This window comes from Chryseobacterium luteum, from assembly GCF_000737785.1.
GTDB classification, from domain to species: domain Bacteria; phylum Bacteroidota; class Bacteroidia; order Flavobacteriales; family Weeksellaceae; genus Chryseobacterium; species Chryseobacterium luteum.
On record NZ_JPRO01000008.1, the window covers coordinates 57672 to 107242 of the forward strand.

Consider the following 49571-nt stretch of genomic DNA (forward strand, 5'->3'; position numbering starts at 1 on the left):
CCCAGCTTATGGAGCAGCTGACCTTTGAACCGGTCATTATGATCATCATGACTGTGATCATGGCACCTATCTTTGAAGAGATTATTTTCAGGGGAATTATCCAGAAAGGGCTGATCAATAAAGGAGTAGATCCACGGAGAGCCATTTTTTATGCCTCTGTTATCTTTGGGCTGGTCCACGGAAATCCGTGGCAGTTTGTAGGAGCGGTATTGCTGGGTTGTGTATTGGGCCTTGTCTATCATAAAACAAAATCCCTGCTGCTGCCAATGCTGTTGCATGGGTTCAATAACCTGTGTTCCTCATTGCTGGTTACTTATACCAAAAGTGAAAGCTTTGCAGACGCTTTCAAAATTTCCGAATGGGTTATTCTGGCCGTTGGAATTGTACTTTTTTCTCTGTTCTTCTATCTTTTTACGAAAAAGAACAAAATACATTACACTGAAATTTAATAAGAAACTAATAAGGTTGGCCGTAAATAATATACGGGCAAAAATGAATTGAGCAAAAATGAATATAAATATGGAATTATTGGTTGCCACGCACAACGAACATAAAAAAGAAGAGATCCAGCAGATCCTGGGGAATCATTTTACAGTAAAAAGCCTTACCGATTATAATATTCATGAAGAAATTGTAGAAGATGGTGATTCCTTCAATGCCAACGCCCTGATCAAAGCGAAATACTGTTTTGAAAAAACCGGAATTCCAAGCTTAGGGGACGACAGCGGTCTGGCTGTGGAAGCTTTGGATGGCAGACCCGGAATTTTTTCCGCACGCTATGCAGGCGACCATGATTTTGCTAAAAATATCGAAAAGGTTTTAAGTGAATTGAAAGATCAGGAAAACAGAAAAGCCTATTTCATTACCGTTCTATGCTATTATGATGAAAATGGCGCCCGCTATTTTGAAGGCCGGGTTTACGGAAATTTGCTCACGGAAAATAAAGGGCATAAAGGCTTTGGATATGATCCCATCTTTGTCCCTGAAGGATATGACAGGACTTTTGCAGAAATGAATCCTGAAGATAAAAACAAGATAAGCCACCGCAAGCAGGCATTGGACCTGTTCCTGGACTTCTTAAAAGTAAATGAATAATTAATTCTATGTCAGTCTGTATTTAAACTTACATTCAAAAGATAGGTTTAAATTTTCTGTCGTACATTTGTTACAATAAACTATTGATTTGAGTACTTATTTAACGATATTAGGCTTTAATTCAGCTATTCCGACCATTAATTCCTCACCCACGGCCCAGCTGCTGGAAATGGAAGAAAGACATTTTCTGATCGATTGCGGAGAAGGAACCCAGGTACAGCTGAGAAAAGCAAAAGCGAGATTTTCAAAGATCAATCATATCTTTATATCGCATCTCCATGGAGACCATTGTTTCGGTCTTCCCGGTCTTATTGCCTCTTTCCGTTTGCTTGGAAGGGATACCCCGCTTCATGTTTACGGTCCGAAAGGAATCAAAAAAATGCTCGAAACCATCTTTACAATTACGGAAACGCACCGTGGTTTTGAAGTCGTTTACCACGAGCTGGATAAAGACTATTCCGAAAAAATCTATGAAGACAGCAGGGTAGAAGTATATACCATTCCTTTAGATCACAGGATATACTGTAACGGGTATCTTTTTAAAGAAAAACTTAAAGACAGACACCTGAATATGAAGGAAATCGCCAAATACAGCGAAATAGAAACCTGCGACTACCACAATATAAAAGCAGGAAAAGATGTCATACTGAGTGATGGTTATGTCCTCAGAAATGAAGTGCTGACCCTGGACCCGGCACCTCCTGTTTCCTACGCTTTCTGCAGCGATACCCGGTATCTTGAAACAGTGCTCCCGATCATTAAAAATGTAACGGTTCTGTACCACGAATCCACCTTCCTTCACGATCTGAAAGAAATGGCAGACTATACCGGACATTCGACGGCTTTGGAAGCGGCAATGATCGCCCAGAAAGCGGAAGTCGGCAAACTGATCCTGGGACATTTTTCAAACAGATATGCAGATCTTACTGTATTTACCGATGAGGCCAGAAATGTTTTTCCCAATACCTTCCTGCCAAAAGCATTGGAGAGCGTAAAAATTTAAAACCTGTATGCTTAATTTTGAAGAATTGAAAAGCTTTTTGAATGAAAAAGCAGATCAGTACAACAGCCCAGACTTCATTGCAGATGATCCCATACAGATCCCACACCGTTTTACTGTAAAGCAGGATATAGAAATTGCAGGTTTTCTGGCCGCCACTATTTCATGGGGAAACCGGAAGTCAATCATCAGATCTGCCGACAAAATGCTTGATATCATGGGGAATTCTCCGTATGATTTTGTGTTGAATTATTCTGAAAAAGACCTGGAGATCCTTCAGGACAAAAGTATCCACAGAACCTTTAACGGTCAGGATTTTGTTTATTTCATCAGACAGTTCAATAAAGTTTATAAAGACAATGAAAGTCTGGAAAATTTATTTACAGTAAATGATCAGGAAACTAATTTTCAGCATGCTATTGAAAGATTCAGGAACAGTTTTCTGGAACCGGAGAAGCACAGAAGCCACAAACACATCAGCTCGCCTTATAAAAATTCTTCCTCCAAAAGAATCATTATGTTTCTGCGCTGGATGGTGCGTAAGGACAAACGTGGCGTAGATTTTGGTATTTGGGAAGGTATAGATCAGAAAAACCTCTCAATCCCGTTAGATGTACATACAGGAAATATTTCCAGAAAACTAGGCTTGGTTTCCAGAACACAGAATGACTGGAAAACCGTGGAAGAGCTGGATGCAGCCATTAGAAAATTTGACGAAAATGATCCGGCTAAGTATGATTTCGCATTATTTGGGCTTGGAGTCACCAAAGAACTCTTATAACTTATAGAAAGGATGGAAAAAGAAAAAGAAAAGACAGAAGTTTTAGAAAAAATTGCGAACGGTATTACATGGTGGGTAGGTTCTATTCCTTCGCTTATCGTTCATACCTTATTCTTTATCACATCATTTCTTTTACCGATGCTCAATCTTGTTGAGTTCGATAAGATGCTTCTGATTCTTACAACAGTGGTTTCGCTGGAGGCTATCTATCTGGCTATTTTTATCCAGATGTCCGTCAACAAGAGTCACGAGAAAATTGAAGATATCCAGGAAGATATTGAAGAGATCAGCGAGGACATTGAAGACATCCAGGAAGATATTGAGGAGATCAGTGAAGACATCGAAGAGATCAGCGAGGATATCGAGGAAATCAATGAAGATATTGAGGATATTCAGGAAGATATTGAAGAGATTAATGAAGACGAAGATGATGAAGACCATAATGAAAGGGCTAAGAACGTCATTCTGAAAAGCAATGTAAGTTCCAATAAAAATGAGATTAAAGCTCTGAAAGATATTATCAGCCAGTTAAAAACAGAAATAGAACAGCTGAAAAAGGAGTAACGAAACAGCTTTAATTATCATTGATAATTTTCTTAAAAAACAAAAGCAGACCGTATACATCACAGGTCTGCTTTTTTATGCTGATTTACAAGTTGAGAATTAAACCCTACTAATTTTGTGGAATATGTAATTATAAAATAGATTTATTGTGAATGCATGTGGTAAATTATTTGTATCTGCTGGAAAAAATATGGTTTTTACTAATATTTTTGCTACATTTGAACAAACAAAAATAAAATGTTTAATTATAGACTGAATAATTACTTTTTAGTTACGATGTTTCTATTGGCTTCTGTTTCTGCATTTTCGCAAAAAGCAGCCAGAAAGCCACAGCAGGAAAAGTTTAGTGCACAGAGTAAAAAAGCCGGAGCATTTATAGATGTAAATGTACCTACTTATGCACCTTCTGCGTTCAGCATAGATCAGCTGGTGAAAAATGTGCTGATTTCCGGAGGATCTGTCTGCGCGGCTCCCAATGTGAGCAATGTAACTATCTCCCCCAATCAGCTGCCGACAGATACAGAAAGAGCTTGGGGATATTTTCATAAAGGAACCACCAATTTTCCTTTTACGGACGGAGTTGTGCTTGTTTCCGGTAAAGCAAGAAGAGCAGGAAATGGATTGGAATCATCTACATTAGGTGATATGGTTCCGGGAGCAGGAATAAATGATCCGGATCTGGTAGCAGCGATTAATCCGCCGGATGTCCTTAAAGATGTTGTATCTCTGGAATTTGATTTTGTTCCGAACAGCAATCAGGTGAAATTTAATTATTTATTTGCTTCAGAAGAATATACAAGTGGATTTCCGTGTGGCGATTTTGCAGACGGTTTTGCGCTCCTTCTTAAAAAAGCAGGTGACCCAACCTATGAAAATTTGGCTATTTTACCCAACGGAGCGGGCCCGGTAAGTGTTCTTAATATCGTGCCACCTGGAGTGGGATGTGATGGAGAAACTATTAACGAGCAGTACTTCGGCGGATTGAATACCCAGAATATTGAAACCAATTTCATAGGTAGAACCGTACCCCTTACAGCAGTGGCGACGGTTGTCCCGGGCCAGACCTATCATTTTAAAATGGTTATGGCAGATGCAGTGGATACCAATTATGATTCCGCAGTATTTCTGCAGGGAGGATCATTTGATATCGGAATGACTATCGTTGACAGTAACGGAAACCCTCTCGGAGATACCCTGAATATGTGTGATAATACTCCACAGACTTTAAAAGCACAGGTAACTGCCGTTCCGGGAATGACTTACAAATGGTACAAAAACGGAGTTGTGATTCCTAATGCAACCAGTGCCGTATATATAGCGACCTCGCCGGGAGTGTATGAAGTGAGAACTTTTGTAAGCGGAACAGAATGCCAGAAGGCAAACATTACCATTATAGGAGGAACTTCTCCTGCTGCCCAGAATGCGACATTAAAGCTTTGTGCTACGCCTTCTCTCAGTACTTTCAATTTAGAAGATGCAAAACCACAGATAAGTACAACACCGGGTGCCGTATTTAGCTTTTATGCCAATCAGGCGGATGCACAGGCTCAAAACAGCAGTTTTATTACCGGTCTCACGAATTATAACGGTACCGACGGACAGGTGATCTATGTAGTCGTTTCCAATGGAGCGTTCTGCAGCAAAATTGTAACACTGACGTTGAAAAGAGAGGAAACACCTGTTGCCCAGCTTAATGCTCCGAGACTGAGGATCTGTGAAGGGGAAGCCCTTATATTAACAGCTTCCGGTGGTGTAACCTACCAATGGGGAGATGCTTCTTCTACCGGAGGAGTAAGAACAGTGAGTCCAACCCAGACAACAACTTATACAGTATATGCTATCGGTGCACAGGGATGTAGATCATTACAACCTGCTACCATTACTATTGATGTAGTTCCTGCTATTGTATCCTCACTGAAAGGTGGGCAGATCTGCGAAGGAGATATGATCCTTTTAGATGCCGGATCCGGACCTGGATATACCTATGAATGGAATACAGGAGAAACCTCTCAGGGGATTACCGTATCAACTCCGGGTGAATATACAGTAATGATCAGCAATGGAGTATGTTCCAAAGAATTTAAAACCCAGGTAATACGGGCTGTAGTTCCTGAAATCATAAAAGTTGAATATAACGACAGCGGAACAATGATTCTTACAGCAAGTAATCCTAGTAACGGTCCGTTAGAATATTCCGTAGACAACGGCTTTACATGGCAGGCATCCAATGTATTCTCCAATGTTCCTAAAAATACAGTGATATCCATTCGCGTTAAAGTGAAAAATACCAGCTGTGTAGGATTCCTGGAATACTTTACATTTGTCATGAAAAATGTGATCACGCCGAACGGAGACAATGTAAATGATATCATAGATTTCAGCGGAGTAAGCAGCTACAAAGACTTCCATGGCCTGGTTTTCGACCGTTACGGAAGAGAAGTGTTCAAAGCCGGAAAAACAAGACCGTATTGGGATGGCTATTTCCAGGGGAAACGTCTGCCAACCGCTTCTTACTGGTACCAGGTGACCTATCAGGATCCTGCCAGTAAACAGACGGCTGTGAAGACAGGATGGATTCTTCTTAAAAATTTAGAATAATATTTTATATAGTTTATGGAAAGGCTGGCATTTTTGTCAGCCTTTCTTATTGTTTTCAGACAAAGCAGGATTTATATTGCAGAATAACTAAACTTGTATTAGTGATAATGTAAATTGCGTTAAATTAAGTTTCAATCAAAAAAAATAGTATTTTTGTTTAAAATACTATAAAATGTTAAATAGGAGGATTGGAAATTTATTTTTGGCGTTATTTTTTGCATTAATCGGAAGCTTTGTTTTGGCTCAAAACACAGACAGAGCAGCGATACCTGCTAAAAAAGCTAATGCAACTTCTATGAAAGCAGGTGTTTTTATAGATGTAAATACACCCAATTATACGGAATCCAATTTCAGCATTACACAGCTGGTGAAAGATGTACTGATTTCCGGAGGATCCTGTTCTACATCCAATGTGAGCAATGTCAGCGTTTCTCCTAATCTGGCAGTAAATGATGCTGCCCGAAGCTGGGGATTTTTTAATAAAGGAACTACCGGTTTTCCGTTTGCAAAAGGAATCGTCCTTTCAACGGGATATGCCGCAAAAGCAGGAAATAATTATCAGGGAATTCTGAATGACGGTCTGAATACTTTTGGAGATACAGATCTGGCTACCGCGCTGGGAATTAATAATGGTGAACTGAGAGATGCTACCTATATTGAATTTGACTTTATTCCTGCTTCTACAGAAATTACATTCAGATACTTATTTGCATCCAAAGAATATGCGCCTGGATTCCAGTTTGCATGTACCAAATCAGACGGATTTGCTTTATTGCTGAAGAAAGCGACTGATCCTACCTATACTAATCTGGCAGTGCTTCCCGGAGGTGCGGGACCTGTGAGTGTGACAAACATTCACCCGGCAATTCCCAATGGCTGTCAGGCTGTTAATGCATCTTATTTTGCAGGAATCAATAACCCGATTGTTGAAACTAATTTTGACGGACGTACCATTCCTTTGACCGCAAAAGCTACTGTAATTCCAGGTCAGACCTATCATTTTAAAATGGTTCTGGCAGACTTCAGTGACAGAAATTACGACTCAGCGGTATTTCTGGAAGCGGGATCATTTGATATCGGAGTGAAAATTCTGGATCCTGCCGGAGTGCAGCTTCCTGACACAGTGAATATGTGTGACAATGCCCCTCAGACATTTACAGCTTCCGTACAGGTTCCTAACGTTACCTATCAGTGGTTTTTAAATAACAACCCTATTCCCGGCCAGACCGGACCAAGTTATACTGCCACACAGCCGGGAGTATACAGTGTTCAGGTATTTATCCAGGGGAATACATGCCCGGGAACAGGAACCATTACAGTAGTGGGAGGGACATCCCCTACAGTACAGAATGCTACCCTGACAGCCTGTTACACCGCAGGAAATGCGACATTTAATTTACCTTTAGCACAGGGCTCCATAAGTACAACGCCCGGTGCAACATTTTCATACTATCTCAACCAGGCAGATGCACTTGCCGGAAATTCAAATACCATTCCCAGCCCTGCAACATATTCAAATCCGGGAGGCCAGACTATATATGTTCTTGTCAAAAACGGATTCTGTTCCAAAGTGGCAGAATTACAGTTGATAAAAGCTCCTCAGATGACGGCATCAATTTTGCCGCCGGCGGTACTGACCTGTGTCAGCTCACAGACCACTTTAGATGCTTCAGCTTCTGTGTATCCTGCAGGAACTGTTTTTAACTGGACAACTACGGGAGGAAATATTGTTTCAGGAGGAAATACATTAACCCCGGTCATCAATGCTCCGGGAACTTATACTTTAACCCTGTCAAAAACCTATCAACCGGGAAGTGTTATCTGTACAGCTGTTGCCAGCGTTACCGTTACAGGAGACAGTGCTCCTCCGGTTACAGGGCTTGCAGCAAGCAAAATACAGATATGTAATGGTGAATCGGTAACTTTAACGGCATCAGGAGGTACTACGTATAATTGGACAGGACTTCCCGGAACGGGAAATACCCAGACCGTATCACCTACTACAACTACTACGTACACAGTGACTGCCGTAGGAGCCAATGGATGTGTATCTCAAAACCCTGCTACGATCACTATACAGGTTTCGCAGCCAATTACTGTACAGAATGCCATATTGCATAAATGCTACGCACCGGGACTGACCTATGACCTGACAACTGCTCAAGGCCAGATCACTTCTTCAGGAGGTGGTGTTACCTTTACCTATTATATCAGCCAGGCTGATGCTCTTGCGGAAAATAACAATTTTATTGCGACACCCACGTCCTATTCGCCTCCGGGAAATCAGACCATCTATGTACTGGTGAAAAACGGAGGATGTCATTATGTGGTTTCCCTTCAGTTATTGAGAACGGCTGAAACAACACTTACGATAGCAGCACCGCAGGAAATAACCTGTACCACACCTCAGACTACATTGAATGCTTCAGCATCTGTAGTGCCTGCAGGATCTACTATTGCATGGACAGCAGCAGGAGGTGGAAATATTGTCTCAGGTGCCAATACGCTTACTCCTGTAGTGAATGCAGGAGGAACTTATACACTTACAGTTACCAATGTATCCCAGCCCGGAAATTTAACATGTACGTATACAGCAACCGTTACCGTAACACAAAATACAACATTGCCAACGGCAACCGTTGTCTCTTCTCAGCCAAGAATATGTTTGGGAGAATCGGTGACATTAACGGCTTCTGGTGGCGTTACCTATAACTGGGTAGGACTTCCAGGAAACGGAAATACCCAGGTGGTTTCTCCAACTTTAACTACCGTATATACCGTATATGCAGTGGCAGCTAACGGATGTGTTTCTGCAACTCCGGCAACGGTTACCGTTGTAGTCGGGCCACCAACGGCAGGAATATCTGCCTCTAAAACAAAGATATGTGCAGGAGAATCCGTTACAATTACCGCTACAGGAGGAATTACCTATAACTGGATGGGACTTCCCGGAAACGGAAGTACCCAGGTGGTTTCGCCAACAGTGACTACAGAATACTCTGTTTATGCACTGGGAGGTAATGGCTGTAGTTCTGTGCTGCCTGCAAAAGTGACAATCGAAGTAGTACCTGCCATTGTATCTACATTGCACGATGTGTATGTCTGTGCAGGAGATACAGGGATTTTAGATGCCGGTGCAGGGCCTAGTTATACCTACCTATGGAGTACAGGAGCAACAACGCAAACCATATCGACCAATGTTGCCGGAACGTATACGGTGACGATCAGTAACGGGGTTTGTTCTAAGGTTTTCACTGCTAAGCTGCTAAATCCTGATCTGCCTCAGTTTACGAATATAGTATATGATAACCATGTGCTTACCCTTACAGCAAGCAATCCTACGGGAGGTGTCCTGGAATATTCAATAGATGGAGGTGTGGTATGGCAGCCGTCCAATATATTCTATAATGTCTTAAATAATACAAACTACCATGTGATGGTAAGGGTTAAAGATGCAAAATGCGGTACATCATTAGATTACTTCACATTTGTAATCAGCAACGCCATCACTCCCAATATGGATGGAGTAAACGATACAATAGATTTCTCCGGAATCAGGGGGTATAATAATTTTGCAGCATCGGTATTTGACCGGTATGGAGCACAACTTTTCAAGGCAACCAAAACTGATGCTGTATGGACAGGCTCCTTAAAAGGAATGAATCTGCCTACAGGAACCTACTGGTATAAGGTACAGTGGGAAAACCCTGCCAGTAAGAAACTTGAGCTCCGTTCAGGCTGGATATTGTTAAAAAACAGAAACTAATAGATAAACCTTCCATATTTGGAAGGTTTGTTTTTTTTATGTTAAAAAATAGGTAAAAAATACAGGATATATTTAGAAATAAATTAAATTTGTTGAAACAAAAGTATTATGCGAAGAAGTCTACTGTTCTTTTTATTTTTCCTCGTCGTTTCGACATTTTTATATTCACAGGTAAACGGTCCCCGTAAGCCTCCCAAAAATCAACCTTCCGGATCAGTTACTCAAAAAGCAGGCGCATTCATAGATGTAAATGTGCCGGGATATGCAGAATCTGCCTATTCAATTACGCAGCTGGTAAAAGATGTCCTGATCTCTTCAGGAACAAATACTTGTGTAACGCCTACTGTATCCAATGTGAAAATTACCCCTAACCATGCCGTAACAGATGCTGACAGATCTTGGGGATATTTCCATAAAGGAACTACCAATTTTCCTTTCAAAGACGGGATTGTACTTTCTACCGGATTTGCCAGAAGAGCAGGAAACAATTCTGAAATGAATCTGAGTGATAATAATGGAGGAGGAACAGATTCCGACCTGGCACAGGCTATCGGTGCTACCGGAACTCTTACTGACGGTGTTCTTTTGGAATTTGACTTTGTTCCTACAACCTCACAGATCAAATTTAATTATATCCTGGCATCTGAAGAGTATTCAGGCTCATACCCATGCCAGTATGCAGATGCCTTTGCAATTTTACTTAGACCGACATCGGGAGGACCTTATCAGAATATGGCCGTACTTCCCGGAGGTGCCGGTCCTGTAAGTATTACCAATATCCACCCATTAATTCCCGGAGGTGGCGGTTGTGCTGCCGTTAACGAACAGTATTTCGCAGGATATAACACTACCGGTATAGAGACGAATTTTGAGGGAAGAACGATTCCTCTTACGGCAACTGCTACTGTAACCCCAGGACAGGAATACCACTTTAAAATGGTGGTTGCTGATTATGCACCAGGAAGTTTTGAAGATCATGGCTGGGATTCTGCCGTGTTTTTAGAAGGAGGATCATTTAATATCGGTGTGGAGCTTTTAGATCCAAGCGGTGCTACATTGCCTTCTGACATTAATGTCTGCGACAATGTACCGCAGGTGATCACGGCCTCAGTAAGCGACCCGAACTTATTATATCAATGGTTCCTTAACGGAGCTCCTGTGGCCGGTGCTACCACAAACAGTATTACAGCTGTACAGCCCGGAACATATACCATTGAAGTAAGCGTTCCCGGAAATCCTTGTCCGGGTAAAGCCACTATACAAATTCATGGAGGAACTACTCCTCAGGCACAGGATGCTACACTTTTGCTGTGTGCTACACCGGATATTACCACCTTTGACCTTACTAATGCTATGCCGTCGATAAGCCCGACACCGGGAGCCGTATTCAGATTCTATGAAGATCAGGCTGATGCTGTGGCCCAGAATGGTGCCTATATTCAGAATATTTTAAATTATAACGGTACAGACGGACAGATCCTTTATACCGTGGTTTCAAACGGAGGCTTCTGCAGCAGGCTTATAGAATTAACTTTGCTCAAAGAAACAACACCTGTTGCCGGTATAAAGTCTTCAAGAATTAAAGTTTGTCCGGGAGAAACAGTAACCCTGACAGCTGAAGGAGGAGTAACGTATCAATGGGTTAATTTCCCGGGTACAGGCAATACACAGACCGTAACACTGCATCAGACCACTACATTCACTGTTTATGCAGTCGGGACAAAAGGATGCCGTTCACTGAACCCTGCTACCATAAAGGTAGAAGTTACGCCGGAAATCACTTCACCTTTGAAAGATGTAGAAATGTGTCTGGGTGACCGTATTACACTGGATGCAGGTGCAGGTCCCAATTATAAATACTTATGGAGTACAGGAGCTACAACACAAACTATTCCTGCAGACAGCTGGGGCGTTTATACAGTAGAAGTGGACAACGGATTCTGTAAAAAGATCTTCACGGCAAAAGTAGGAGGGGCAGCTACTCCTTTCGTGACGGCCGTGAATTATGAAAGCGCTAAAAAAACAGTAACGATTATTGCACAAAATCCTGCGATGAACAATACTCCAAGTACTTTGGAATATTCTTTAGACAATGGAATCACATGGCAGCAGTCTAATGTTTTCACCAACCTTTTAGACAACACCAACTATACAGTAATGATTAGAAGAGTAGGGACTCATTGTGTCGGAACTTTTGATTTCTATACCCTGCAGATTAATAATATCATTACGCCGAATGATGATGGGGTGAATGATGTGCTGGATCTTAAAGCATTGGTTGGATTCAAAAATTTCACAGGATCTGTTTTTGACAGATATGGTGTGGAAATGTTCAAATTCTCTAAAGAAAAACCTATATGGGATGGAACCGTAGGAGGAAAAAAACTTTCTACAGCGACTTACTGGTATAAATTTAATTTCGAATATCCTAAGTCAAAAGTTCAGATGAACTGGTCCGGATGGATCATGCTTAAGAACCGTGAATAAAAGACAAAGCATACATAAAAAGCCTTTCAAGAAAACTTGAAAGGCTTTTTTACTTTTAAACAGGCTTTATTGATTCTGTTTCCAGAGATTGGCAAAGCCGATAAAATCCAGAATGCTGAGTTCTTCTGCTCTTTTGTCTAAAAATTCATGAGTTTTCAAGGCTTCAGGAATGGTCAATACCTTCAGTGAATTTGAAAGTTTTTTCCGTCTCTGGTTAAACCCTGCTTTTACGATCTGTTTAAAAAGAACCTCGTTCCCGGCCAGACCTTCCTTCGGATTCCTTGTCAGCCTGATAACTCCCGATTTTACTTTCGGAGGCGGATTAAAAACGTTTTCATGAACCGTGAACAGGTAGGAAACATCATAATACGCCTGGATCAGAACGGAAAGGATACCGTAATCCTTAGTTCTGGGTACAGCTGCCGTTCTTTGGGCCACTTCTTTCTGGAACATTCCTACCATTTCAGGAACCTGCTGATAATAATCAACGATCTTAAAAAGAATCTGTGAAGAAATATTATAAGGAAAATTACCAATAACGGCAATCTGTTCTCCATTGATAAAATGGAAGTCCTGCTTCAGAAAATCTCCTACAAAAGTATCTTCTGCGATCTTTGAATAATTCTTTTTCAGGTATTCAATAGATTCGTTGTCAATCTCTGCCAGATAGATGGTCTGATCTTTTTCAAGCAGGTATTTAGTAAGGACGCCCATTCCGGGACCTACTTCCATGACATTTTTATAGTCTTCAAAACTAAGACCTTCCACGATTTTTCTCGCGATATTTTCATCTGTCAGAAAGTGCTGTCCAAGATGTTTTTTTGCTTTTACACTCAAAGTTTTTTATGATTTTATTAACATTGATTTTCTTTATTTCGTCCCAAATTTCGGAAGATTTTTTCTAATTTAGCCAAAAATTTTAATATTAATGGCTAAATCTGTAGATGAGTTTAATAAGAAAAGGCTTCGGTCAAGCAATATTACGGTAGTAATAAGTATCGCATTAGTGTTATTTTTGTTAGGATTAATGGGGCTTATTTTAATTAATGCCCAAAAGTATTCCGATTATATTAAGGAGCAGCTGGTGGTAAATGCTTATTTTGATGAAAACTACGATGCAAAGGATTCTGTAAAGATTGCAAAACTGGAGGAAGAAACTTTTAAAAAGGTACAGACATTAGCTCCTGTAAAAAAAGCGACCTATATCTCAAGAGATATGGCGGCTAAGGAAGCCAAAAAAACAATGGGGATAGACAGCGACGCGCTTTTTGAGGAAAACATTTTCCCTTCATCTATCGAAGTGGCACTAAAACCTGAATATGTAGATCCGGCTAAAATTGATGGAGCCATAAAAATCATCAAAGCTGTTCCAGGTATTGTGGATGTTAAAAATGACAGTACCCTGATGGTGGATGTTTATAATAACCTAAGCAGAATTTTGAAGTGGATCTTGGGATTCTCTTTGCTTTTCCTGGTCCTGGCAGTCGTACTGATCAACAATTCCATCAGGCTGAAAATATTCTCTAAAAGATTTATCATTAAAACCATGCAGCTGGTAGGGGCAAAAAGAAGGTTTATCCTTAAGCCGTTTATCATTGAGGCTATTATCCTGGGTGCTATAGGATCTACGATAGGGCTTCTGGCACTGGGAGGAGTATGGTATTATTTTACAAGCCAGATTGGTTCAGCTTTCGTGCAGGATAACAATCAGTATTTCTGGCTGGTTATCCTGGTGCTTGGTGTAGGAATTTTTATTTCTGTTTTAAGTACCATTTTCGCTACCTGGAGATTCTTAAAATCAAACGTTGACGATTTATATTATTCTTAATAATGAGCAAAAAAACAAATAAGTTTGCCGCTTCAGAATTTGGCAAGGAAACCGAAGTACCACAGGAAAATACCTTTTACTTCGGGCAGCAGAACTTCAGGTGGATGCTGATAGGATTGGCTTTTATCGTAGTGGGGTTCCTGCTGATGATGGGGCCGGATGCTAATACAGTAGACGGTAAATTTGATCCCAATTCATGGAACGACGGTATTTTTTCCATCCGCAGGATCAGAATCGCGCCCCTGTTTATAGTGATAGGCTTTGTAATAGAGGTTTATGCTATTTTGAAAAGAAAATAATTAATACATTCTTTATTTAGAGATTAAGAGGTTGAGGGATTTAGAAGATTTTCTAAATTTCAGATCTTTTAATCTTTAAATTTTTATACATACAAAATATGGATTTAATTAAAGCAATCATTATTGCTATTATTGAAGGGCTTACAGAGTATCTTCCGATTTCTTCTACCGCACACATGGGATTTGCAGCCAACCTTTTGGGTCTGCAGGAGGATGAGTTTCTGAAAATGTTCCAGGTGTCTATTCAGTTTGGGGCTATTTTATCCGTTGTGGTGGCTTACTGGAAAAAATTCTTTGACCTGAAAAATCTCCAGTTTTATTATAAACTTGCTTTTGCAGTTGTTCCTGCGTTGGTTCTCGGCTACTTATTTGACGATAAAGTTGAAGCTGTCCTTGGAAACCAGATTGCTATTTCTGCGGTGCTGGTACTGGGAGGGGTAATTTTGCTTTTCGCAGACAAGTGGTTCAAAAATCCTACAATTGACGATGAAAAGGGAATTACCATAAAAAAAGCCATCACGATAGGCTTCTGGCAGTGTCTTGCGATGATGCCGGGAACCAGCCGTAGTGCTGCTTCCATTATTGGTGGGATGTCTCAGGGGTTGACGAGAAAAGCTGCTGCAGAATTTTCTTTCTTCCTGGCAGTTCCTACAATGCTGGCAGTTACCGTATATTCCGTTTTTCTGAAAACATGGGGGAAGGAAACCGCAAACCCTCAGAAAGGATATGAAATGATCATGGCATCCCAGGATCACATTATGATCTTTATAGTGGGAAATATTGTAGCCTTTATTGTAGCGCTGATCGCCATTAAGGCATTTATCGGAGTCCTGAACAAATATGGGTTCAGACCCTGGGGCTGGTACCGTATCTTCGTAGGAATTGCCCTTCTGATTTATTTCTATTTCTTTAAATAAACCTATGAAAAGTAATATTTTAAAGATATTGGCCTTCTCAGGCCTGATTATTTCCTGCACACCGGCACATACGCTGTTCGTGAAAAATAATACAGGGGAGAGAATAGAGTTTTTTGTTGAGCTCAAAGAAAAAAAAACAGCCGGAGATTTGTTGATATGTAAAGAGCTTGTGCCGGATGAAAAGCTGGACCACAAGGCTTTTATTGAATATGGGAAAGAAGGAAAATGCTACCATCAAAAAACTACAGCGGTCAGTAAGACCAGTTATAAATTCAGTTTACCTGAAAATTATACGGTGAACATTATTCCGAATAGTTCAGTATATCCTTTTCAGAATATATATTACTTCATTGGCGATAAAAAATGTTTTATCAATGTGGAAAACGGACCGGATTGTAAACAAAGAGTCAATAAGCTGCCCAGTTTAGTAAGCATCACGGAAATTTTAGAATAATGACAGCTGAAGAACTGCAATCAGGATATGTGTTTTTATTGGACAAACCTTTGGACTGGACCTCTTTCCAGGCGGTCAATAAAATGAAGTATAAGCTTAAAAGAGAATTTAATCTTCCCAAGAAATTTAAAATAGGCCACGCCGGAACTTTAGATCCGAGAGCAACAGGCCTGCTTATTGTCTGCTGCGGAAAATTCACAAAGAAAATCCCCGAGATCCAGGATGCTCCCAAAGAATACTGGACGGAGATCAAAATAGGAGTACAGACAGAATCTTACGATACGGAAAAACCGGAAATCCTTCATCAGGAAATTGCCCACATCACCGAAGAACAGATCAGGGAAGTACTCGAAAAATTCGTTGGGGAGATAGAGCAGAAACCTCCGGTATACTCAGCAATAAAAATAGATGGGAAGAGAGCGTACAATCTGGCAAGAGCAGGAGAGGAAGTGGAAATGAAATCCAGGAAAACGACAATCTTCTACATTAAAGATATTAAAATTGAATTTCCTTTAGTCAGCTTTACAGTGGGATGTTCCAAAGGGACGTACATCAGAAGCCTGGCCCATGATATTGGGCAGGAGCTGGGAGTAGGCGCTTATCTTACACAGCTTAGACGTACAAAGATCGGAGAGTATACGATTGAAAATGCAACAACCGATTTCTTAGATACTGAATATAAATTTGAAAGTTTATGATAAAAAATTTCTTCCTGTTTTTAGGGCTCTTATCTTCTGTCACCTATTTCTCACAGGAAGCGGAGACTAAAAAAGCTAAAATGGATTTTTATTTCAATCCATCACTCAATATCGGCTATAATCTTCAAAACAGAGATCATAACTTTACGAATTCGCAGTATATTGAACCGAAACGGATTGGTAAAATAGCATACGGCATGACGGCGATTGGAGGTTACAATTTTCTTCCTAACTTTGCAATCGGAACCGGATTTAAATACAGCTTTATAGAAGATAATTACCATCTGGTATATTGGATGATCCAGCCGAAGATTATATTCTCTCCCGGTGACCGTCCTTTTTATATTGATTTAAATTATGGAAAGCAGCTCAATCATTCGGCGATTTCTGATTCCGAATTTTGGGGAGCAAGGTTGGGAGTTATGGTTTCCTACTCAAAAAGACTGAGCCAGGAAGGCGGAATTACTTTTGAAGGATATCAGCTGAACGGTAAGTCCAGTGGCTTTTTCATCGGATTGAGCTACGGAATTACTATTTTCAGCAATAAAAATTATACAGGTTACGGAGAAGACTAATGGAAAAAACGCGCATCAATAAATATTTATCGGAGGTAGGATACTGTTCAAGAAGAGCGGCAGATAAGCTTTTGGAAGAAGGAAGAATTACCATTAATGGAAAGGTTCCGGAAATGGGAACGAAAGTTTCTGATGAAGATCTTGTGGAGGTAGACGGAAAACCTGTCCGTGAGCCGCAGGATAAGCCTGTTTATATCGCTTTTAATAAACCGGTGGGGATTGTATGCACTACAGACACAAAGCGTGAAAAAAACAACATCGTTGATTATATCAATTATCCAAAAAGAATTTTCCCGATCGGAAGACTGGATAAGCCCAGTGAAGGCCTTATTCTTCTGACCAGCGACGGAGATATCGTCAACAAGATCCTCAGGGGAAGAAATAACCACGAGAAAGAATACATTGTACGCGTAGATAAACCCATTTCACCCAAATTCCTTGAAAAAATGAGGAATGGAGTACCCATCCTGGATACCGTCACTAAAAAATGCGAAGTGGAAAAAATTGATGATATGACCTTCCGCATTATCCTGACCCAGGGACTGAACAGACAGATCCGCAGAATGTGCGAATTTCTCGGTTATGACGTAAAAAAATTAAAACGTATCCGCATCATGAACATTAAGCTGGATCTTCCGGTTGGAAAATGGCGCGACCTCACAGAAGAAGAATTTAATGCTCTTAACAGCCTGCTTGAGGGTTCCAGCAAAACGTTTGATTAAGGATATACCCCATCGCTATTTAATGTAGAGCCTCATCCTTGCCTCATATTCAGGTTTCAGTTTCAGAAGCTTCCAGATTTTTGCGTCCTCAGAATTACTGATACGGTAAAAAATAATCTTATCCGCAGAATATTTGAAATAGGGATGATTTTTAAGCCATTCTTCTGGAGCGTCAGTCAGCGTGTATTTGGGAACATTTGAAGTATTGAGCTGGCATATGGAGATCAGTTTCTGAACGATATCTTTATCAATATTATAGGTATCCATGATCTGTTGTTTGTTAACAAACCCGCCCAGTTTTTTACGGAATCCAATGATTGAGCCTGCACTTTTTTCATCCAGTCCGAATTCTAAAAGCTGCTTAAAAGTAATAGCATTAAGATCCGTTTTTGAAAAATCGGTTTCCTGTTTTTGGCCTGTATCCGTATTGAGTTTGATATAAGGGCTTAACTCCTGGAATTTTTCCGGGGAAATAACAAAGCATTTCTTTATATCTTCAAGTGATTTAAAGCTTCCCCTGAGATTTCTGTCACGGTAATTAACGATCGTACTGGCCTGCTTTTCGGAGAAACCTAAAGCTTTCCATCCATCCGGATCTAAAGTGTTAGGATCAAATGAATGGTACTGAATCTGAGATTTTATGGCATACTGATTTCCTGATTTTTTAAAGTTATCAGGTGCTTTTGCCGGAAGCAGCAAATAAGGTTCAAGCTTGCTGTAATTTTCCGGAGAAATGATAAAGCATTCCCTGAATTTTTCCCTGCTTACGAAGCTTCCGCCCAAATAATTCCTGTATTTTAAAATAGCTTCTGCCTGCTTTTCACTGAAGCCCATTTCCATCCATTCCGAAGCAGAAAGTTTATCCGGATTGAATTTTTCAGAAATGGTGATTACTTTCCTTTCATTGGTTTTAAACTTTTCAAAGTGGCGGTCTTTACCTGTTTCAGGAAGCATAATAAAAGATTCCAGTTCGGTGAATTTTTCGGCAGAAATTGCATAGCATTTTTTGAGCTGCTCTTTTGAAGTGAACTGACCTCCTATAATTTTTTTGTAGTTAAGAATAGTCAAAACCTGTTTTTCAGAAAACCCTAAATTCTTCCATTGCTTTGAGTCTAAATCATTAGGGTCAAAATCAATCAGGGTGAGAGGAACAGAATTTTCCGCAATAAACTTTAGCTCAGGAAAATCTTCCTTTTCCGTGCTGGTATACTTTTGAAAAGCCAAAAGTACGATCAGAAGCATTCCCATGAATGCCAGTTTCCGGTAATAGTTTTTTCTCATCATAAAGTAAACTTATCAATAAAAATAAGTCGATGCAATGATGAAATGCAGAAAGGATAGATTTATCAATTAAATTTAATGCAATTACTTGATAAAATAAATTGAATATATGGTATGCTGAAATAATTTTAATAATACTTCAAATCAGAAGGTTACATTGCTTTTAAAATGAATGTAATAGAATGGTTTTTAGACCGACTGAAAAATAGCGCAGTAATAATACCGTTGTAAACAGAGGGACAGTATACTCCAAAAGCGTATGAAATATAAACGTTTCCTGGAAATATTAAACTATTCAGAATCTCTGTCCGCAAGTGAAGCTTTCAACTTCTGAAGCTCAGCTTTTATGAATTCAAGACGGTCAATGATGGTAACGGTTTCCGAAATTTTACTGTTGGTGGTCAGAGCAATCCTTGCTCCATCCAATGTATAGCCTTTTTCTTTCACCAGATGGTAGATCATCTGCAGGTTTTTGATGTCTTCAGGAGTAAAGTACCGGTTGCCTTTTTTGTTTTTTTTAGGTTTGATGATAGGGAATTCCTGCTCCCAATAACGTATTAGTGAAGTGTTTACATCAAAGGCTTTTGCCACTTCTCCTATGGAATAATACAGTTTATCAGGTAAATTTATTTTCATTTTACGAATCCTAAAAGCCAAAGATAAAAATTTTTTAACCTCGTATGCAAATTATACGGCTTTCTATTCATTTAAGATGGCTAACTCAACGCCAGGCTGCCACTCAACGATTGAAAATTTTGAATGAAAGACCGGCGAAAACCTTTCGTTTTTTTGGCGGTTTGTATTTTTTTTCTTTTTACAGTACTTTTATACGATCAATTTGTTTAAACTTATCTTTATATTTGGCCAGTCACAAAGGCGCAAATTGTATAAAAAAGACGTTTTAAGGCGCAAAGATTTTATCTGCGATAAAATTTCTAACTTTTTACTATAGAGTTTTTCCTGAAATCTTTGATTTCCTTGCGCCTTAAAAACATCCATACAGTTTAAAAACCTTGCGCCTTTGCGATTGTTCAACAAAAAAGTTTAAACAAATTCAATAACCAGACTTCTTATATTACCAGTAATGAATTCTATCTCCGTTCTTCATATTGAACTTTTCCAGTCCGGCAGAAATACTTCCGATTTTTATTTCAATAGCATGAAAGAACATCTGGTGGTGGGGCACCGGCATATTGAAAAACCGCATCGGCACGATTTCTATGCTGCCGTTCTGTTTACCAAAGGAAAAGGCGTTCATGAGATCGATTTTCAGAAGTATGATGTGTCGGAGGGAAGTCTTTTCTTTCTCTCTCCCGGACAGATCCACAGCTGGGAACTTTCAGAGGATATTGACGGGTATATTTTCTTCTGTTCTCAGGAATTCTATGAAATGCATTATGTGAATCAGAAATTAAGAAATTTCCCTTTTTTCGGTTCCGTCTCTTTTCCCAGAAAACTGCAGCTGGACAATGATGAGCTCATAAAAAACGACAACTTATTTCAGGAACTGGGAAGAGAACATCAGTCCCAGAACGTCATGAAAGAAGGGTTCATCCTTTCATTAATGTCCCAGGTTTTTATCAATGCCACAAGGCTCTTCTCAAAAGAAATTGATATCCATGCTTCCTCTGCCAGTCTTGCTTATTTTAAGCATTATCAGGATTTTGAAAACCTCGTAGAACAGCATTTTACTGCCCAGAAATCCATCTCCTATTATGCTTCTTTGCTAGGAATTACACCTAAGCATCTGAACAGAATCGCACAGACCGTTGTTCAAAAAACAGCAACCGATATCATTACAGAAAGAGTAGTGCTGGAAGCTAAAAGGATGCTGATGTACCTTGATGAAGGTCTTGTGGAAATCGCTTTCAGGCTTGGCTATGAAGAATATTCCTACTTTATAAGAGTATTCCGGAAAAGTTCCGGAATGACTCCTACTCAGTTTATGAGAAAATACAAGGTTTAAAATTTAATATTTAGGATGGAAGATTGAAGTTATAGAAGTCTTTTATCAACCATATAAAATCTTGATTCTTAATTTTACAACAAAAGCTTAAACGGGCCTTCAAACGTAGTCTCAAACGAATCCAGCATTTCTCCTTTTTCATCAAAAACACCGATCACCATATTCTGCTTGGAAAATTGCATGTCTTCTTCAGGAAACGTAATGTTGATATTTCCTTTCAGAATTTCATCACCTTTCAGAATGATCTTTTCAGAACCGAAATAAGTGATTTCTGCATGGGCGGGAGTGATTACTTTAATGGTGAGGATCTTTTTTTCGTTGGATTTATTTAAAAGCGTATAAATAAAAGTATTCGTGATTTTACCGTCTTTAATAAAGAATGTAGAACCTGCCGGTTTGATGAATTTGGCTTCCATAGATCCGCGGTCGTACATCAGGAAGCCTAAAAATCCGATCAGTAGGGCAAGAAAAACCGTAGTGGCCTTCATTCTTGATGTAAACCTGAACGTTTCCTGGTTTTCAATTTCTGCTTCCGTAGCATAGCGGATCAGTCCTTTTGGAAGTCCTACTTTATCCATTACCTCATCACAGGCATCGATGCAGGCTGTACAGTTTACACATTCCAGCTGCTGTCCGTTTCTGATGTCAATTCCTGTAGGACACACCACAACGCACTGATGGCAGTCTATGCAGTCTCCTTTTCCTGCCGCTTTACGGTCCTCATTGTTTCTCCATTTAGAACGGTTTTCGCCTCTTTTGAAATCATAATAAACATTAATGGTCTGCTTGTCGATCAATACGCCCTGAAGTCTTCCGTATGGACAAACCAAAGTGCAAACCTGCTCCCGGAGCCATGCAAAAACAAAATAGAAAGTCATTGCAAAGCCTATCATTCCTATGAATTTCAAAGAATGTTCAATTGGGCCTTCGTTCATAATCTTGAAAACCTCTTCATATCCCACGATATACATGAACATGAAATGTGAAATAATCACAGAGATCAAAATGAAAATTGACCATTTCGTTACTCTTTTTCTGATCTTTTCAGCGTCCCATTCTTGTCTGTCCAGCTTCATTTGTTTGTTTCTGTCACCCTCGATCCAGTAATCGATTTTTCTGAAAACACTTTCCATGAAAATGGTTTGCGGGCAAAGCCAACCACAGAATATTCTTCCGAAAACTACTGTAAACAACATGACAAAAATCACTGAAGTAACGGCTCCCAGAGCTAAAATAAAAAAGTCCTGAAGATAGAACGGCTGCCCAAAAATGAAAAACCTTCTATCGATAACATTAAATAACAAAAAGGGATTATTGTTGATTTTTACAAAAGGTAATCCAAAGAATAAAGCTAAGAGGAAATAGCTTACATAATTCCTGTAGTTCGTATATTTTCCTTTTGGTTTTCGTGGGAAAACCCATTTTCGGTTTCCGGTTTCATCCATCGTACCTACCGAATTTCTAAAAGCTTCATTTTCTATATCTGAACTTTTAATATCGCCGGATTGTATGCTCATCGCTTAGTCTGTTTTAATTTGAACCGTCTGATCAAACTTGATTTATTTCTCATTTTACGTATTAAGTATTGAAAAAATATCTTTTGATTAGATTACTGCAAAGCTCTGAATTAAACCCATTCATTACTAATACCATCTACTTACAAAATAGTACAATTGGGACATTTTTAGTTGATGTTTTTAATGAATCAAAATGAGAAAGTAAACTTTGAATCTTATTACTGATATCGTAAATTGTAACCTCAAAAAATGGAGAATGAAAAATATCTTTAGAATAGGCTTAATTGGTTTGGTTTTCGCATTAGTAAATTGCAAATCAGTAAATTATAGTAACATGTTTTATGATGGTGTAAAGCCGGAAAAGGTTTCCGATAAATTCAGTTTTACGGAAGGCCCGTCTTCGGATAAAGAGGGGAATGTATATTTTACAGACCAACCCAATGATAAAATCTATTATTGGGACTGGAAGACCAACCAGGTAATCGTATTTTTGGAAAAATCGGGGAGAGCTAACGGAACGCATTTCGATAAAGATGATAATCTAATTACTTGTTCAGATGATAATGGCGAGATCTGGAAAATTTCAAAAGACAAAAAAATTCAGATTTTATTAAAAGATTTTGAAGGAAAAAGACTGAACGGGCCAAACGATGTATGGAATGATGAATTTGGCGGAATGTACTTCACAGATCCTTTGTATAAAAGAGATTATTGGGTTAATTTCAAACAGGAAACGCCTCATAAAAGTTTATATTACAGAAACAAAGAAGGTAAAATTATTAAGTTAGACACTTTCACTCAACCTAACGGAATTGTAGGAAGTGAAAAGTATAAAAAACTATACGTTTCAGATATCGATGCAGGAAAAACATATGTTTACGACATTCTTGGTGAAGGAAAATTATCTGAGAAGAGATTATTCTGCGAAATGGGTTCAGACGGAATGACGCTTGACAAACACGGAAATCTTTATTTAACAGGGAAAGGAGTAACAATTTTTAATCGTGACGGAAGAAAGATTTATCAAATCCCGATTGATGAAGAATGGACCTCAAATGTTACTTTCGGAGGAAAGAATAATGAAATTTTATTTATCACAGCTTCAAAATCAGTGTATACTTTACCGACAAAAGTGAAGGGTGTTAGATAATATTTATTCACAAAAATGTCATTGCGAGGAGTGAAGCGACGAAGCAATCTCAATTAAATTTACAAAACTTAGTCTGTATTTTTTGAGATTGCTTCACCTTCGGTTCGCAATGACAATTGTTTGTTTATTGATGAATCGGATTAGTAAGCAACCTCCATTTTTACTTTCTTGCCTTTTAATTTTTCGTTGCTTAATTTATTCAACAAAGAATTGACTTTCTTTCTTGAAACTGCAACATAAGAAGTGGTATCTTTTACTTCGATCAGCCCAAGTTCTTCTTTTTGAAGCTCACCTTTCTTAATTAAATATCCTACAATATCCACTTTATTTACTTTGTCTTTTTTTCCTGCACTGATGTAGATCGTTTGAAAATATGGCTGTTCAGGAATTGTATTGAAACCTTCAACGCTTTCTTCAGGAGTATCATTTTTAATAAAAGGGAAATTTTCTTCCGCAGTCATAATTAAATAAGCAAAACCCTTCGCATTCATTCTCGCCGTACGACCATTTCTGTGAATAAAAGCATCTTCTTTATAAGGTAATTGATAATGAACGATAGATTCAACCTCAGGAACATCCAGACCTCTTGAAGCAAGATCAGTTGTAATTAAGATTCTTGCAGAATCGTTTTTGAATTTCAGCAAAGCACGTTCTCTTTCGTCCTGTTCCATTCCGCCATGGAAGGTTTCTCTATCGATCCCTTTTTCACGCAAAAGTTCAGAAATACGGTCAACAGCTTCACGATGATTACAGAAAATCAATGTTCTTTTGTTCCCGATTTTACAGATCAGATTAAATAAAGTATCCAATTTTTCTTCAGAAATCGTCATTACTTTTTTTAACTGAATATCGGGTTTTGATTCACCTAATTTTAAAAAATCAACAATTTTTTCATTTTTCAATCCCGTAAACTCAGGAATTTCATCCATTGCTGTTGCAGAAGTAAGAATTCTTTGCGAAATACCTTTTAAAGAATTAGAAATGAATTCCATATCTTTATGAAAACCCAGTTCCAGCGCTTTATCAAATTCATCCAATACCAACGTCTGAATCGTTTTCGGGTCAAAATTATTATTTCTTAAATGGTAAACAATTCTTCCCGGCGTTCCGATTAAAACTGCCGGAGCTTGAACTAAATTATTAACTTCAATCTTTTTATCGTGACCACCATAACAAACGGAAACTTTAAAATCTGTTCCCATCGATTTAAAAACCTGCTCAATCTGCAATGCCAATTCTCTTGAAGGAATTAAGATCAAAGTCTGAATTCCCGAAGCACCTTTTTTTAGATTTCTCAAAACTGGAAACAAAAAAGCAAGCGTTTTCCCTGAGCCGGTAGGAGAAAGCAAAACAACATCTTGGTTGTTTTCGGTAGTTTTATATGTAGATTTCTGCATTTGATTCATATCCTGAATCTGCAGTTTTTGATATATTGATTCTAATTCCATTTTGCAAAGGTAAGGTGATTTTGTTTTTTATTGAAATTCAAATCAATATTTATTTGGTTTATGGTAAACCGTAATTATCTTGAGTCTATTGATAATAGATTTGGGTTATTAAATTTTATTAATGATTTAAAAAATAATAACCCACCATGAAACTATACCAAACCCTCGAAACCCAGCTTAAAAAAGAACCCAATTATGTATCCGACAATAATGAACTTAAAAAATGGGTGGTACTCAATAAAGCTCAAAATTTTGATGAAGAACTGATTGAATTGTTATTAAATGATTCCAATTTGAAAGAAAAATTTTTCGTCAAAATAAAAGGTGTTTTGATATTTAACCAAAATCTTTTTATCCAATTTCTTGAACAGAAAAATTATCTCAACGACAGCTATACTCAATTTAAGAATAAAGTTGGTTTTTCGATTGATGGTAAATATCTGAAACAACGAAATGAAGTCGCTTTGGTTTGGCCATTTAAAGACTGTGTTTTGGAAGGCGGACAAAGCCGGGAAGAGGATAAAAGAGAAGAAATTTTCTTTAATGAAATTTTGGCACAGGACGAGATTACCGAATTGCTTGATCCAAAAGTTTTTACCAATGCCAAGTTATTTGATAAAGACGGTAAAAAGAGTTTTGATCAATTTAATAGAAATGAAAAAGGAATTATTACTGATAATCTTATTATTAAAGGAAATAATCTTTTGGCATTGCATTCCTTAAAGAAAGAATTTGCCGGAAAAGTGAAGCTGATTTATATTGATCCGCCTTATAATACGGGAAATGATAGTTTTCAATATAATGATAATTTCAATGAAAGTTCGTGGCTAACTTTTATGAAAAATCGTCTAGAAATTGCTAAGGCTTTGCTTTCTAAAGATGGGAAAATATTTGTTCAATGTGACGATAATGAGCAGGCTACTTTAAAAATTCTTTTAGATGAAGTTTTTAAGAAACAGAATTTTGTAGAGACATTTATTTGGAAAAATACAGATAATGCTCCAGCTCTGTCGAAAAAGTCGAGAAAGAATGTAGAATTTATTCACTGTTATGAAAAATTTTTGGATGCAAAAAGTTATGTTGGAAGAGAAAGTGATAATGATGATGCACCATTATTAAATAGTGGTAACCCAGTTACCATTTTAGAATTTAAACCGAATATTATTGAATTTAAAATTCCAGATAATATATATAAAAAAGGGAATTATAATAAGATTGAATTGGTTAATGATTTGGTAATAAAAAATGGTAAAAATGAAAATACAATCCAACTTAAAGGACGTTTTAAGTGGCAACAATCATTTTTAGATATTGAAATAGAAAATGGAACTTATTTCATTATTAAATCAGATAAATTTTCTATTAGATATCAAAGGAAATATTCTTCTAATCTTGCACCTGATAAATTTATAGACAATATATATTTATCTAAAGCAATAGGGGTTGAAACAAATGAAGATTCGAAGAAACATATTGATTCTCTCAATCTAAATTTTAATTCTTATCCAAAACCTGAATCTTTAATTAGTTTTTTAATTAAAGCTGTAACAGAAGAAAATGACATAATTTTAGATTATCATCTCGGAAGCGGAACAACTGCCACAACAGCTCACAAAATGAATCGTCAATACATTGGAATAGAACAGATGGACTATGTAGAAACCGTAGCTGTTGAACGTTTAAAAAAAGTGATCGATGGCGAGCAAGGTGGCATATCCAAATCCACCAACTGGCAGGGCGGTGGTTCATTCATTTACCTCGAGCTCAAAAAATACAACCAACTCTTTATCGAGCAAATAGAAGAAGCTCAGGATTCTGAAAATCTCCTGAAAGTTTGGGAAGAAATGAAAGCCAAATCCTTTCTTAATTATAATATTGATCTCAAAAAGCAAGAGCAACATTTCGAAGATTTTAAAGCTTTGCATCTGAATGAACAAAAACAGCATCTTTGTGAACTGCTCAACAAAAATCAACTGTATGTAAATCTATCTTCACTCCATGACGAAAATTTCGAGTGTACACCGGAAGAAAAGAAAGTAACAAAAGATTTTTACCAAATAAAAAAATAACAAATGGCATTTTTATACGATACACTTTTACAGGAATTCGGAAAAAGAGCCATATCTCAGATTTCAATTCCCGCACACATTTCAGATAATTTGAAATTTAGCCAAAGACCTTATCAGCAGGAAGCTTTTCAGCGTTTTATTCTCTGTCATTCGGAAAATTTTGCAGGCAAACCAAATAAACCGCTTCATTTACTGTACAATATGGCAACAGGAAGCGGGAAAACTTTGGTAATGGCAGGTTTGATGCTTCATTTATATGAAAAAGGCTACCGGAATTTTCTGTTTTTTGTGAACAGTAATAATATCATCCAAAAAACGAAAGATAATTTTCTCAATCCTCAAACGTCTAAATATCTCTTTAAAGATAAAGTTGTCATAAACGGAAAAGAAGTTTTACTAAAACAGATTGATAACTTTGATGAAGCCGATCAAGAGAATATCAATATCAAATTTACAACGATCCAACAGTTGCATATTGATTTGAATAATACCAAAGAAAACAGTGTTACTTACGAAGATTTTACAAATAAAAAAATAGTAATGATTGCCGATGAAGCCCATCATTTAAGTGGTGGAACAAAAAACGGAAACCTTTTTGGAAGTTGGGAGGAAACGGTTTTGAAAATCCTTCATCAGAATTTTGACAATATTTTGTTGGAATTTACGGCAACTCTGGATTATGAAAGTCGGGAAATCATCAATAAGTATAAGGATAAAGTCATTTATAAATATGACCTTTCGCAGTTCAGGGCAGATAAATTTTCTAAAGAAATAAATCTTGTGCGCTCGTTATATGATGAGAAAGGACGTATCATTCAGGCGTTGATTCTTAATTTGTACCGTCAGGAATTGGCAACGATTAACAATATTAATTTAAAGCCTGTTATTCTTTTTAAAGCAAAGAAAACGATTAAAGAATCGGAACAAAATAAAGAAAATTTCCACAAACTGATTGATGAGTTATCTGAAGCGATGGTGGAGAAAATTAAGAAAACTTCTACGGTTTCCGTTGTGCAGAAGGCTTTTCAGTTTTTTGAAGCCAAAAATATTTCGTTGAATGAGATTGCAAAACGTATTCATATCAATTTCAGGGAAGAAAATTGTCTGAGTGCAAATAATGATTCGGAGGCAGAGAAAAATCAGATTTTACTGAATACTTTAGAAGATGAAAACAACCCGATTCGTGCTGTATTTGCGGTCCAAAAACTCAATGAAGGTTGGGATGTTCTTAATTTGTTTGATATTGTAAGATTATACGAAGATCGTGACGGAAAAGACGGAAATCCAGGTAAAACAACACTTTCTGAGGCGCAATTGATTGGTCGTGGAGCAAGATATTATCCTTTTGCGTTGGAAGAAGGTGAAGATAAATTTGTCAGAAAATACGATGATGACATTTCAAATGATTTAAAAATTTTAGAAGAATTATATTATCATACCAAAGAAGACAACCGCTATATTTCGGAACTGAAAAAAGCTTTGATAGAAACCGGAATTTATGAAGATGAGGTTAATTTGGAAACTAAAAAACTCACTTTAAAACCAATATTTAAAAACTCGGAATTATATAAAAAAGGATATGTTTTCTCTAATAAAAAGCTTCCCAAAAATTTTGATAAGGTAAAGTCGTTTGTTGATTTGGGAGTTACTAAAACCAATTATCGGCATCAGCTTTCTTCAGGTTCTGGGAGAGTCTCCAGTGTGTTTTTTGAATTGGAGAGTCCGGTTTCTTTTGATGAAGCTATAAAGTCTAAAGACGTTGAACTTAAAAATATACCGAAACACGTTATCACATATGCATTAAGTCAGAATCCGTTTTATTATTTTGATAGTCTCTCACGGTACTTTCCGAATATTTCGTCGCTTTCAGATTTTATTGAGGATGTGAATTATTTGGGAGATTTAGAAATTACTTTCCTCGGTAATTACAGTCGTCTTCAGGAAATTTCACACTTTGATTATCTTCAGGCGCTAAACGGTTTATTGCAAAATATAGAAACGGATATTAAAAATAATTCTACAGAATATGAAGGCTCAGAATATTACTCGCAACCTATTCGTGAGGTTTTCAGGGATAAAGAAATCAGAGTGAATAAATTAAGCGAAAGAGCAAAAAGTCAATCCGAAACGAGCGATAAATTCAGGGTTAATTTAGACAATGAAGATTGGTTTTCTTTCAACGATAATTTTGGAACTATTGAAGAAAAGGCATTTGTTTCATTATTTTCCAGACGTTTTGAAGGTTTCAGCCACAAGTTTGAAAATATTCATCTCATTCGGAACGAAAGAGAAATTAAAATTTTTGATAAATATGGTCGTGCTTTTGAACCGGATTTCTTATTGTTTTGCAGTGAACGAGCCAATAAACAATTAACTTTTCAGGTATTTATCGAACCGAAAGGTGCTCATTTAATAGGATATGACAAGTGGAAAGAAGACTTTTTGAAAGTCATAGGAAATGAAAAAAAATCTATCAAAATCTATACAGATACCTACAAAATTACAGCAGTTCCCTTTTATAATTACGGAAATGAAAACGAGTTTAAGAGGGTTTTAGAAAGTACATTTGAAAATTAAAATTATTGTATTTAATTTAAATAAATTCAGTATCTTTGCACCACTTTTTGTGGGTAAGGTTTGAAAAGGTAAATTATTATAAATTAATTACTTCCGTATTTTTTAAATCCACATTTATTCAAGCCATTAAAAAAGAAGGAATACAAATTTTATTAGAAAATGTCAAAAGAGACAAATTCAGCAGAGGTTATTTTAAACCAAAACGTAGCACCGGAACAATTTGACTGGGATTCTTTCGAATCAGGTCTTGATGCAGATGCTAGAAAAGAAAAAAGCGATTTAGAGGAAATCTACAACGGATCTCTTAGCAGTTTAAATGATAACGACGTTATCACTGGTAAAGTTGTAAGATTAACTGATAAAGAAGCTATCGTAGACATCGATTTCAAATCTGAAGGTGTTATTTCTCTTAACGAATTCCGTTACAACCCAGGCCTGAAAGTAGGTGATGATGTTGAAGTAATGGTAGACAGAAGAGAAGACAAAACAGGACAGTTACAGTTATCTCACAGAAAAGCAAGAACGCTTAAAGCTTGGGATAGAGTAAACGAACTTCACGAAACTGGAGAAATCGTTAACGGTTTTGTTAAGTCTAGAACTAAAGGAGGTATGATCGTTGACGTACACGGAATCGAAGCATTCTTACCAGGTTCTCAAATTGACGTTAAGCCAATTAAAGATTACGATCAGTTCGTAGGAAAAACTATGGAGTTCAAAGTTGTGAAAATCAACCCTGAGTTCAAAAACGTAGTTGTATCTCACAAAGCATTGATCGAAGCAGATATCGAAGGTCAGAAAAAAGAAATCATCGCTCAGCTTGAAAAAGGTCAGGTTCTTGAAGGTACTGTTAAGAATATTACTTCTTATGGTGTATTCGTAGATCTTGGTGGTGTTGATGGATTGATCCACATTACAGACCTTTCTTGGTCTAGAGTGAACCACCCATCTGAAATCCTAGAGGACGGACAGACTGTAAAAGTTGTTATCCTTGATTTTGATGACGAGAAAACAAGAATCCAGTTAGGTATGAAGCAATTAGAAGCTCATCCTTGGGATGCTCTTTCTGCTGACATGAAAGTTGGTGACAGAGTAAAAGGAAAAGTAGTAGTTCTTGCTGACTATGGTGCATTCGTAGAAATCGCTCCAGGTGTAGAAGGATTAATCCACGTTTCTGAAATGTCTTGGTCTACTCACTTAAGATCTGCAGGTGATTTCGTGAAAGTAGGTGATGAAGTTGAGGCTGAAGTATTAACTTTAGATAGAGAAGACAGAAAAATTTCTCTTGGTATCAAGCAATTAAGCAAAGATCCATGGGAAAATATCGAAACTAAATATCCGGTAGGATCTAAGCATGTAGGAACTGTAAGAAACTTTACTAACTTTGGTGTATTCGTAGAGTTAGAAGAAGGTATCGACGGATTAATCTACATCTCTGATCTTTCTTGGACTAAGAAAATCAAGCACCCATCTGAGTTCTGTGCAGTTGGTGATAAATTAGATGTTGTAGTTCTTGAGCTTGATATCCAGGCTAGAAGATTATCTCTGGGTCATAAGCAGTTAACTGAAAACCCTTGGGATAAATTCGAAACTAAATATGCTGAAGGTACTATCCACGCTGGTAAAGCGGTAGAAGTTCACGATAAAGGAGCTTCTGTACAGTTTGAAGACGTTGAAGTAGAAGCTTTCTGCCCATCAAGATTATTAGAGAAAGAAGATGGATCTAAAATCAAGAAAGGAGAAGAAGCTCAGTTCAAAGTAATTGAATTCAACAAAGAATTCAAGAGAGTAGTAGTTTCTCATACAGGGATCTTCAGAGACGAAGAGAAGAAAAATGTAAGAGATAACTCTAACAACAGATCTAATAATACATCATCATCTTCAAACAATGAAGAAAGATCAACTCTTGGTGATATCGATGCATTAGCAGAATTGAAAAGAAAAATGGAAGAAGGTAAATAATCTTTGAACCATTGATCATATTGAGCCGCTCATTTGAGCGGCTTTTTTTTGTGCCTGATTTTGAAATTTATCAGTCTTAGGTTTGAAGATACAGATGGTAAATAATCGGTCGGTATTTGCTTCAGAACAGCTTTTTAATGAAAAAAATCCGGTTACAGCTCAATTATGGAAATGATAAAACCCCTTTCGATAAGAGTTCTGTGATATAGATATTTTATTGTTTAAAATAATTTATTAAAAAATCACATTGATTGTGAATTATTTGTAAATTAGCGGCTTTATTAGTAAAATGAAAAAGATAATTCTACCACTCTTATTTGCTGCTTTTGCAGTATTTCCTTCCTCTTTATTTTCACAAGATAACGAGAAGCTGATTAAAGATTATATTTCTCAAAATAAAACCAGAGAATATAAAAAGAACGACCTTACCAATTTCACCATTGATAATATTGATCATTCCAAATCAATGAATGGGGAAGTTGTAAAGTTCCTGCAGACCTATAATGGCCTTCCGGTGTACAGTTCCGTAGGAACAGCCCTGATCCGGGATAATAAGATTATCTATTATACAGATAATTTTGTAAAGAATTATGCTGCATCTACATCAGCCAAAGCTGCAATCAATAAAAGTACAGCGCTTCAAAAAATTGCTGAAGAACTGAAAAATTCTGATATTACCAATTTTACTATTCTTGAATATCTTGAAAAAAGTAATAAACGGGCTACATCAGCAAACCAAAGATTGGTTTATACCAATGATGGAAATGACAACCTACGTCTTGCGTATGAGTATACTTTAGCAGAACCTAAATCTCCAAATTACTGGAACATTTTGGTGGATGCCAATAATGGAAAGATTCTTGTGAAAAATAATCTCACATTATCGTGTAATTTCCATCCTGAAGCATTTGCTTCAGATGCTGATCATAACCATGCTGACCATTTTGAGAATACCCTTATGGGTCCTCAGAACAAGAATAATATAGCAACAAACAACATTCCTTTATTTGTTCCTGATAATGCATCCTATAATGTATTTCCCTTGCCGATTGAGGCACCTACTTTTGGAACGAGATCAGTGATCACTAATCCATGGATACTCAATGCTTCCCCTGAAGGATGGCATTCTGACGGTACTACACATTATACAATCACAAGAGGAAATAATGTTTTTGCTTACGAAGACGTTGCAGGAACTGCTTTAACGATAGCGCCCGATTATCTGCCGGGAACTCCTACGGATGGCGGATCAACAAGGAATTTTGATTTTCCTTTCAATATTAACGAGGTGCCTGCAAACAACAGGAATGCATCAATTACCAATCTGTTTTATCTGAACAATAGAATTCATGATATTTTCTATCAATTCGGGTTTACAGAATCTGCAAAAAACTTTCAGCAGAATAACTTTGGAAAAGGCGGAGTTGATGATGACTATGTGTTTGCAGAAGCCCAGGATGGTGGAGGTACAAACAATGCCAATTTTGCGTCGCCCGAAGATGGTTATAACCCAAGAATGCAGATGTACCTTTGGTCACCTGTAGGAAGAGTGTTTTTTTATAATGCACCGGGAACCGCAGTTACCCGTACACCGGGAGCAGGGACTGCACAGTTTGGCAATCCTCTCACTTTGACAGGAACTACGGGAAACATTAAACTTTCACCGGTTTTGGACGGTTGTACAGCTTTACCGACAGGATCACTTACAGGAAATATAGGTCTGGTTGAAAGAGGAACATGTGCTTTTGCCGTTAAAACAAAAAATCTTCAGGATGCTGGTGCCATTGCTGCCGTAATCTATAATAATCAGGCTAATGGTGCTACTTTGGGTAATATGTCGGGAACAGATGCAACGATTACTATTCCATCTGTACTCATTACTAACAGTGAAGGAGAATACATCAAAACCCAGCTTACCGCAAACACGCCCGTAAATGTTACATTAAAATCGAACGTAACACCGGATGGAAGTTTTGATAACGGAATTGTAACTCATGAATACGGTCATGGAATTTCCAACAGACTGACAGGTACAGGATATGCATGCTTAAACTCAAACGTAAGCAAAGAGCAAATGGGAGAAGGATGGTCGGATTTCTTTGCATTGATGCTGACGAACAAGCTTGGTGATAATGCAGGCGTACCGAGAGGTATGGGGACCTATGTGGCTGGACAGGCCATTACAGGCTCTGGAATCAGACCGGCCAAATACTCACCTGATTTTGAGGTTAATGACTTTACCTACGGAGATACCAACGGAATGGAATACACCAACCAAAACGGTGTTGTTGTTCCTGATGTACACTCTATCGGCTTTATCTGGGCAACAATGCTTTGGGATCTTCATTGGAAATATGTTGCAAAATATGGATATTCTTCAGATGTATTGGCAAATACAACCAATGGAAGCTCAAGAGTATTACAGCTTGTTACGAATGCATTGAAACTTCAGGCATGTAATCCTAACTTCATTGAGGGTAGAGATGCTATATTGGCAGCAGAGCAAGTAGCTACTCAGGGACAGGATAAATGTATGATCTGGAAGGTTTTTGCAAAAAGAGGTTTAGGTACAGGCGCATCAGCAGGAATTAAAGCCAATATCAATGACCAGCAGGAAAGCTTTACTTTACCGGCTGAATGTGCTGCGTTAGGCACCGACGAAGTAAAGTCTGCTAAGGAAAACCATATTTCTATTTATCCGAATCCTGCTAAAGATGAGTTTTACATCAGCTTCCCAGGCAATACAATTGGAAAAGTAAGTCTGGAAATCTATGATATGTCTGGAAAACTTGTTTCTTCAGAAGACAAAATTTCACCGGATTCCAAGAAAGCAGTTTCTACAAATAATTTAGTAAACGGAACCTATATGGTAAAAGTAAAAGGCCTTGGCTTTGAAGCTTCATCTAAAGTAATCGTTAAGAAATAATTTATTATTATATAATTCATTTGAATCGCCGCAAGCTCTGCTTGCGGCGATTTTATTTATCTATCATAATGACGTTCCCGGTAATTTTGATTATTATATTGTAACTTTGCCGGCTGTTAAAAAAATTATGAAGAAGAAAAATATACTCAAAGGAGTTTTATTCGTAGGAATCGGGGCCAGTATATACGGAATGCTGGCTACATTTGTTAAAATGGCTTATCATGATGGCTATACCACGTCAGAAGTCACTACTTCCCAGTTTTTGATGGGTTTGATCGGGCTTTTGATCCTGAATTTTATACAGACCATCACATCAAAACAGAAACTTTCGTCGCCAAGTTTCAAAGAAATAAAAATGCTGATGATTGCAGGAACATCTTTGGGATGTACCAGCCTTTTCTATTATATTGCAGTTCAGTATATTAATGTTTCCATAGCGATTGTGCTGCTGATGCAGTCGGTTTGGTTCAGTGTTGTTGTGGAAAGTATAATAGCAAAAAAATTACCCAATGCCAGGAAAGTAATTTCTGTGATTATTGTACTGGCAGGTACCATATTGGCTACCAACCTGATTAATATGGATATTGAGCTGGACTGGCACGGTATCTTCTGGGGCCTTATGGCTGCAGCTTCCTATACGATGACCATGTTTACATCCAATACGCTGGCTACACATCTTCCCGTATTCAGGAAAAGTATAATTATGCTTTGCGGAGGAGCGGTTGTCGTACTTGCATTCCTGTTTTTTGCCCAGATCGGGCCTATGTATTTTGATGGATTAAAATCATTATACCTTAACTTTACAGAAAATACAGAGCATATTCATTCATTTAATTATTCAATATTCTGGACATACGGATTTGTACTCGCGTTGTTTGGAACCATTATTCCGCCGATTTTGTTCAATATCGGTTTCCCGAATGCAGGGCTGGGATTGGGAAGTATCGTTTCATCACTGGAGCTTCCGGTATCGGTGACGATGGCTTTCGTTTTATTGGGTGAAAAAGTTTTACTGATCCAATGGGCGGGAATCGTCCTTATTCTTTTTGCTATTGTACTGATGAACCTGCCTTCAAAAAAAGAGATGAAACTAGTAGAAGCTGCTTAAAAATAGTTAATTAAATATCATATTGAAACCGTTTCTTTTGAGGCGGTTTTTTATTTTTTTAATGGAAATATTTTTCTGTAGCTTAGCGAACGCCAAAGCCACTCCAGTAATCCGTAATTATACTTTTTCAGCCACCATCTGCTGAAAAAAATCTGTAAAATAAAAACCAAAAGTGCAGTCAGTATATACCAGTGTAGTGCCCAATCCGGCTTTATCCAGATAAATAAAATAAATGCAATTATATTCTGTATGATGTAATGAGTAAGTGTCATTTTACCCGTTACCTGAAGTGCTGAGAAAACCTGTTCAGCCTTGCCTGAATTATACAGCCAAATGACTCCGGTAGTTGTTAATGTCATGATGCACAGTACCTCCGGATAAAATAAATTGTAGTAAGTATTGAATGTCCACTCATAATTTTCTATTAAAAGCTGGGTGAAAAATAAAGCAATTGAAAGGCTTAGGCTGATCCGGAATATTTTTTTTAAAAGTTTTGAATTATTATTTATTTTAGAAAAAAAACTGCTTCTATGTAAAGCTGCACCAATTAAAAAACAACCCAACTGTATCAGATGTAAAACAATGGAATAGCTTAAGCGAAGCATCCACTTATATCTCATGACCAGATTGGCCTTAATATGATCCCAAAAAGTATTTTTATCATACAGCTCATAAAACAGATCCCGGTCTTTAGGAGCAAATAATAAATGATGCCTTCCTAAAAAAGATTGTAAAAATGGGGTTAATAATAAAATAGCTATTCCAAGAATGAAGAGCGTTTTTGTATTGAAACGGTAGAACAGCAGTAATATTAATCCCATGAAAGCATAGTCGTTGAGAATATCACCACCGAAAAACAGGGTATTGATAAAAGCAAAGACAAACAGCCATAGCATACGCCTGATAAAAAATGAACTCGTGGGATGGCCACTGTCACTTATTTTTTTTAATAATACAGAAAAACCAAAACCAAATAATACAGCCAGTAAAGTCCAGCCTTTTGAGCCTAAAACAACCTCGGAAATATTTTGTATAAACAAGGTTAGGCCAGATTCTGCTTTTACCGAATGATTATTCCAGGTATAGATCGTGAAATAATTAATAACGACTACACTAAATAATGCCCAACCCCTTAAAATGTCTATAATCGGTGTGCGCTGGTTTTGTAGGATAGGGCTGCTGTGATTCATAAAATAGACATGTTTAAGAGAACAGGAAGTTTAAATGGTATTTTATTAGTTTTTTCAAATATACCCCTGTATTTTTAACCTAAAACATTATTAATGTTAATATTTTGATAAAGAATGATGTAAAATGCCAAGTTATCTTAAAATAAAGCTGAAACTGAAATAACGACGATAAACCATTTCTATTGAATTTGTTTTCTTTAATTTTAAGGTTTAAAATAAAGCTCTACATGAAATATTTCAGAAAGGCAATGGCGGTGATCATGCTTTCAGCTGTACCAACATTGCTGTTTTCGCAGGTAAAACCACTGGATGCAATGTTGTCCGATTATCAATATCCGTACGAAGTTCATTATATAGATCTTAAGTCCCAAAATAACGATCTGAAGATGGCATATATGGATGTACAGCCGAATAAGCCAAACGGAAAAACGATAATGCTTCTGCATGGTAAGAATTTTAACGGAGCCTATTGGGAAAAGACGGCAAAAGACCTTTCAGAAAAAGGATTCAGAGTGATTATACCGGATCAGATAGGATTTGGGAAATCGTCTAAACCTCAGAGTTACCAGTTTTCTTTTTCACAGCTGGCCGAAAATACAAAAGCCATATTAGACAAACTGGAAATTGATAAAACCATAGTGCTGGGACACTCAATGGGCGGAATGGTGGCAGTAAGGTTTACACTGCTTTATCCTGGGAAAGTTCAGAAGCTGATCCTGGAAAATCCGATAGGACTGGAAGATTACAAAACTTTTGCTGCTTATCAGACTATAGATCAGGCGTATCAGTCCGAACTTAAAAATACGGCTGAAACTTATAAAGCCTATCAGCTGAAATTTTATTACGATAATAAATGGAAAGCAGAATACCAACCTTGGTTAGATTTAATTGCAGGCTGGACTTTACACAAGGATTATCCTCAGGTAGCCTGGGACGCAGCACTTACTTCTGATATGATCTACAACCAGCCTGTATGTTATGAATTTAAAAATATCAAAACACCAACGTTGCTCATTATCGGGACAAGAGACAGAACAGCAATAGGAAAAGACAGGGCATCAAAAGAACTTCAGTCAAAAATGGGGCAGTATCAGGAATTAGGAAAAAAAACGCAACAGTTAATTTTAGGTTCAAAACTGGTTGAACTCGAAAATGTAGGGCATCTTCCGCATATAGAAGTATATCCGGAGTTTTCCAGCGCTTTGTATGAGTTTATAAAATGAAGCCGATAAGAGAATATGCATGGATTGCAAATAAAAAGAGACTACCTGAATAGATAGTCTCTTTTTGTATGTATTGTTGTCTGAATTACTTCTTCTTGTAAGCAGCGTCTTTGATTCTAGCTTTTTTACCTCTAAGGTCTCTGAAGTAATAAATTCTAGATCTTCTAACTCTACCTCTTCTGTCAACTTCAATTTTCTGAAGTGCAGGCATGTTGATAGGGAATACTCTTTCTACACCTACATCACCACTCATTTTTCTGATTGTGAATGTCTTTGTAGCTCCAGTACCTCTTAATTGGATAACGGTACCTTTAAAGAACTGAGTTCTTGTCTTTTGTCCTTCTTTAATTTCGTAATACACAGTAATTGTGTCTCCTGCTTTGAATTCAGGGAAATCTTTTTTAGTAATGTACTGGTCTTGTACGTACTTTAATAAATCCATTATTAATAAAATAAAATGTTAAAGCTAAGCAACTTACACGTTCTTCGTCAGAGGTTGAATAACAGGTCGCAAAGATACAAAATAGTTTTTGATTCCACCAAATAATTAATATGCTAAAAACTATAATTTTTTCACCCCGGATCTGCCTTAAAATTAACAGTTCTTTTAAATTCCCATCAGGCACAGTTTACATAGGAAATCTACTTTTGCCCGGACTTAAAAAATCAGCTCATTATTTTTTAATGGCCTGATTTACAAATTGAAAGTAAATCTATACAAAAGTAAACTATTATGAAACATTATTTCTTCTTTTTCTGCTTTGCCGTCCAGATGGCATTCGGGCAGGCACTGTTTCCCTATCTGCAGAACCCCACACCGAGTTCGATGATCGTCAACTGGAAAACAGCTTCCAACAATGAAACAACCGTGATCTACGGAACATCTCCGACGAATCTGAATGTTACTTTTACAGGAACAACCAATATTTTTTCAGATACAGGATACAATAACAACTATTATTATCACACGGCAAAAATCGCCAATTTACAGCCCAATACAAAGTATTATTACAAAATAAAAACCGGAACAAGTGAATCGGCGGTTTATAATTTCAGAACGCTTCCTTTACCGGGACAGCCTGTAACAGCAAATGGGAAAATCCGTTTTCTGATCATGGGTGACAACCAGATTAAAGCTGAACCAAGATATGATTCATTAACGTTAAATGCTTATAAAAAATTAAAAGAGAAGTTCGGACCCAATTCCGATCCTTCAGATAATGTTGCTTTAACCTTTATGGTTGGGGACCAGGTGGATGTGGGAACATTGGACCATTATGAGAATGTCCATTTTAAAAAGAACATCAAATTATCTCCTTACCTTCCTATTCAGACGACGGTAGGAAACCATGAGACTTACGGAACGCTTGGGATGAATTCTTACTATGCCCATTTCTATATTGATGAAATTAAATATAAAAACATTTCATCCGGAAACGAGAACTATTATGCCCAGCAGGCCGGAAACGTTCTGTTTGTAAGTTTAAGTTCGGAACATACAGGCACTGCCCAGCAAACATGGCTTTCCCAGATCCTGAACGAAGCAAACAGCGATCCTACCGTAGACTGGATCATTTCTCTAAGCCACAGACCTTACCAGGCTGAACAGTATGTCGGAGATATTTCTACTTGGGTAAGAAACAATGCAGTACCGTTGTTAACGACTTCAAATAAATACTTAATGCACGTTGGGGCTCATCATCATTTATATCACAGAGGTCAGCTGAAAGATACCCCGAATTACCAGATCATTTCCGGAGGAACTGCGTGGGACCAGTATTGGGGAATGTCCAATGAGCAGGATTTTGATGATGTACAGAAAACACTGACAGACTGGACCTACCAGATCGTAGAAGTTGATGTAAATACCGGGAAAGTTGATGTAGAATGCTACTCAATAGGTGGAGTGTACAATAGAAAGTATAATGAACTGGTAGATACTTTCCACAGATACAAAAATCAACCAAAGCCTTCAAAGCCATCTGTGGCCAATACTTTTCCAGCGCCGGTAACGTTGCCTTTGACCCTGGATGGAAGTGTTTTTGCTTCATCTAATGGAGAATTACTGAACACTACACAGTTTTTAATCAGTAAGGCATCCGATTTTTCAGTGATTGAAAAAGAATTTTACCGTGATTATGAAAACTGGTTCGGGAAAGACGGAAACGGAACACCGGATAAAACGAAAAACTTAAATGCAGGAGTTGACATTACAAAGGCAACCATTCCTGCCAATTCCATTTCAAACGGAATATACTATGTAAAGGTACGTTACAGGGACAGGAACCTGGAGTGGAGTGACTGGAGCGATGTCAAGCAATTTACGGTAACAGGAAGTGTAGTTTCCAATCCTACATTTACATTGGACAAAACCGAATATACTCAAGGTGAACCCATCACAGCCACTTACACCGGCGGACCCGGAAATCAGCAGGACTGGGTAGGAATCTATAAAAAAGGACAAACCCCAACTTCAATAACTTCTCAAAGTTTCCTTTATACGAACGGACAGACAGCAGGAACTGCTGTTTTCTCTAACGGTATTGCTAACAAAGGACAGTATTTTGCAGGTTTCTTTGCCAACGCAGGATACACTGAAATCACAGGCAGAAAAAGCTTTTATGTAGGGCCGAAAGTACAGCTTCAGACTACTGCAGATACCTATCCTGTAGGCGGAACGGTGGTCATCAATTACAGCAACGGGCCGAACCTGGTGAAAGACTGGATCGGGATTTATAAGATGGGACAGACGCCCGGAACCAATACTTCCATTAAATGGAGCTATGTATCAACAGCTTCAGGAACACTGAATTTTACAGGTCTTCCGAAAGGATATTATTATGCCCAGTACCTGCTTGAAGACGGATATACGGGAATCGGAGATAAAGTGTTCTTTAAAGTAGGGGATATTGTTACAGACTTATGGATCAACAAACCTGTTTATACACTGGGTGAAAATATTACGGCTTCATGGACGGATTCTCCGGGAATTATCAAAGACTGGCTGGGAATTTATCCTCAGAGTGTTCAGACTCCGGATGATAATTTTGTTTCCTATACCTATTTCGATGGCGTTACTCAGGGAACAAAAACAATTCAGGGAACAGCACTTCCCACAACACCGGGGAATTATTATATGGTGATGTTTACCAATGATTCTTACACGGAAGTTTCAAACAGAAAAGAGTTCCAGGTAACATCCGGAACACTGGGAACCGACGAAGTGAAAAGCACAGAGAAAAATGTAGTTTTATATCCGAATCCCAGCAGACCGGGCGAACCTACATTCATCAAAAGTGATTACCCGATTGAGAAAATTGAGCTGGTATCCGCATCAGGACAGCTTTTGTATGAATCAAAAAACATCAACAACCAACGTTTTTCGCTGGTCAACGAGAACCTTCCGAAAGGAGTGTATTTCGTGAAAGTTCACACCAGAAAATTATTTACATTAAAATTGATTATCCAATAATATTCTGATGTTGTGATAAAGAAGTGTGCCGAAAGGACGATTTAAAAGAGAAGCGGGAAAAATTAAAATTTTTCCCGCTTCTTTATGCAATGCTGATTAATCAGTCATCAGTCGATTTTAAAGCCCAGGCAATCAGTGGTGCCTGCATGAAAAGTCTTGCAAACCTTTGGTTATCCGTATTCAGTCCAAAAGAATCTCTTCTGTTTTTGTATTGGGAAATATTTCCGGGGAGTACGGCAACGAAAAATCCGGCGAGAAGCTGGCCCATTGTTTTCCGGTATTTTTTCGGGGTTACAATGGTTGCTGTTCCCAGAAGGATTTCTGCAATGCCTGAGTAAACCACGGTATCATCTTTTTTTAACGGAACCCATTCGGGAACCTGTGCCTGAAATTCCTTTCTTGCAAAAGTTAAATGTCCGATTCCGGCTGTAATCAAAAAAGCTCCAAGAGCAATTCTTGAGATATCTTTTGTTTCCATAATAGTAAATATTTGATTTGGTAACAGATTATTTTTAGTAATAACCAAAATTTGGACCAGACAGAAAATATTTATAGGGTTCACAATAATCAAATAAGATAGGAATACGGTAGATATGAGAAAAATTATTAAATTTAGCCAACAGAAAAATCTAATATTTTCATGATAGATAAAAGAGTAAAAAATGCGAAGGAAGCCATCGACGGGATTCAGGATGGAATGACATTGATGTTGGGTGGATTCGGACTTTGCGGTATTCCTGAGAACTCAATTAATGCTTTGGTAGAAAGCGATGTGAAGGATTTAACCTGTATTTCAAACAATGCAGGTGTTGACGATTTCGGGTTGGGATTATTGCTTCACAAAAGACAAATTAAGAAAATGATTTCTTCTTACGTGGGAGAAAATGCCGAGTTTGAAAGACAGATGCTTTCCGGAGAATTGGAAGTTGAGCTTACTCCACAGGGAACTTTGGCGGAAAAATGCAGAGCGGCACAGGCGGGTATTCCTGCTTTTTATACACCTGCAGGTTTCGGAACCGAAGTTGCGGAAGGTAAAGAAGTAAAAGATTTTAAAGGAAAACCTCATATTTTAGAACACGCTTACGAAGCAGATTATTCTATCGTAAAAGCATGGAAAGGTGATCACGCAGGAAATTTAATTTTCAAAGGATCAGCAAGAAATTTCAATCATCCGATGGCGGGTGCGGCAAAAATTACCATTGCAGAAGTGGAAGAACTGGTAGAACCGGGAGAATTAGATCCCAACCAGATTCACATTCCCGGAATTATGATCCAGAGAATTTTCCAGGGAGAAAAATTTGAAAAGAGAATCGAACAGAGAACAGTTAGAAAAAAGGACTAAACTTTTTTTAAAAATTAAATAAAAAAAAAGGCGCTGAAATTTTCTCAGCGCCTTTGTTTTTATTATGCTTCCGGTGAAATAAGCATTTTTCTTTCCCCGATCTGCTGTCGCCACATCGCATAGTATAAACCTTTTTCGGCAATCAAATTATCATGAGAGCCCATTTCTATGACTTGTCCGCGTTCCAAAACATAAATTCGGTCCGCATGCATAATCGTACTTAAACGGTGTGCAATAAGAACCGTGATTTGTTCCTTTTCTTTGGAAATATCTTTAATGGTAGAGGTTATTTCTTCTTCAGTAATACTGTCCAGGGCAGAAGTAGCCTCATCAAAAATCAATAAATGTGGTTTCCTTAAAAGTGCTCTTGCAATGGCAATTCTCTGTTTTTCACCGCCGCTCAGTTTCAGTCCGCCTTCGCCGATAACGGTTTCGATGCCTTTTTCAGCTCTTTCCAGCAATGCGGTACAGCTTGATTTCTGCAAAGCGATTTCCAGATCAACTTCTGTAGCATTAGGATTTACAAAAAGAAGATTTTCTTTGATGGTTCCTGCAAAAAGCTGGGTATCCTGGGTCACAAAACCAATCTGATTTCTCAGTTCATCAAAATCAAATTCTTTTCCGTTAATAGAGTTATAAAAAATATTGCCTTCCTGAGGTCTGTACAATCCAACCAGCAATTTTACCAATGTACTTTTCCCCGAGCCGCTTGGTCCCACAAAAGCGATGGTTTCTCCGTTTTTAACATCAAAAGAAATATTATTTAATGCTTTATATTGAGCAGATTGATGCTTAAAAGAAACATGCTTAAATTCCAGTTCTTCAATCGCACCGATTTGTTTGGGATGAAGCGGTTTTTCTTCCACCTCTTTTTTCATTAAATTATCAAAATTAAAAAGAGAAGCTTCCGCCTCACGGTAAGAAATAATGATATTCCCGATTTCCTGCATCGGTCCGAAAATGAAAAAACCGTAAAACATCAGAGACAGATATTGTCCCGGAGTAACGATGTTTTTAAAGATTAACAGCAACAAAGTCATCGTGATCATCTGCTGAAGAAAATTCACCATCGTTCCCTGGATAAAACTTAAAGAACGGATGCTTTTCACCTTTCTAAGCTCAAGCCCTAGAATCTTATAAGTGTTATTATTCAAACGGATCACTTCCTGGTTCGTTAATCCTAAACTTTTAACAATTTCTATATTTCTTAAACTTTCCGTTGTACTTCCAGCCAGAGCCGTAGTTTCCGAAACAATATTTTTCTGGATGCCTTTGATCCTTTTACTCAGTAAGTTCGTGATAAATGCAATCAGAAAAATTCCACAGATGTACACAGGCATAATCGACCAATGCAAACGGATTGCGTACACAGAAACGAAGATAATACTCACCAGGATTCCGAAGAAAATATTAATGAAACTCGTGATAAATTTTACCGTATCTTCTCTTACTTTCGTTAAAATTGATAAAGTTTCACCGCTTCTCTGGTCCTCAAATTCCTGATAAGGCAACGCCATTGAATGTTTTAAGCCGTCTGTAAATATTTTTGCACCAAACTTTTGAGTAATTACGCTTACTGCATAATCCTGAAAAGCTTTCGCAATTCGGCTCACCATCGCCGTTCCGATCAGTAATCCTAAGAAATAGAATACACCGTGATAAATACCCTCTCCATATAAATACTGATCCAGGTTCCTGGGTAATAATTTTTCTTTGTCAAAAAAATTGGGGTGAGTAACCAGTTTATCGAGGATATTACCGGTAATTGCCGGGGCAAATAAAGAAAAAACCTGATTAATGGTCGCCAAAAACAAAGAAAGGATAATCAACCATTTGTAAGGCTTAAGATATTTTAAAAGTATTTTCATTTCTAATCAATAATGGTGCAAAATTAACGATATTATTTTGACTAACGGTGTTAATAATTTTTATGATGACCTGTCATTCCGTATAATTGAAAAAAATATTTGTGTTAAAAATAGTATTATCCTTGTCAGAAGTTTAAATATTGACAAGGATATTTTCTGGAGACTTTGCGTAAGGACATTATTAAAAAGAAAGCTTTATCCCGAACTCAGGCAACAGTAATAATTTTGAATAATAAAGCCCTTTTGTATTCAGGTGAAAATATTTAAATTGCAGTCTAAGTTTTTAATATGCTCACAAAAGAACAAATTGCCAAAAGAATTTCAAAAGAACTCAAAGACCGTTACTATGTAAACCTCGGAATAGGAATCCCGACTTTGGTCGCTAACTACGTTCCGGAAGGGATTTCCGTAGAATTCCAGAGTGAAAACGGAGTGCTGGGAATGGGACCTTTCCCTTTCGAAGGTGAAGAAGATGCAGACGTAATCAACGCCGGAAAACAGACGATCACCATTTTAGAAGGGGGTTCATTTTTCGATTCAGCCTTTAGTTTCGGGATGATCAGAGGTCAGAAAGTAGATCTTACCATTCTTGGTGCAATGGAAGTTTCAGAGAACGGAGACATCGCCAACTGGAAAATTCCTGGCAAAATGGTAAAAGGAATGGGCGGTGCAATGGATTTGGTTGCTTCTGCTGAAAATATTATCGTTGCCATGATGCACGTCAACAAAGCTGGAGAAAGCAAGATCTTAAAAAAATGCACACTTCCTTTAACGGGTGTCAACTGTGTAAAAAGAGTCGTAACCGAATTAGCTGTTTTAGACGTAACTCCGGCCGGTTTCAAACTTATTGAAAGAGCTCCTGGAGTTTCAGTAGAACATATTGTAAAATCTACAGAAGCAGATCTCATCATTGAAGGTGAAATCCCTGAAATGCAATTCTAAATAAAATAAAAACCTTGTCAATCGACAAGGTTTTTTTATGCGTAATTTAATCGACATAACAAGTCGCAGCATTAAGAAAATAAATTTTATTTCAAGACAAAAGAAAATTATCTACCATCCTGCGCTCCAAAAACCTTCTGCAAAATACTCGTTGTTCTCATTACAGAATTATTTCTGATTCCGCTTTCTTTATCAGCAACCATTTTAAATACACCATTAATGGTTTCCGTCGTCACATATTCATTAAGATCGGTGCTTACCGCTTGACCGGTTAAGGTATTGTATTTTGAAATTAAACCCTTCCAAACCGTATCAGCACCCACTTTTCCTAAAGAAGCTTTTACTTTCGGCTGAAAAGCAGTAAATAACTGACTTTGAGTTTTTGACTGCAAATAATTTGTCGCTGCATTATCAGATCCTAAAAGAATATTCTTCGCATCCGTAATCGTCATAGATGTAATTGCTTTAGTGAAAATAGGGGCGGCTTCCGTTACCGCATCCTCGGCAGCCCTGTTTAATAATTTCACCCCTTCATCAGCCAGGCTTCCCATGCCTAGCGAACGTAGTGTGGTATCAATCTTTCTTAATTTTTCAGGCATTAAAATCTTTACCGCTTCATTCTTTAGAAAACCGTCAGTTAAAGCCAGTTTTTTTACACCATCAGTCACTCCAATACTTAAAGCTTCCTTTAATCCTGATGATATCTGTGTTGAGGTCAGATTCCCAAGATTGACGGGAGAATTTTTGGACGGAGTGGCGGTTTTGGTAGAAGAAGTTTTGGGTTTTGAGGGATTGTCAAGATCAACTCCGGTTTGGGTTTTAACAGTAGACTTGATCATATCTAAGATTTGTGCCTGTGAAGAAACTGAAAACAATAACGCTGCAGCGAATAGAATATTTTTTCTCATTGTATATTTTTGCAAATTTAGATACTTTATTAATTAATAAGTTAAATGACCGAAGATTTTTGGAAAATAATTATATTAGCTAAAACCTTAATCATACTTAAATGCGACGTTTTCTTATTATGTTTTCTGCTCTTTTTTCCACTGTATTTCATGCCCAGAAAAAACCGGATTTAATTCCCTATCCTCAAAGCGTCATTATGCAGGAAGGCAGGTTTGTAATTCCTGAAACACTGATATTGAATGATCAGCTGCCAAAAGAAGAAACAGAATATTTTAAAAAACGTCTCGGTTCCCGGATTAAGTTTCAGTCCAGCAGCAAAACAGAAAAAGTGCATGTAATGTATATGCCGGTTCCGCAGCCGAAAATTCCAATTGATCCTGAAGGAGATAAAGAAAGTTATTTTATTGATATTTCGCCCAAAAGGATTTTTATAAGCTCCAATACCAGGCAGGGGTATTTTCTTGCCCTTCAGACGCTGATCCAGCTGTTTGAAGAACATAGAGAGGATGGAGAAATCCCGGCCATGGAAATTCAGGATCAGCCAAAATTCGCATGGCGGGGAATGCATCTGGATGTCAGCCGTCACTTCTTCAATGTTGATGAGGTTAAACAGTATATTGATTATTTGGCAATGTACAAACTGAATACCTTTCACTGGCACCTTACAGACGATCAGGGCTGGAGAATTGAAATTAAAAAATATCCGAAACTTACCCAGATAGGCTCAAAACGTAAAGAATCAATGACCGGGGCTTACGTTGATAATACTTTTGACGGAAAACCTTATGGTCCCTATTTCTACACTCAGGAACAAATTAAAGAAGTTGTTAAATATGCCGGACAGAGACATATTACCGTAGTGCCGGAGATTGAAATGCCGGGTCATGCCTTAGCTGCTTTGTCTGCCTATCCCGGGCTTGCCTGCACAAAAGGACCATTTGAATCCGCTACAAAATGGGGTGTTTTTGACGATGTTTTTTGTCCGAAAGAAGAAACATTTACGTTTCTGGAAAATGTACTTGATGAAGTCATTGCATTATTCCCGTCCCAGTATATCCACATCGGCGGTGATGAATGTCCTAAAACAAGATGGAAAGAATGTGCCCACTGCCAGGAACTGATCAAAAAAAACAATCTGAAAGACGAGCATGGCTTACAAAGCTATTTCATCCACAGAATTGAAAAATATGTCAACAGCAAAGGCCGAAAGATCATCGGCTGGGACGAAATTCTTGAAGGAGGTTTAGCTCCAAATGCTGCCGTTATGAGCTGGACAGGCGTGAATGGAGGAATAGAAGCTGCAAAATCCGGACATTTCGCAGTGATGACACCGGGAGCCTATTGTTACTTTGATCACTATCAGGGAGATCCGCAGTCAGAGCCCAATGCTTTCGGAGGATTTACCCCTTTGGATAAAGTTTATTCCTATAATCCCATTCCTGCAGAACTCAATGCCGAACAGTCCAAATATATTTTAGGGGTTCAGGCCAATTTATGGACAGAATACATCCCTGATTTTAAGCAGGTAGAGTACATGATATTTCCAAGACTGATGGCACTTTCCGAAGTGGGCTGGGGAACAGCAGATCCTAAGAACTATAAAGAATTTGAAAACAGAGTAATCGGCCAGTTCAAAGTGCTGGACAGGATGAAGGTCAATTATGCAAAAAGCATTTATAATATCTCCGGAAAAGTGCTCCCTGCCGGCAATGGTATTGCTTACGAACTTACAGTCTCACAAAATCCGGAAGGAATCCGGTATACAACAGACGGCACAGAACCCTCAATGGATTCACAGGTTTATCAGGGACCTATTGCTGTTTCAAAATCTTTAACCGTTAAATCTGCCTATTTTGAAGATGGAAAACTGAAAAGCGCTGTTTCTTCACAGGAATTCACAATTTCAAAAACGACAGGAAAAAAAATAACATTAGAGCAACAACCGAGTGAAAATTATTCCTTTGGCGGAGCTTTTACCCTTGTAGACGGAATTACCGGAAACACAAGACAATTAGGGAAAACGTGGCTGGGCTTTCAGGGGAAAGATGTTGTTGCAACGATTGATCTTGGGCAGAAAACGAGTTTTTCAGAAGTTTACTTTAATACTTTGGAAAATAAAGGAAGCTGGATTCATCTGGCGAAATCTGCACAGATCTTTGTTTCCGATGATAATAAAAATTTCAAAATAATTAAGGAAATTGGAAAAGACGAAATCCAAAACGCAAAAGGAAAAATTAAATTAAACGTAGGAAATCAAAACTCAAAATACATCAAAATAAAGATAGAAAACGCAGGCATTATTCCAGCCGGAAATCCGGGAGCAGACTCAAAAGCATGGCTGTTTGTTGATGAAATCGGTATAAATTAGCTCTATAGCCTGCATAGCAATATAATCCTTCACAGAATTTGCTGTATTGGTACATTTCAGGAATAAGCTTACTCATAAAAATAAGAAAAGACCATGGATAAGATGCTGTGGTCTTTTTTCCTTTTCTGCTAACGGGAAAATTGCTAATTTGGAAGCCAAATATATCTAACCATGCAAAGTAGACGAAACTTCATCAAAAAAACAGCCGCCGCTTCCCTGGCATTTGCCGTAAATCCACTGGATCTGATTGCCGGAGAGCTGCCGGATAACCCTGCAGCAACGGGAAAACCTATTGTGCTTTCCACCTGGAATTTCGGACTGAAAGCCAATGAAGAAGCCTGGACCATTCTGGGAAAAGGAGGAAAAGCGCTGGATGCAGTGGAAAAAGGAGTTCGTCTCGTAGAATTGGACCCGACTGAAAGAAGCGTAGGCTATGGCGGACGTCCGGACAGGGACGGCAGAGTAACCCTTG

General features: G+C 37.9%; 38 protein-coding genes (1 of these 38 only partly in view). 28 read left to right on the forward strand and 10 right to left on the reverse strand.

Features of this window, described 5'->3' with window-relative positions; all coding sequences use genetic code 11:
• The 8 genes from IX38_RS11140 to IX38_RS11175 all read left to right on the forward strand — a co-directional run.
• Nucleotides 1–449, forward strand: partial view of a CPBP family intramembrane glutamic endopeptidase gene (locus IX38_RS11140; RefSeq protein ID WP_034704906.1) — the 3' portion only. It extends 382 nt beyond the left edge of the window; 449 of the gene's 831 nt are visible here — the last part of the coding sequence; its start codon lies beyond the left edge, outside the window; it ends in the stop codon at nt 447–449.
• 58 nt (nt 450–507) lie between these two features.
• Nucleotides 508–1095 (forward strand): RdgB/HAM1 family non-canonical purine NTP pyrophosphatase, encoded by a 588-nt coding sequence (rdgB, locus tag IX38_RS11145; RefSeq protein WP_394331186.1) that lies wholly within the window; start codon nt 508–510, stop codon nt 1093–1095.
• Between the two features lie 88 nt (nt 1096–1183).
• Nucleotides 1184–2098 (forward strand): ribonuclease Z, encoded by a 915-nt coding sequence (locus IX38_RS11150; RefSeq protein WP_034704909.1) that lies wholly within the window; start codon nt 1184–1186, stop codon nt 2096–2098.
• 7 nt (nt 2099–2105) lie between these two features.
• Entirely contained in the window at nt 2106–2876 is a 771-nt protein-coding gene (locus tag IX38_RS11155) for a TIGR02757 family protein (RefSeq protein WP_034704910.1), read from the forward strand.
• Nucleotides 2877–2888: 12 nt separating this feature from the next.
• Complete coding sequence (locus tag IX38_RS11160) at nt 2889–3440, forward strand: DUF1003 domain-containing protein (RefSeq protein ID WP_034704911.1); 552 nt, start codon at nt 2889–2891, stop codon at nt 3438–3440.
• Between the two features lie 237 nt (nt 3441–3677).
• Nucleotides 3678–6038, forward strand: a complete 2361-nt coding sequence (locus IX38_RS11165; protein WP_034704914.1) for a T9SS C-terminal target domain-containing protein — start codon at nt 3678–3680, stop codon at nt 6036–6038.
• Nucleotides 6039–6210: 172 nt separating this feature from the next.
• Nucleotides 6211–9804 carry a T9SS C-terminal target domain-containing protein gene (locus IX38_RS11170; protein WP_034704916.1) on the forward strand — a complete coding sequence of 1198 codons (3594 nt, stop codon included), beginning with the start codon at nt 6211–6213 and terminating at the stop codon, nt 9802–9804.
• Between the two features lie 108 nt (nt 9805–9912).
• A complete protein-coding gene (locus tag IX38_RS11175) occupies nt 9913–12291 on the forward strand; it encodes a T9SS C-terminal target domain-containing protein (RefSeq protein WP_034704919.1) in 2379 nt (792 codons plus the stop codon).
• 66 nt (nt 12292–12357) lie between these two features.
• On the opposite strand, the gene rsmA is transcribed toward IX38_RS11175, so the two are convergent.
• Nucleotides 12358–13128: a 16S rRNA (adenine(1518)-N(6)/adenine(1519)-N(6))-dimethyltransferase RsmA gene (gene rsmA, locus IX38_RS11180; RefSeq protein ID WP_034704921.1), complete on the reverse strand. Its 771-nt coding sequence runs from the start codon at nt 13126–13128 to the stop codon at nt 12358–12360.
• Between the two features lie 91 nt (nt 13129–13219).
• Here rsmA and IX38_RS11185 point away from each other — a divergent pair, with 91 nt between their 5' ends.
• From IX38_RS11185 to rluF, 7 genes are all read left to right on the forward strand, one after another.
• Entirely contained in the window at nt 13220–14119 is a 900-nt protein-coding gene (locus IX38_RS11185; protein WP_034704923.1) for a cell division protein FtsX, read from the forward strand.
• Nucleotides 14120–14121: 2 nt separating this feature from the next.
• Nucleotides 14122–14418 (forward strand): DUF3098 domain-containing protein, encoded by a 297-nt coding sequence (locus tag IX38_RS11190; RefSeq protein WP_034704925.1) that lies wholly within the window; start codon nt 14122–14124, stop codon nt 14416–14418.
• Between the two features lie 98 nt (nt 14419–14516).
• Nucleotides 14517–15335 (forward strand): undecaprenyl-diphosphate phosphatase, encoded by an 819-nt coding sequence (locus tag IX38_RS11195; protein WP_034704927.1) that lies wholly within the window; start codon nt 14517–14519, stop codon nt 15333–15335.
• 4 nt (nt 15336–15339) lie between these two features.
• A complete protein-coding gene (locus IX38_RS11200; protein WP_034704929.1) occupies nt 15340–15789 on the forward strand; it encodes a hypothetical protein in 450 nt (149 codons plus the stop codon).
• Nucleotides 15789–16487 carry a tRNA pseudouridine(55) synthase TruB gene (truB, locus tag IX38_RS11205; protein WP_034704930.1) on the forward strand — a complete coding sequence of 233 codons (699 nt, stop codon included), beginning with the start codon at nt 15789–15791 and terminating at the stop codon, nt 16485–16487. Before IX38_RS11200 ends, truB begins: the two co-directional genes overlap by 1 nt.
• Entirely contained in the window at nt 16484–17062 is a 579-nt protein-coding gene (locus IX38_RS11210) for a hypothetical protein (protein ID WP_034704931.1), read from the forward strand. The genes truB and IX38_RS11210 overlap by 4 nt, the downstream gene beginning before the upstream one ends.
• Nucleotides 17062–17784 (forward strand): 23S rRNA pseudouridine(2604) synthase RluF, encoded by a 723-nt coding sequence (rluF, locus tag IX38_RS11215; RefSeq protein WP_034704934.1) that lies wholly within the window; start codon nt 17062–17064, stop codon nt 17782–17784. The genes IX38_RS11210 and rluF overlap by 1 nt, the downstream gene beginning before the upstream one ends.
• A 15-nt stretch (nt 17785–17799) precedes the next feature.
• Here rluF and IX38_RS11220 read toward each other — a convergent pair whose 3' ends face one another.
• Both IX38_RS11220 and IX38_RS11225 read right to left on the reverse strand, forming a co-directional pair.
• Nucleotides 17800–19068, reverse strand: coding sequence for a helix-hairpin-helix domain-containing protein (locus IX38_RS11220; RefSeq protein ID WP_051884644.1), 1269 nt, complete (start codon nt 19066–19068; stop codon nt 17800–17802).
• A gap of 288 nt (nt 19069–19356) precedes the next feature.
• Nucleotides 19357–19701, reverse strand: a complete 345-nt coding sequence (locus IX38_RS11225) for a MerR family transcriptional regulator (protein WP_034704939.1) — start codon at nt 19699–19701, stop codon at nt 19357–19359.
• Between the two features lie 448 nt (nt 19702–20149).
• Between IX38_RS11225 and IX38_RS11230 the strand changes: the two genes are divergently transcribed.
• Nucleotides 20150–21031 (forward strand): AraC family transcriptional regulator, encoded by an 882-nt coding sequence (locus IX38_RS11230; RefSeq protein WP_034704942.1) that lies wholly within the window; start codon nt 20150–20152, stop codon nt 21029–21031.
• Between the two features lie 74 nt (nt 21032–21105).
• Here the strand turns inward: IX38_RS11230 and ccoG are convergent, their stop codons facing one another.
• A complete protein-coding gene (ccoG, locus tag IX38_RS11235; RefSeq protein ID WP_034704945.1) occupies nt 21106–22548 on the reverse strand; it encodes a cytochrome c oxidase accessory protein CcoG in 1443 nt (480 codons plus the stop codon).
• Between the two features lie 256 nt (nt 22549–22804).
• Here ccoG and IX38_RS11240 point away from each other — a divergent pair, with 256 nt between their 5' ends.
• Nucleotides 22805–23698: an SMP-30/gluconolactonase/LRE family protein gene (locus IX38_RS11240; RefSeq protein ID WP_051884647.1), complete on the forward strand. Its 894-nt coding sequence runs from the start codon at nt 22805–22807 to the stop codon at nt 23696–23698.
• A gap of 140 nt (nt 23699–23838) precedes the next feature.
• On the opposite strand, the gene IX38_RS11245 is transcribed toward IX38_RS11240, so the two are convergent.
• Nucleotides 23839–25146 carry a DEAD/DEAH box helicase gene (locus tag IX38_RS11245; protein ID WP_034704948.1) on the reverse strand — a complete coding sequence of 436 codons (1308 nt, stop codon included), beginning with the start codon at nt 25144–25146 and terminating at the stop codon, nt 23839–23841.
• 146 nt (nt 25147–25292) lie between these two features.
• Here IX38_RS11245 and IX38_RS11250 point away from each other — a divergent pair, with 146 nt between their 5' ends.
• The 5 genes from IX38_RS11250 (at nt 25293) to IX38_RS11270 (ending at nt 35785) form a co-directional block, all read left to right on the forward strand.
• Nucleotides 25293–27215, forward strand: coding sequence for a DNA methyltransferase (locus tag IX38_RS11250; protein ID WP_051884649.1), 1923 nt, complete (start codon nt 25293–25295; stop codon nt 27213–27215).
• A gap of 3 nt (nt 27216–27218) precedes the next feature.
• A complete protein-coding gene (locus IX38_RS11255) occupies nt 27219–29792 on the forward strand; it encodes a DEAD/DEAH box helicase family protein (protein WP_034704951.1) in 2574 nt (857 codons plus the stop codon).
• A 159-nt stretch (nt 29793–29951) separates the two neighbouring features.
• A complete protein-coding gene (rpsA, locus tag IX38_RS11260; RefSeq protein WP_034704954.1) occupies nt 29952–31751 on the forward strand; it encodes a 30S ribosomal protein S1 in 1800 nt (599 codons plus the stop codon).
• Between the two features lie 289 nt (nt 31752–32040).
• Nucleotides 32041–34677, forward strand: coding sequence for a T9SS-dependent M36 family metallopeptidase (locus IX38_RS11265; protein WP_034704957.1), 2637 nt, complete (start codon nt 32041–32043; stop codon nt 34675–34677).
• A gap of 127 nt (nt 34678–34804) precedes the next feature.
• Nucleotides 34805–35785 (forward strand): EamA family transporter, encoded by a 981-nt coding sequence (locus tag IX38_RS11270; RefSeq protein ID WP_034704959.1) that lies wholly within the window; start codon nt 34805–34807, stop codon nt 35783–35785.
• Between the two features lie 50 nt (nt 35786–35835).
• Here the strand turns inward: IX38_RS11270 and IX38_RS11275 are convergent, their stop codons facing one another.
• Entirely contained in the window at nt 35836–36975 is a 1140-nt protein-coding gene (locus tag IX38_RS11275; RefSeq protein ID WP_034704960.1) for a DUF418 domain-containing protein, read from the reverse strand.
• Between the two features lie 227 nt (nt 36976–37202).
• Between IX38_RS11275 and IX38_RS11280 the strand changes: the two genes are divergently transcribed.
• Entirely contained in the window at nt 37203–38198 is a 996-nt protein-coding gene (locus tag IX38_RS11280) for an alpha/beta fold hydrolase (RefSeq protein ID WP_034704962.1), read from the forward strand.
• A gap of 85 nt (nt 38199–38283) precedes the next feature.
• Here IX38_RS11280 and rplS read toward each other — a convergent pair whose 3' ends face one another.
• A complete protein-coding gene (gene rplS, locus IX38_RS11285) occupies nt 38284–38640 on the reverse strand; it encodes a 50S ribosomal protein L19 (protein ID WP_034704964.1) in 357 nt (118 codons plus the stop codon).
• A 291-nt stretch (nt 38641–38931) separates the two neighbouring features.
• Between rplS and IX38_RS11290 the strand changes: the two genes are divergently transcribed.
• On the forward strand, nt 38932–41670 hold the full coding sequence (locus IX38_RS11290; protein ID WP_034704965.1) for a fibronectin type III domain-containing protein: 2739 nt from the start codon (nt 38932–38934) through the stop codon (nt 41668–41670).
• A 100-nt stretch (nt 41671–41770) separates the two neighbouring features.
• On the opposite strand, the gene IX38_RS11295 is transcribed toward IX38_RS11290, so the two are convergent.
• Nucleotides 41771–42148: a DoxX family protein gene (locus tag IX38_RS11295; protein WP_034704967.1), complete on the reverse strand. Its 378-nt coding sequence runs from the start codon at nt 42146–42148 to the stop codon at nt 41771–41773.
• Nucleotides 42149–42310: 162 nt separating this feature from the next.
• On the opposite strand from IX38_RS11295, the gene IX38_RS11300 reads away from it, so the two are divergent.
• Nucleotides 42311–43012, forward strand: a complete 702-nt coding sequence (locus IX38_RS11300) for a CoA transferase subunit A (RefSeq protein ID WP_034704968.1) — start codon at nt 42311–42313, stop codon at nt 43010–43012.
• Between the two features lie 62 nt (nt 43013–43074).
• Here the strand turns inward: IX38_RS11300 and IX38_RS11305 are convergent, their stop codons facing one another.
• Complete coding sequence (locus IX38_RS11305; RefSeq protein WP_034704970.1) at nt 43075–44880, reverse strand: ABC transporter ATP-binding protein; 1806 nt, start codon at nt 44878–44880, stop codon at nt 43075–43077.
• Nucleotides 44881–45168: 288 nt separating this feature from the next.
• On the opposite strand from IX38_RS11305, the gene IX38_RS11310 reads away from it, so the two are divergent.
• On the forward strand, nt 45169–45822 hold the full coding sequence (locus tag IX38_RS11310) for a CoA transferase subunit B (protein WP_034704973.1): 654 nt from the start codon (nt 45169–45171) through the stop codon (nt 45820–45822).
• Between the two features lie 107 nt (nt 45823–45929).
• On the opposite strand, the gene IX38_RS11315 is transcribed toward IX38_RS11310, so the two are convergent.
• Nucleotides 45930–46730, reverse strand: coding sequence for a DUF4197 domain-containing protein (locus IX38_RS11315; RefSeq protein ID WP_034704976.1), 801 nt, complete (start codon nt 46728–46730; stop codon nt 45930–45932).
• Between the two features lie 101 nt (nt 46731–46831).
• Here IX38_RS11315 and IX38_RS11320 point away from each other — a divergent pair, with 101 nt between their 5' ends.
• Both IX38_RS11320 and IX38_RS11325 read left to right on the forward strand, forming a co-directional pair.
• The gene (locus IX38_RS11320) at nt 46832–49099 is read left to right on the forward strand and encodes a glycoside hydrolase family 20 protein (RefSeq protein WP_034704979.1); all 2268 of its coding nucleotides are present in this window, start codon (nt 46832–46834) and stop codon (nt 49097–49099) included.
• A gap of 171 nt (nt 49100–49270) precedes the next feature.
• Nucleotides 49271–49571: isoaspartyl peptidase/L-asparaginase (locus tag IX38_RS11325; RefSeq protein WP_034704982.1), on the forward strand; the 301-nt coding region annotated here is incomplete at its 3' end.

Coding starts and splice junctions, on each gene's coding strand:
- IX38_RS11185 (WP_034704923.1), top strand. CDS start 13,220: ATGGCTAAATCTGTAGATGAGTTTAATAAGAAAAGGCTTCGGTCAAGC.
- IX38_RS11290 (WP_034704965.1), top strand. CDS start 38,932: ATGAAACATTATTTCTTCTTTTTCTGCTTTGCCGTCCAGATGGCATTC.
- IX38_RS11200 (WP_034704929.1), top strand. CDS start 15,340: ATGAAAAGTAATATTTTAAAGATATTGGCCTTCTCAGGCCTGATTATT.
- IX38_RS11275 (WP_034704960.1), bottom strand. CDS start 36,975: ATGAATCACAGCAGCCCTATCCTACAAAACCAGCGCACACCGATTATA.
- IX38_RS11170 (WP_034704916.1), top strand. CDS start 6,211: ATGTTAAATAGGAGGATTGGAAATTTATTTTTGGCGTTATTTTTTGCA.
- IX38_RS11250 (WP_051884649.1), top strand. CDS start 25,293: ATGAAACTATACCAAACCCTCGAAACCCAGCTTAAAAAAGAACCCAAT.
- IX38_RS11225 (WP_034704939.1), bottom strand. CDS start 19,701: ATGAAAATAAATTTACCTGATAAACTGTATTATTCCATAGGAGAAGTG.
- IX38_RS11195 (WP_034704927.1), top strand. CDS start 14,517: ATGGATTTAATTAAAGCAATCATTATTGCTATTATTGAAGGGCTTACA.
- ccoG (WP_034704945.1), bottom strand. CDS start 22,548: ATGAGCATACAATCCGGCGATATTAAAAGTTCAGATATAGAAAATGAA.
- rpsA (WP_034704954.1), top strand. CDS start 29,952: ATGTCAAAAGAGACAAATTCAGCAGAGGTTATTTTAAACCAAAACGTA.
- rluF (WP_034704934.1), top strand. CDS start 17,062: ATGGAAAAAACGCGCATCAATAAATATTTATCGGAGGTAGGATACTGT.
- IX38_RS11230 (WP_034704942.1), top strand. CDS start 20,150: ATGAATTCTATCTCCGTTCTTCATATTGAACTTTTCCAGTCCGGCAGA.
- IX38_RS11315 (WP_034704976.1), bottom strand. CDS start 46,730: ATGAGAAAAAATATTCTATTCGCTGCAGCGTTATTGTTTTCAGTTTCT.
- IX38_RS11210 (WP_034704931.1), top strand. CDS start 16,484: ATGATAAAAAATTTCTTCCTGTTTTTAGGGCTCTTATCTTCTGTCACC.
- IX38_RS11265 (WP_034704957.1), top strand. CDS start 32,041: ATGAAAAAGATAATTCTACCACTCTTATTTGCTGCTTTTGCAGTATTT.
- IX38_RS11270 (WP_034704959.1), top strand. CDS start 34,805: ATGAAGAAGAAAAATATACTCAAAGGAGTTTTATTCGTAGGAATCGGG.
- IX38_RS11305 (WP_034704970.1), bottom strand. CDS start 44,880: ATGAAAATACTTTTAAAATATCTTAAGCCTTACAAATGGTTGATTATC.
- IX38_RS11300 (WP_034704968.1), top strand. CDS start 42,311: ATGATAGATAAAAGAGTAAAAAATGCGAAGGAAGCCATCGACGGGATT.
- IX38_RS11190 (WP_034704925.1), top strand. CDS start 14,122: ATGAGCAAAAAAACAAATAAGTTTGCCGCTTCAGAATTTGGCAAGGAA.
- IX38_RS11160 (WP_034704911.1), top strand. CDS start 2,889: ATGGAAAAAGAAAAAGAAAAGACAGAAGTTTTAGAAAAAATTGCGAAC.
- IX38_RS11245 (WP_034704948.1), bottom strand. CDS start 25,146: ATGGAATTAGAATCAATATATCAAAAACTGCAGATTCAGGATATGAAT.
- IX38_RS11255 (WP_034704951.1), top strand. CDS start 27,219: ATGGCATTTTTATACGATACACTTTTACAGGAATTCGGAAAAAGAGCC.
- IX38_RS11155 (WP_034704910.1), top strand. CDS start 2,106: ATGCTTAATTTTGAAGAATTGAAAAGCTTTTTGAATGAAAAAGCAGAT.
- IX38_RS11175 (WP_034704919.1), top strand. CDS start 9,913: ATGCGAAGAAGTCTACTGTTCTTTTTATTTTTCCTCGTCGTTTCGACA.
- rdgB (WP_394331186.1), top strand. CDS start 508: ATGAATATAAATATGGAATTATTGGTTGCCACGCACAACGAACATAAA.
- rplS (WP_034704964.1), bottom strand. CDS start 38,640: ATGGATTTATTAAAGTACGTACAAGACCAGTACATTACTAAAAAAGAT.
- IX38_RS11220 (WP_051884644.1), bottom strand. CDS start 19,068: ATGATGAGAAAAAACTATTACCGGAAACTGGCATTCATGGGAATGCTT.
- IX38_RS11295 (WP_034704967.1), bottom strand. CDS start 42,148: ATGGAAACAAAAGATATCTCAAGAATTGCTCTTGGAGCTTTTTTGATT.
- IX38_RS11320 (WP_034704979.1), top strand. CDS start 46,832: ATGCGACGTTTTCTTATTATGTTTTCTGCTCTTTTTTCCACTGTATTT.
- IX38_RS11240 (WP_051884647.1), top strand. CDS start 22,805: ATGAAAAATATCTTTAGAATAGGCTTAATTGGTTTGGTTTTCGCATTA.
- IX38_RS11165 (WP_034704914.1), top strand. CDS start 3,678: ATGTTTAATTATAGACTGAATAATTACTTTTTAGTTACGATGTTTCTA.
- IX38_RS11280 (WP_034704962.1), top strand. CDS start 37,203: ATGAAATATTTCAGAAAGGCAATGGCGGTGATCATGCTTTCAGCTGTA.
- truB (WP_034704930.1), top strand. CDS start 15,789: ATGACAGCTGAAGAACTGCAATCAGGATATGTGTTTTTATTGGACAAA.
- IX38_RS11310 (WP_034704973.1), top strand. CDS start 45,169: ATGCTCACAAAAGAACAAATTGCCAAAAGAATTTCAAAAGAACTCAAA.